This is a genomic window from Paraburkholderia terricola (genome assembly GCF_900142195.1).
Lineage (GTDB): Bacteria > Pseudomonadota > Gammaproteobacteria > Burkholderiales > Burkholderiaceae > Paraburkholderia > Paraburkholderia terricola.
The window spans coordinates 1-42,714 of record NZ_FRAB01000049.1 but is presented as its reverse complement, the minus strand read 5'-3'; the positions used below and the strand labels follow the sequence as shown (position 1 = coordinate 42,714).

The following is a 42,714-nucleotide window of genomic DNA, read 5'->3' as shown; positions in this document are numbered from 1 at the left end:
GTTCGCCACTCGCCACCAGGGTTGCCCCCGTGCTGCCGTTCGACTTGCATGTGTAAGGCATGCCGCCAGCGTTCAATCTGAGCCAGGATCAAACTCTTCAGTTCAATGCCTGTTACTGTTTTTCGGTTGTTTTACCAACCGGTCGCTCACTCAACGTACTGACGAATGATCATCCTGTCTTTCAACAGGAAAACCTTCCTTTCATTACTGTGTGAGACTTGATACTTTCGCTCCCGGCAGACCCCGAAGAATCCACCGCGCGCCGCGCATCAAGCGCCCACACTTATCGGCTGTTAGTTTTTAAAGATCGCTTACGCATTCACCACCGTCACGACGCCACCTTCAACCACCCGGCACCGCTTCGTTCTGCGTCGCTGCATCTGCAGCAGAGAAACGAGATTATGGAGAACGACTGACACGTCGTCAACCCCCTTTGGTGAATTTTCTTTCCGGCAAGCGCCAATCGTCGCCACAAACACACCTCGTCTATATGTAGCGAGATCGCGGAAACGACTCTGTCGCATGTGAGGACGAACGACTTCGTCTATAGTGAGAGACTCGCCCTTGACCACGGCGCGCCGATCATCATCAAAAACCCACACACGCAACTGCCCGCGTAGCCGGCGGGCCAGAAAACGGGCCTGCGACAAACGTGCACGACAAATTGACCTGCGCACAACGCGCGCGAAGGCGCAAGCTCGTATATAATGCGAGCCGCGCGAATTTCGCACATGTCTATCGGCCCGCTTCGAGCGGGCTCATCTTTTTTGCTCCCCAGAGCACACCCAAACAACCGCGTTGAGTCACTCAGGTGATGTTGAGCCATGCTCGAAACGCCTGACGGTAGCGTCTTGCGTCTCATAGCGAAGCCTCTAGAGGAGAATACGTGAACCCTTTTGATCGCGAAGATTCGCAACACGAAGCCGCCAGCTACACGCCCAAGGCGCCCTCGGGCCGCACGGCCAAGGGCAAGGGCGCGGGCAAAGCGATCCCCGTGGCGGCAGAATTGCCGCCGCAGCAGGCTGAAGAACGTCAGCGCCAGATGCGTGCGCTCATCCAGTTGGGCAAGGAGCAAGGCTACCTGACCCACGCGCAGATCAACGACCACCTGCCCGACAACTTCACGCAAACGGCGGCGATCGACAGCATCGTCAGCGCGTTCAACGACATGGGCGTGCAGGTCTACGAGCAGGCCCCGGACGCGGAAACGCTGCTGCTCAACTCGAACACCCCTGCCGTGGTGTCGGACGATCAGGCAGACGAGGAAACCGAAGTCGCGTTGTCGACGGTCGATTCGGAATTCGGCCGCACGACGGACCCCGTGCGCATGTACATGCGCGAAATGGGCGCAACCGAACTGTTGACCCGCGCCGGCGAAATCGCGATTGCCAAGCGCATCGAAGACGGTCTGCACGAAATGGTGCAGGCGATCGCCGCTTGCCCGCTCGCGATCTCCGCGATTCTGGCGAGCGCGCAGCAGGTTGCCGACGGCGAGTTGCGCATCGACGAACTGGTCGACGGTCTGAATGAAGACACGCTCGCGGCCGAAGAAGACAACGCCGCCCCGGACGCAGCAGCGGACGTCGACACGGACACGAGCGACGATGACGACAGCGATAACGACGACGACATCGCCCCGGCCGATTCCTCGGCTGCCGACGAAGCACGCCTGAAGCAACTCACGAGCGACTGCCTCGAGATCTTCGCTCAGGTCGGCATGCTGTCCGACCAGATGAACGCCTCGCACACGCGCGGCGACGTCAGCTCGAAAGCCTATCAGCGCGCACGCGAGGAGATCCAGCAGCACCTCGCGAAGATCCGCTTCACGGCGCGCACCATCGACCGCCTGTGTGGCGACGTGCAACACCAGGTCGCGCAGGTTCGCGCGATCGAGCGCAACATTCTGCAAATCGCGGTGACGAAGAGCGGCATGCCGCGCGAGAAGTTCATCGAATCGTTTGGCGGTCACGAAGCCGATCTCGGCTGGACGGAACGCGCGGCGCGCGGCGCGTCGGCATACGGTGCGGCGCTGGAGCGCCATCTGCCGGCGATCCAGGCGGAACAGCAAAAGCTGATCGACATCGAGGCAACCGTCTCCCTGCCGCTCAAGCATCTGAAAGAGATCAACCGCCAGATGGTCGCGGCCGAATCGAAGATGCGCAAGGCCAAGAGCGAGATGATCGAGGCAAATTTGCGTCTCGTGATCTCGATCGCGAAGAAATACGTGAACCGCGGCATGCTATTCCTCGATCTGATCCAGGAAGGCAACATCGGCTTGATGAAAGCCGTGGACAAGTTCGAATACCGGCGCGGCTGGAAATTCTCCACGTATGCAACGTGGTGGGTTCGTCAGGCCGTCACGCGTTCGCTCGCCGACCAGGCCCGCACGATCCGCGTGCCGGTGCACATGATCGAGACGATCAACAAGCTCAACCGCATCTCGCGCGAGATCCTCCAGCAAACCGGTCAGGAAGCGCATCCTTCCGTGCTGGCCGAACGCATGGAGCTGTCGGAAGAGAAAGTGCGCGGCATTCTGAAGATCGCCAAGCAGCCGGTGTCGATGGAAACGCCGGTGGGCGACGACGGCGACGCCACGCTCGGCGACATGATCGAGGATTCGGCGGCGTCATCGCCGGCCGACGCGGCCATGCAAGCCGATTTGCGCGCCGCCATCGACGACGCGCTCGACTCGCTGTCGCCGCGCGAAGCGAAGGTGCTGCGCATGCGTTATGGCATCAACACGAAGTCGGACCATACGCTTGAAGAAGTGGGCAAGCAGTTCGACGTCACGCGCGAGCGGATTCGTCAGATCGAGAGCAAGGCCATGCGCAAGCTGATGCACCCGAGCCGCGCCGATCGACTGAAGTCGTTCCTCGACCGCTAAGAAACAGCGCTTGCCGTGCCTCACGCACGGCAAGCGCCCCCTCCGCCTCAAACCCGCCTCGACACCCATTCAAACCAGCAGCGAGATGATCCCGCCGATGGTGATTCCCGCTGCCAGCCAACGACCCGCCGTATAAAACGCGTTGTGTTCCTCATGAGGCTCGTCCGGACGCTCGAGACCGAGCGTGCCGTATGCAAACGACTGAACCGCCGAAACATTGGGCGCCGCGGCATCTTCTGCCGCTGAATCGCCTGCTGCGTCGTCGTTGACCGCCTTCCCCTCTTGTGCCGCCGTTGCCGCGCCCTCCGCAGAGATATGGACGGCCTCGTCCTGCGCGGACGTTTCAGCCGTCGCCCTGGTTTGAACCGCCGCATCGTCGGCCGCGCGCGAGTTTTTCATCGCCGCGCGTCCCGGTTCCGGCAGTGTGGACGACAACGCACTGTCGATTTGCATAGCAATCTCCGTTCATTTCGCTCAAGGCATGCATTGCCCAACCCGTCGCGGAAGTTCAACAGCACGGCGGGTTACAAGTTCTATCGACGCCCACGGCGCGAATCTTGAGCAACAGTAAGGAACAGTAAGCGCGAGCACCGGCCGCACCTCGCCGACGGTTGCGTAATTTCGACCAGTAACGGTTGCCGAGATTACCGGCGCGATCGCCGACGCGCATGGGGCATACTCCTTGCGCGCTCTGTGCCCAGGTTTCTCCCAGGAGCACACCATGACCACGCTCGATCCCAAGGAACCGGCACCCGCGGCAGCCAGGCAAGGTGCAAAGATCGTTGGAACCGGCATCGGCGAAGGTCCCGGTCCGGATGTGATGGCCGCTTCCACGCTAGATGGAAACAAGGTGATGTCATCGGACGGCGAATATATCGGCAAGATCTCCGACATCATGCTCGACGTCCGCGGCGGACGTATCGCTTATGCGGTGCTCTCGAGCGGCGGCTTTCTCGGCGTGGGCGACACGCTCCATGCAATACCCTGGAACGCGCTCACGCTCGACACCGACGACAAATGCTTCGTGCTCGACGCACCCGCCGAGCGCATCGGAAGCGCGCCGGGCTTCGATAGGGACAACTGGCCGGCGATGACGGATACGCAATGGGGCACGTCCCTACACGCGTACTACAACCGGGCACCGTATTGGACTTGCGACGCCTGACGTCGTGGAAAAACGCGAGCGGGGATCACAAACTTCATACGAACGCAGGCACTGCTCTAAAAAACGCAGTGCCTGTCCCAACGCGACATCCGGCAAGGGAAATCTTGCGGACCCGCTTACGTCTTATCGCCAACGGAGCGGCTGCCCGCTGCATCGAGCTTGCTCTGCAAGGCTTCCTTGCGCGCGGCGATCTTCTTGCCGAGCGCGACCAGATCGCACTTCGTGCGCCGCAACTCCGGAAACAGTTCGCCTTCTTCTTCCTCGACGTGATGCAGCACCATCTCCGACATCACCTTGAAGGTCGCATTGAATCCCTTGTCACCGGCTTTCAGCGTCTCGAACTTCGTGATGAGTGTCTTGACCAGAAAGTGTTCGACATAAGCTTCCTCGACATCGAGCTTGCCGTCCTCCGGCAGTGCTGCTTGCGCCGCCGGGTACAGCAGTTCTTCCTCGATGATCGTGTGCACGGTCAATTCCTCGCACGCACGTTGGGCCAGCGTCGCTTTCTCTTCCAGATCGTCGCCCGCCTTTTCGAATGCCTCGAAAAGCTTCTCGACTGCGCGATGGTCCGCTTCGAGCAGCGCCAGCGCATCTTGCTCGCCCGGCGGTTGAGTAGCGGACTTCGTAGTGGTTTCAGCTTGTGCCATGTCGGTTCTCCCGTTAGAACAGCAGCACTTCTGCCACAGCATCGGCCATGCCCGAAGCGAGGAGTCGTGTGGCCGCGCGCACGCCGACGATTGCCCCCGCCCGTTTGCATTCCCGGACTATCGGCAGCGGGACCGGCCATGTCGGTTTGTCCACAGAAACCGTGCGCAAGCCTGTGGATATCCTGGGCAAGACTTGCGCAAGTCATTGAGCGAATTGAGATTCGAGCCGCTGACCGCACCGGGGTCTCGAGCGGCAAACACACGCCGCCTCACGGCATGACAAAGGTTTTCACGAGCGTCAATTCGCCGGCCTTTCGCAGCGGCACCCGCATCGTTTCGCTCTTTTCGTTCGGCGTATTTTCATTCGTGATGATGCTCACCTGGGCGACGGTCATGTCGCTGCCGCTGTTGCCGCTGCCGTAGTAATTCACGAACACCAGATACGTGCCCTTCAGCGGCGCGGCGGACGAATAAATCTCCGGCCCATAGCCGGTCGTCACGTCGACGTCGAGCGCGCCGCCGTTCGGCGCGACGCGTTCCCCGTACCAGGTATGCGCGCCGTCGGGCGACACGACGTGCAGATCCAGATCGGTGCCGTCGGTGTCCCACGCGAGCACCACGCGCAGCTTCGGCTGGGTCTTGCCGCTGTAGGCGTCGTAGAACTGCACGCGCTTGCGGCTGCCGTCCGGCGCGCGCAGTTCGACGCCGTTGCTGCCGGAAGGAAACGCGTAGGGCCGCGAGAACCTGCCATCTTCCTCCACGCGCTGCGGCAACGGCGTGCCGTCGACCACCAGCGTCGCCACCATGTTGCCCTTCTTCTTCGGCGCGTTGCGGATGTGTCCTTCGATCAGCGCGAATTTCGACTGGCCTTCCGGCGTCGACACGGATACCGCGGGGTAGTGCACGTCCTGCGTATAACGCTCGTTGTCGCCGCCCGTGTTGCGCCAGCCGTTCAACGGCGCGGCGAAGTCGACATCGCTCGCGTGCGCCGCCGGCACGGCCTGCAAACACGCAACGACGAGCACCCTGCAGCCGCCCTTCACCCACCCTGTCGTCTTGACCTTCATCGTTACCGCTCCTGTCCCGCTGTCATGCCGTTCGTCCGGCGTGTTTTGATTGAAACGCGTCCAGCACGACATGACTGAAAAAGAACGCATGTCGTGATTCATTGGATCGGATTGTCGGTACGGATCAGCGTGCGAGCGGTACGCTCGACGAACGTCTCATCGACGCCACGCGGATGATGCTGGAACGCGAGGTGAACATACTCGTGCGCCAGCGCGATACGGTCTTCCTCCGTCTGCAAGCGATACACGTACACGCGATTGCGCTGCGCGTCCGCATACGGCCGCCCTTCGCGCACGGCGCACACGGCGGGCAGATCGGGCGTCTCGTAGCCCGCCGCGCCGTCCATGCGCCGCGCCCACGACGGCGCATTGCGCCGCAGCCATTGCTGCGCGCCGGCCACCGCGATGCAATCGCCGGACAGCGGACTCTGGAACGCAGTCAACGTCGCCTGCGGCCAGGTGCGCGCGAGAATCGCGTCGAACGTGAGGCCGCCTTGCGCGGACGCCTTCGCGGCGAGCCAACTCATCTGCCCCGCTGCCGCCTTGTCGTGGTGATACTGAACCGGCACGCCGGTCAGCACGAGCGCGTCCGTCAGATCGGCGGCACGGCGCGCGGCGGCGCCTGGCGCGCGCGGTAGAACGCGCTGCGTGCCGCTGCTGTCGTCGATACGCAAGCAACCGTGATCGTGACTGCCGTGCTGCACCACGTAGGTACGCGCCGCCACCGCCAGTGCCTTGGCCGCTTCCGGCTGGCTCGTGTCGCCCTCCCGCTCGACCACGCGAGCAACGTAATCGTTCATGCCGAAGCGGCCGACAATTTGCGGCGCTCCGGTTGCGCTGCGATCGAGCCGCAATTCGCCGCGGCTTTGCACGCGCGCCCAATTGCCGTTGACGAAGCCCACGCGGAACTCGCCCCGCAGCGGACCGTCCGGCGCCGCCGCCGGCCCGCGGTCGCCGAGCACTTCACGAATCGGATAACGGCTGAAAAAATCGACCAGCACGCAGGCGCCGTCATCCGGCACGGTGACTTGCGTGAGCAGCGGCGCGATGCGCGGCGCGGCGGCGGCGAGCACGCGCGCGCTGCCGCCCGGGCCGCCCAGCCACACCGGCGTGCCGTCGACGAGCCAGCCCGCCGCGCCGCCGATGGATGCGCCGGGCCGCGCCGGGTCCGGCATCGTCCACGTCTTGGCGCGCAATACGCTGCCGTACAGCGACACCGTGCCCTCGCCGCGTCCGCTCGTCAGCACCGATACCAGCGTGCTCGCCGCCGCTTCGCGCGGCCGCGCGGGCATGGCTTGCAAGGCGGCGAGTAGATCGATCACCGGGACGCGCTGCGTCGGCGTCATCGCATGGAGGTTGCGCAGCCACGCGGGTGCGTGCGCGGCCGTCCAATACTTGCGCCAGTCGGCGGCGTCGAGTTGCAGGCGCGCGGGTTCGAAAAAACGTCCGCACGATTGCACCAGTGCATGTTCGCGGTCGATGCGGCCGCCCGTCATGCAGCAATACGCTTCTTCGGGATCGCCGCCGCTGCACGTGTAATCCGGCGTGGCGATGTTGCGGTCCACGAGATAGCCGTAGACGAACAGCTTCCACACGCTGCCGAGCGGCGTTTCGAGCGTCGCCGGCAAGGGGCGCGCGGACTGCGCCGAAACGGCGACGCCGGCGCTCCCCGCATCGACTTGCCAAAGCTGACTCTCGCCGTCGCGCAACCACGCGAAGCGCAGCCTCCGCGCCGAAGCGACAACAGGCGTTTCAACCGACGATGCCGCCGCATACGCCTTCACGCCATCGACGCAGGCACAGCCCACGCTCAGGGCGAGCGCGATCCGCAGCACCGCCGCCAGGCGATCACGCGTGTGCCGAAGCGCGCTGAACATGGCGGCCTCGCTACTGGATGCGCAGCGTCGTCACGCGATCGCTCTTGCCGCCTTCGAACGCCTTCGCGTCCGGCTGATACATGCGGAAGTAGCGCGCGGGCGGCAACGCGAACGTACCCGGCAATGCGAAGCGCACCAGTTGCCGCAGCGTCACGGGTCGATCGAGCAACGGTACGGGCTGGTGATACGCCAGTTCACCCATCTCATACGAAGCGACGCGCTGGAACGGCTGCGGACCGCTGCCGCCTTCCTTCGCGCCAGGCAAGCCGTCGATCGACACGCCCCAGCTGGTCGCCTCGACATTGCCGCCCGGCGGCAGCGGCACGTCGAGCAGACCGTAGTGGTAGGCGTTGCCCGAGCGCGGCGTGAGCGTGACTTCGTCCACATACAGCGCGTTGCTGTCGATCGCATCGCCCTGCTTCATCAGACGCGCGGTGAACGCGGCGCGTCCCAACTGGCTTTCAGGCGCGGCTTGCTTCTTCGGATCAGGCTTCACGTCGAGCGGTTCCAGCTTGTAGAACCGCCGTTCGACGGTGATGTTCAACCGGCTGTCCTCGCTCGTATGACTGCGGAACGACACGAGTGCGTTGACGTCGGTGCGAGTGGCGCCGGCATCGAGTGTGGCGGGTAGTCCCCCAACGGGATTTCCTTCGGGGCGTGCTGTGCCGGTCCACTTCCAGAGCGGTGCGCCGGTCGGCGTCGCGGTGCGCGTCCAGCCCACTCCTTGCAACGACGGCGGCGAAGCCGGCGCCGCCTCGCCGCCGAGCGCCTTGCGCAGCCACAGCAGCGTCAATGCGCGATCGAGCGTCGGGTAATCGGCGCTGCTTTTCGCGAGCAACGTCGATGCATCGATCGCGGCGCCGCCATCGCCCGTCAGGTAAAGCAGACTTTGCACGAGCGGCGCGGGATCGTTGCTCAACGCGCTGCGTGCGGCGCTCGCGGCTGCGTCGAAAGCTTCCGGCAGTTGAGCGCCCGTGCCGCGCGCCATGCCGGCCACCAGCAGCGTCGCCATCTGCTTGCCGCGCGGCGAATCGGCTTGTGCGAACACGATGCTGTCCGACGCGCCATACGCGCCGCTGCGCGCGGGCGCCTTGCCCGCGTTGTTCGCGTTGCCCGACATCGCAGCCGCATCGCTCAGCAAATCGGCGGCGACGCCCGACACGGGCGTAGCCACCGGCAAGCCCATCTGCTGCATGAACCACAACGCCAGCGCGCGATGCAGCAGCGGTTCCTTCGCGCCGGCATCGCGATAGACGTCCATCGCGTGCTGCCAGTTGCCCGCGGGCAGGCCGATGCCGAGGCTGCGGCTCGCGAGCCAGTCCGCGTAATACGCGTAAGCGGTCATCAGCGCGCTGCCGCCGGTTGTGTCGCCCCACCAGCCGAACGTGCCGCCGACGCCCGCCAGCATCGCAAGACGCTGCCGCTGATTGCGCAGCAGCGCGTCGAGCCCTTGCGTCGAACTCGCGTTGTCGCCACGGCCGAGCGCATCGTGAGCGAGCGCGAGCGGAATCAGGCGGCTCGAAGTCTGTTCGGCGCAACCGTACGGATAGTCGATCAGATCGTCGGCGACGCGCGCGAATTGACTCGCCGCGTTGCCGATGAACCGCACGCTCACATCCTGAGCGTCGGTTGGCAGATTGAGCGGCTTGTTCGAACCGTCGAGCGCCACGGTGTTCTGATGCAGATCGAGCCAGCCGCCCGCATCGAGATTGATGGTGGTCTGCAAGCGGTCCACGTCTTTATCCGCACGCCGCAACGTCGCATTGATCACGCCGGCCTTCAGCGCGCCGCCCGGCAGCCGCAGATAGTTCGCACCGCGCTTGAGCGTGACTTTCTGATTCAACGAGAGACCGCCGCCGTCGACCAGCCATTGCGCGTCCATCTCCGTGTCGGTCTGGTTGAACGCGATCATGTCGATGGCCGGCTGATCGTTGACGCGAAAATGCGTCGGCCCGCTCCACTTCAGATACAGCGCCTTGTCCGAGCGCACGTAAGCGGTGCGTTGACCCACCATGCCGTTCGGCGCCGCCGCGCGCACGGTGATGCGCCAGCGCGCCAGCGAGTCGGGCATCTTGAAGGTCATGGCGGCATGACCGTTGGCGTCGGTTTTCAGATTGCCTTCCCACGCCGCCGTGTCCTGATCGTCGCGGCGCGGCCGCTCCAGCACCTTCACGCCGCGCTCGTTGTAGTTCGCGCGTTGCGGGCCGCCCGGCGCGCCCTTCAACGGCGAACGCGCGAGGTCATACGTGATGAACGACAGGCTCGACGAAGTGCGCACGTTGTTGCGGCGCGGATGATAGAAAAAGTCGACGATGTTCGGCGCGATTTCCGGCTGCAAAACGTACACCATTTCATCGACCACGCTCACGGTCAGGTTCGCCGCTTCCGGCTTGCCGTTCAGTGTGCTGTCGAAGTTCAGCGTCACCGTATCGCCGGGGCCGTACACCGGCTTGTCGCTTCTCACGTTCAGTTCGATTTGCGGCTGCGCGACCACGATGCCCGCGTTTTGAAACACGTACTCGCCCGCATGCACGTAGAGCACCGAGAAGGTCATGTTCGGCGCGAACTCGTCGCTCACCTTGATGCGCGCTTTCCATTGCGACGGCGCCACGCGTTGAAGTTGCAGCCAGTCGCCGCCCGCCGTCAACAACGCGCGGCGCTCGACGTTGTCGCGTTCGAGCGTCAGCAACGCATCGTCGACGGGCATCGGGAACGTGATCAGCGCTTCGGCGGTGTCGCCGATCTTGTACCTGTCGCGATCGAACACGATCTCGACGCTGCCCGGAATCGCCTTCAGGCCATCGCCCGCGACCCAGTGGCTCGCGGCGGCGAGCAGATTGCCGGTGTCGTCCTTGACCGACAGCATGTATGAACCCGGTTGGTCGAATTGCACCGGGAACGAGAGCTTGCCGCTTGCCGCCCCGCTCTTCAACGCGCCTTCGCCGTGCGTCTGCGATTCGAGGCGCGTCCATTCCCATCTTGCCGGCGCATGCGACGACGGATCGAGCGCACCGAGCGCTTGCAATTCGAAGCTGACCGCTTCCTTCGGCTGCGAGAACGACTTCGCCGTCGACAGACGATACGGCGTCGCGCCGCGCGCGATCAGCACTTCACGTGTCACGCGCACCTTGTACGCCGCGCCGTCTTGCGCGAACAGCGTCAACGCGTAACGGCTCGGCTCTTTCGCCGCCGGCAGCGTGAGACTTGCGTTGCCCTCGCTATCGGTTTTCAACTCCTGCTGTTCGAGCTTGACCGGGAACAAGCCGGCGTACCGCAATTCGCCGTCGACGATCGTCACTTTCTGCGCGCGCAGCGTGAGCGAAATCTTGCTGTCGCGCACCGGCTTGCCGTCCGGATAGCGCAACTGGATCTTGCCCTTCAGCGGCTCGCCGGTGGCGTAATCGGCTTTGTCCATCGACAGGTTCACGTCGAAATGCGGCTTCACATAGTCGGCGACGCGAAACGCGCTGCCGTACACATCGCCGTTGTAATCGAAGCGCAGCGTGTAGCCGCCGGCGGTGGCATCGGCGGGCAGCGTGAACGACGCCTCCGCGCCCGTCGCGGACGCGAAATGCACCTTGCTGGTCGCCACCGGCGCGCCGTTCGGATCGAGCACGTCGAGTTTGACGTCGGCCTCGGCGGGCGCGGACGACTGCGTCGCGTTCTGGAACGTGCGGCCGATGAACTTCACATGCACCGGATCGCCGGGCCGGTACATTGGACGGTCGGTCACCGCGTAGATCTTGGTGTTGTAGATCTCGCTGTCGTAGTAGAAATTCTCGGAGACGAACACGCCGCCCCGCGGATCGGTGCCGAGCACATAGCTGCGCTCGGGGCTCACGTGTTGCAGCATGAGCGCACCGTCGCCGCCGGTCGCGCCGCTTTGCAATACGCCGACGCCATCGGTCCAGCTCACCTCGGTATTGGCAACCGGCTTGCCGTTATCGCGCCGCGCGGTCCACACCAGCATGCCGCTCGATGCCGCCTTCACGACCGCGACCGTGTCCGACACGAACAGCAGCGTATGCGCGCGATAGTTGCCGATCACCGCCTCGACGATATACAGCCCCGGCGGCAGCTTGCCGACAGGGATCATCACGTTGCCCGAACTGGCTTCAATGAAGTTACTGCTGCTGCCTTCGAGGTTCACGCCCTTCGGCGGCTGGATGACCTTCGCGTCCCAGATCGGATAACGGAAACGCGCGACCATGTCATAGCCTTGCAGCGGCGCGAACTGCGAGTTTTGCTCGAACTGCGTCGGCTTGCCCGTCTGTTCGCCGAGCTTGAATTGCGGCGCGGCTTCGGTCGCCTTGCTGCGCGTCGCGAACGACAACACGCGCTGCCATGCGCGGCGCGCTTCGCTGAACCAGCGGTCCCATAGATACGCGAGCGTGTTCGCCAGTCCTTCGCCCTGATAATTCGGCGCGACGTTCAGCCGGTGCAGATTCTTTTGCGCCTTCAGGAAGTCGAGCGGTTTGGGCACGCGATACACGACGATGTCCGCGCCGCCATACGCTTGCAGCGCGTCCTTGAAATCGCGGCCCGGCGCTTCGAGACGCACCTGCGCCAGTTGATCGCTGCCGAAACTCGCGTCCGAGAGCAGAAAGAACGGCTGGCCGTCCACCTTCTGCGAGGCGAAGTTGCTCGACGGCGTTGGATGCAGCGTCGGGTTCGCGGCGATGTTGGACTCGGCTGCGTCGTCCGCATACGCTGCCGGTGCGATGGCGAGCGTCATGAACGCGAGCAGCGCGGCCAACGTGAATGCCATGCGCCGCCGCGCGTTGCCAAACCAGCCGCTCGACGCGGTGACGGAATTCATTCGGGTCATGGTGTCAGAAAGTCCAAACGAAACACGCCGACGAAATTCGGATTGCCGTCGCGCGGCTGCCAGCGGGAATCTTTCCATTGCATCAGGTCGGAGACGGCCACGGCGCGCAGACCGGTATCGGTCGGCGTAACGGTGCCAGTGTGATAAGCGATGTAGCGATCCAGCCAGATCATCAGATGCTGGTCGTCGCCCTGGTCGAAGAACAGCAGGTCGCCGGGCAGCGCCTGGTTCACGTCCTTCGAAACAAAACGGCTGTTGCGTTGAATCAGTGCGATCGCCGACGCGTAGGCGCCGGTTGAACCGTCGAGCTGGGTCCAGCGATTGGCGATTGTGCGCTGCGACGCGGACAGTTGCAGTTCGGGCGGCATGCTGCTCGTGTCCGCGAGGCTGGTCATGCCGTTTGCACGCAGCCATTTGCCGTCGTGCGGCTTGAGCGTCTCGCCGACAGCGAAACGCACGAGGCCCGCGCAATCGCGCTGCGTCCAGCGTGGCGTGGGGCCGCGCCGCAGTTGCTGGTCGACGATGCGCGCGAACCATGCGCGAAAGGCGGCGGATTGCCGGGGCGAGAGGCTGTCGGGGTCAGGCGTGGCGGCGGTGCCGGTGAGTGCGTGGGCGTGGTGCGCCAGGGTCGCTAGTGCGAATGCAGAGGCAGTGCGTGCCAGCCAGAGTCGGCGTGCGATGACAGGTGTGTCGTGGGCGGGGGTTTGCGCTGCGGGGGTTTGCGCTGCGGGGGTTTGCGCTGCGGGGGTTTGCGCTGCGGGGGTTTGCGCTGCGGGGGTTTGCGTTGAGGCCGCACGCGCCGCGACGATGCGCCGAGGCCCACTCGCCTCCATCGCAAACGCCACGCCGGGGAAACGAAAGCGACGCACTTAATCGCCCTCGGTGCCAGGCTGATCGGCTGGCGTCTCCACAACGCCCGCCGCATCCGAACCCGCACCGGCCTTCGCGCGATCGAACCACCACTCCACCGGCACCCAGCCGGTCGAGCCCGGCAAGTTCTGCGGCAGCGTCAACGACACCGCGGGATAGCGCGCAAAAGCGTGCAGCTTCGGCGCGAGATGGGTGCGCGACGCGTTGCGGAACACCGCCTCCTGATCGGCCGGCAACGCCGCGCCCGCTTCGCGTTCGATCAACGCGGCCGCCGACGAAGGCGTGAGCGTCAGAATCGTGCGCGGCAGACGCTGCGGCGCGAGCGTATCGGCGAGCGCCGGATAGCGCTTGTCGAGCACGGCGAGCGTATCGTCGACGAGACGCGCATCCGGCGAGAAGATCAGATAGCCATGCGCCAACGCGAGCGTGACCGGAAAATAGCGTTCCGCCGAAAGCTGCGACGCGAATGCCGCCTTGCTCGTCAACGCGGTTCCCGAGCGCGCGCTAACCGGACGTTGCCACACGGTCACGTCGGCGCCCTGATCGCGCGTGGTGACCGGCAAGCGGCGATAGCTCGCGGTATCGCCATCGGCTTTCGCGGCCTTCGCTTCATACGCGCCGATCACGTCGCCGAAGGTCTTGCCGAGCGCGGCCTTCAACGCGGCGGTGCGCGCCGCGTCCTGCGTCTTCAGGCGAGCGACGAACACCGGCGCGACCAGCGTCGACTTCGCATACCAGCAGACAGCCGCAGGGCCAGCCAGTTGATCGCCGATCGCGGCGGCGTTATCCGTGCCGCCGTCGGCCACCTTGCCGAGCAGCGCGGACGCCGCTTTCCAGTCCGCCGGCAAGCTCGTGCACGCCGCCGGATTGGCCGGCAGCGCGCGCCACAGGTCGGCGCTGTTCCACTGCTGCGGCAGCTTGCCCGGCTCGATGAGCGCCGAGGTCTGCCAGTTCGCAGCGGCGCCGCCGTTCGGCGAGAAATCGAAGCGCAGCGCGTCGATACCGGAGAAGAATGCCTGATAACCGAACGAGAGGTAATTGGCCGACACCACCAGACGGTGGCCCTTCGGCGCATCGCCGCCTGCATCCGGGCTTGCATCCAGGCGATAAGCGCGCGCCGCGTCGTCATGGCCCGAGGCGAGCATGTCGGAAACCGCGTCAGCGCGTTCGCTCAGCAAGCCGCCGTTCGCGTCGAGCAGCACGCCGGGCGCGGATAGCACCACGAGGCGATCGCCTTTCGTCGCGAACAACAGCGTGCGACCCACCGCCAGCTTCAACGCGTACACCGGCACGTCGCCGGAAAGCTTGCCGACCTGGCTCAGTTGCGCGTCGCTCGCCGCGACGTTGCCCAAGCCTTGCAGCAGTTTGGCTAGGCCGTTGCGGCGCATCGACATTGCCCAGTAGCCGAGCCGGCCATCCGGTGAGCGCCACAGCAGCACGTGCGCGGGTTCGTCGAACACGCGGCGGATCAACTCGTCGCGCCAATCGAGTTGATGTTCGAAGGCGAGACGCCGCAGTGCGCCTTCCGCGGAAAGGCGCGTATTGCCCGATTCGTAATAGTCGACGAAGTCCTGAGTCAGCAGGTCGTGCAGCAGCGGCACGCGCAACATGTCACGCGGCAAGCGCGAGAGCGCTTCGCTGTCGATCACGGCGTCCGGGTGGTGAATATCGAGAATGATTTCGCCGCTTTCGGCGGCTTTGCGATGTGCGAAAGGCCGCCACACCGCCTGAATGACGACGCCGGCCACGACCAGAAGACCGACTACCAGGATTGCAATGTTTCTTCGCGACATCTTCATCTGATTTTCTTCTGGTTCGATGCGACGGCATTAAGTTGACATTCGGCGAATAATCCCTCGGGGCATTCTTCGAATGGCAGCGATGATAACCGATATGCCTGGCCTGATACCAGTGACTCTCCGCATTTAACGATCCGGCATGCCTCTGATTAAAAATATTAGAAACCGGGTTTTCATTTTGGAGAGGCGGGCTTGAGTCAAACGGGAATCTAAATAGCGCGGAGTTTATCCGCGGCATTACCAGATCGAGGCTTTATGCCAAATCATCACGTTTCTTCTATCGACATAAAAAAGAACCCGGCCGAGCCGCATTGGCTGGCCGGGTTCTTTCAGGCACGCTCTTAGGGTTTGAGGCAAATACCGCGCTGGCCGCTCTGCAGGAAGCTAGCCGCAAACATCACGTTGTGTTCAATACAAACGCGCAAACGCGCAAATGATCGGGAGCATGTTGGCCGCCGTTCAATCGCAGCCGATATCCATGCACTACGTGTTGCATTAATCCGCATCACCGCGGCGCACGCTAGACCACGTTCTTCTCCACGATCGGCCGGTTCTCGAGCACGCGAGCGAAGCTCAACGAGCCGAGATCGAGCGTCGTATAACGCCCGTTCAGAATCAGTTCGCTAACGCCGCGGCCCGTTGCCGGCCCTTGTTGCAAACCATGCCCGCTAAAGCCATTGGCAAAGACGCAGTTGTCGACGTCGGGGTGATAACCAATGATCGCGTTCTGATCCAGCACGTTGTATTCGTAATAGCCGGACCAGCAGTTCTGCACGCGCAGCGCTTCGAATTGCGGCACGCGGTGCGCGAGCGTCGGCCAGATCACGTCGTCGAACAGTGTGTGATCGACTTCGTCGAGCGGCAGATCGTCGGGGTCGTTGTCCGCGGAAGGTGATGTGCCGCAAATGAACGATTGGCCCTCGGGCCGGAAATACACGCCGCTCGGATCGATGAGCAACGGGCAGCGTTCGAGCCGCGCGGGCGACGTGACATTGAAAATACTGCGACGCCGCGCGTGGACCGGAAGGTCGATGCCGATCATTTGCGCGACCTTGCGCGACCAGGCGCCCGCCGCGTTCACGACCACGTCGCACGCATGGGTCTCGCCGTTCGCGGTTTGCACTTGCGTGACACGCCTGCCGTCGCGATGCAGCGCGGTAACGTCGGCGGCGACATAATGCGCGCCGAGCGCCCGTGCTTTCTTGCGCAGCGCCTGCACGAGACCATAGCCGTCGAACCAGCCTTCCCCGCTTTCGCCGAATGTACCGGCGACGAGGTCTTCCGTATTGAGCCAGGGAAAGCGCGCTTGCAACGCGCTTCTGTCGAGCAGGCTGATATCGGCGCCAAGACTTGTTTGCAGCGCGTGATTCTCACGCAGCGTCGTCTCGCCGACGGACGTCGCGAGAAAGAGATAACCGCCTTCGTGCAGATCGATCGACGGTTTCACGCCGTCGACGCACAGCCGCTCGCCGATCGAGCGCAGAAACTCGATACCGAACAGCGACATCTGAATGGAAAGCGGTGTGGAGAATTGCTGACGGATCGACGCCGCCGATAGCGCCGACGACGAGCGCGCATAAGTCGGATCGCGTTCGATCACGGTGACGCCGACTGTCGGATCGGCGAGCCGCAGAAAATACGCAATCGAACTGCCGATCACCCCACCGCCGACGATCACGACCTTGGAACTCACGTCTTACCCCACGAGTAGCGTGGCCGCTCTTGAAACGGCGGGCGGCGCAAACGGATTGCTGAAAAAATGCGGACAGCGGCGCGTGGATGCGCCGCTGCTTTGTGCTTTTTACTGAATGCGCTACCGGTCTGCCGGGCTTAGCCGATATTGAAGTCGATGCCCTGCGCGAGCGGCAATGCCGACGAGTAGTTGACCGTGTTGGTGGCGCGGCGCATGTACGCCTTCCACGCGTCCGACCCCGACTCGCGGCCGCCGCCGGTTTCCTTCTCGCCGCCGAACGCGCCGCCGATTTCCGCGCCGCTCGGCCCGATGTTCACGTTCGCGATGCCGCAATCGCTGCCCGCGTCGGACAGGAAGCGCTCCGCTTCGCGCAGATCGGTTGTGAATACGCACGACGACAAACCGTGAACCGCCGCATTGTTCGCCTCGACCGCCTCGGCGAAATCCGCATAGCGCAGCACGTAGAGAATCGGCGCGAACGTTTCCTTCAGAACCACCGGCGTTTGCGACGGCATTTCGACGATGGCCGGCCGCACGTAGTAACCGCCTTCATGACCCTTCACCTCGACGCGCTCACCGCCGAACACCTTGCCGCCTTCAGCGGTGGCCTGCTGCAACGCTTCCTGCATGCGGGCATACGCTTGCTTGTCGATCAGCGGACCCATCAGCGTGCCCTTTTCGAGCGGATTGCCGATCGGCACCTTGCTGTACAACTGCTTCAGACGCTCGATGGTCTTGTCGTACACGCTCTCATGCACGAACAGACGCCGCAGCGACGTGCAGCGTTGCCCCGCCGTGCCCACCGCCGAAAACAGAATGCCGCGCATCGCGAGTTCGTGATCCGCCGTTTGCGTGACGATGCCCGCGTTGTTGCCGCCGAGTTCGAGCAGCGAGCGGCCGAAGCGCTTCGCCACTTCCACGCCCACCGTGCGGCCCATTTCCGTGCTGCCCGTCGCGCTGACGATCGACGCGCGCGGATCGGCCACCAGCTTCGCGCCCACCTCGCGGCCGCCGTTGATCAACGCGGTCAGGCCGGCCGGCGCGTCGCCGAATTCCTGCAACGCCTCGTTGAGAATCTGATTGACGGCGAGCGCGGTCAACGGCGTTTTCTCCGACGGCTTCCAGATCACCGCGTTGCCGCACACCAGCGCGAGCGCCGCATTCCACGACCACACGGCCGCAGGAAAATTGAACGCCGAGATCACGACGCAGGTGCCCATCGGGTGCCAGGTCTCGGCCATGCGATGGCCCGGTCGCTCGGACGCGATCGTGAGGCCATACAGTTGACGCGACAGACCGACCGCGAAATCGCAGATGTCGATCATCTCCTGCACCTCGCCCATGCCTTCCTGGAGGATCTTGCCGGTTTCAAGCGTGATGATGCTGCCGAGCGCCTGCTTCTTTTCGCGCAGACGGTTGCCGAGCAAACGCACCAGTTCGCCACGGCGCGGCGCCGGGACGTCGCGCCAGGCGGTGTACGCCTGTTTCGCCTGGGCCAGGGCCGAATCGACTTCCGCCACCGTGTTGCTGGCCACGCGGCCAATGAGTTCGCCGGTGATGGGCGAATGAACCGCGATGTCGCCGGCCTGCGCCGCGTGGGCGATGCCGAGGTCGGCGAGGATGGTGGAAGCGTTCATGTGAATCCCTTTAATTTCCGATGCGAAACAAGAGTAAGTTAGGAAACTATACACGCGGGCTTTCATGGCGGCAAGGGCGTTTGCCCGGAAGTGACGCGCGGGAACCGTCGCGTGCGCTTGCTGGGCTTGAATAGCGGACCGAATCCATCGTGGCGCACGAATGCCGCCGATGCCCGCGCATGCTCTTGCGACGGCAGGCGCGCATTGCCCCTATTCGTTTCTTATTGGAAATACGAGTTGCCGACAGCCGCAATGATCCGGCACGCGACTGCGCGCTTGCCCGAACGCAGACGAGCGAGGAATTGGACAGCAAGAGTCGGAGTGCGCGGCGTGGGGCGCCTGCTTACACTTGATGATGACTCGATGATCGCTTGACGGAGACGGCTCATGAGCACAATTGCGAAGGATCGACACCCGGATGCGGAATCGGCGGAATCGGCGGAATCGGCGTTGGCAATGCGGCCAAAACCTGAACGCGCCGCCGCGCCCGATGCAAATTCCTCTATTGGCTCGCTTGCGCAACGCATCGACCAGATCGACTGGTTCGACGCCGAGGAAGAACTGAACGCGTATGGCTGCGCGATGCTGCGCAATCTGCTCACCGCGCAGGCATGCGATGCACTGACTGCGCTGTATCCGCGCGATGCATTGTTTCGCAGCCGCGTGGTGATGGCGCGGCATGGTTTCGGCCGAGGCGAATACAAGTACTTTGCTTACCCGCTCCCGCCGCTCGTCGCGGCGTTGCGCAGCGAGCTTTACCCGCGTCTCGCGCCGGTGGCGAATCGCTGGAACGGGGCGATGGGAATCGACGTCCGTTATCCGGCCGCGCATGCGGAATTCATCGAGCGATGCCATGCCGCCGGGCAGACGCGCCCCACTCCATTGATGCTGCAATACGCCACGGATGACTACAACTGCCTGCATCAAGACCTCTATGGCGAACACGTGTTTCCGCTTCAGGTTGCGATTCTGTTGTCCGAGCCGGGGGAGGACTTCACCGGCGGCGAGTTCGTGATGACCGAGCAGCGTCCGCGGATGCAGTCGCGCACGGAAGTCGTGCCGCTCGGCAAGGGCGACGCCGTCGTGTTCGCGGTGCATCATCGGCCGGTGCAAGGCACGCGTGGACCGTACCGCGTGAACTTGCGGCATGGCGTGAGCCGTTTGCGGTCGGGACAGCGGCACACGCTCGGCGTGATTTTTCACGACGCGACGTGATGCGGGCGCGCGCAGCGCCGCTGCGCCGCCGCCGCCGCGAAAACCCGACTCCTGCAATTTTGGCTAGATATCATCCGGGAAAACCCGAATCCACCGGACGCGCAGCGCCACCTTCAGCCGCGCGTCCGGTCTGTCGCAATCGGCCACAAGCCGGTCGCGACCATTTAGCCTGGATATCATCGATCATGATTGCTGCCGCGTTTTCGCGCGTCGCCGACCGCCTGCTCGCCGCGGACCCGGGACTCGTGCGTCTCCATACCGCGCTGCGTGTCGCGCTCGCCTGCCTGCTCACCGGCATGGCCAGCATCGCGTGGACGGTCTTCCATCATCAACCGATCACCCTTGCCGCGCCCGGCGTCCTGTTCGCGATGGTCGCGCCGCTGTTCGTGCGCGATGCAAGGCGGTCCGCATGGTTCGGCTCGCTCTTCTCTCTGTATTTGTGCGCCTGCGTGTGCTTCGCCGCGGCGAGCGTGCTGAGTCCTTATCCGCTCGCCGGAGATGCCGGCTTTCTCGTCGTGATGTTCGCCGGCATGCTCTGCCAGGCCTGTGGTCCGCGTGCGCTCGGTTGCGCGCTGCTCGGCGTGGTGTGCTTTTATCTTGGGTTGTATCTGCACCCTTCGCGGCTGCACCTCGTGCAATCGCTGTTGCTCTCCGCTTTCGGCCCGTTGATGGTCGCGCTGGTCGGCCGCGCGATCGTGCCGACGCGACCCGCCGCCAGTTTCCGGCTTGCGATTCATGCGGTGACGCTGCGCGCGTCGCGCGTGCTGCATGCGCCGGATGCGGCACGACTCTCGGTGTTGAACGAAGCCGCGCTCGCGCTCGAAGAGCAACTGGCGTTGCTGAACCCACCCGACGCCGACACGATTCGCGAGCGCATCGTCGAAGTGGAAGTCGCGGCGGGACAGCATGCGTTGGTGTCGGCGTCTGCGTATGGCCGCGGGCAAGCGAATGCGGACGTGCTGCGTCAAGCGATCGAACGGCTCGAGGAGATCGCGCACTGTCGAGAGCGGCGGCGCTTTGAGCCTGCGTCCGGCGACGCTCCGGCTTCAGCAGTGCAACGATTCGCGGACCTGCGCGCCAGGCTCTGCTGGTTGCCCGCCACCCGCGCCACGACAGCCGCGTTTCTCGCGATGCTGATCGGCCAGTCGCTGTCTCCCGAGCGCTGGTTCTGGGCGGTCATCACGACGTTCGTGGTATTTCTCGGCACACGCTCACGCGCGGACACGATTTATCGCGGTGCGCAGCGGCTGGCGGGAACGCTGGCCGGCGCGCTCGCCAGCGTGTTGCTCGTCGCGCCGCTGCACGATTCGCCGATGCTGCTTGTGGCCGCCATGGTGCTCTGCGTGTTCGGCTGGGCTTATTACATCCTGAGCGCGTATGTGCCGGGCGTGTTCTTCATTACCGTGCTCGTCGGACTGGTGTATGGCGAGTTGGGCTTCGCGATGGGGCCGTTGGTCGAATTGCGGATCGAGGAAGTGCTGGTGGGTTGTCTCGTGTCGTTCGCGGTGGCGGTCCTGATGATGCCGCTCGCGGCGAGCCGTCATGTGGAGATGAGGCTTGCGGCTGTGCTGGGTGCGTTGCGCGAGGTCGTGCGGCTGGGCGGGTCCGCTGCGCTGGCGGCGGATGCCGCTGTCGCCATGCGCAAGCTCGACCGCGGTTGGCATGAGTTGCGAATCGCGCTGAAGCCGCTGCAAATGCAGCGCGTGGTGGCGTGGAATTCTGGTGTCGAGTTGGCCACCGGATCGCTGCTGTGCTGTTTGCACTGGGCGCGGGTGTTGAGTGATTCTGCTCGGCACGGGGTGTCGGGTGAAGTGGCGCTCAATGCCGCGAATGTGCGCGCGGCGCATGTGGAATCGATCGTGGCGCGGCTTGATTCGTTGATCGCGCGTTATAGCGGTGCGGCTACTGGTTCTGTGGATGGCGGGTTGGATGAGCGTGTGCCGGTGTTGCCGGTTTTCGATTTGGAGGCGGCGGCTCAGGCGCCAGTGCTTGCGCAACTCGACGGCGCCGTTGCGCAATTGTTTGAGCGGCTGACCCAGCCGGTCGGGGAAAGGCGCGGGGTGTTCGATTGGGTGTTAAGGGTTGGAGCGCGCAGGGCGTACGCTGTGGCGTCGAACAGCCCTCGAAGCCCTGGCGACTAGTTCAGCGAAGCCGCGAGGACGGTGGTAACCAGTTGGCCCACACAGGCAATAAAAAGCCCGCACGAGGCGGGCTACAGCCAGCAGGCATACGTCAACCGGCGCAGTCGACGGAGCCCACACTCTTCATCAACAGAAAACCATCAAACGGACTTCACCGCCGCCCGCCCCGCGCCTATCCGCGTCAATCCGCTGTGCTCCACCAGCGCGCCGAACAGCAGTCCGATCGTCGTCCACATGATCACCTGCATGCCGATCGCCGCGACGCGGAACTTCCACAGCAGCACGGCCGGGAAAGCCGCCGGCACTTCGTTGATTGTCGGCATCGACAATTGCACGGCAGCGATGATCGCGACGAACACCACGCCGCCCACGATCGAGCCATTCCACGCGCCCAGTTTCATTACCGCGCGACGCCGCACCTTCAGCGAAAACACCATCGCGGTCAGCGAGATCGCGATCATCAGGAAGAACAAGCCGGTGCGCGTTCCGATCGTGTCGGGGTCGCCCACCGCCGGCGGATTCGCCGGGTACTTGATGTTCGGGACGATCACCAGCGCGATGAACGCGCCGAGCGCAAGCCATGCCGACAACGCACGCGCGCTCAATGCGCCCACCCGTCCATAGGCGTAGGCGAATACGAGCGCGAACAATCCGCCGAACGCCGCGCCATACGTGACCACGCCGGTCAACAGCCCCAGGCCCGCCTGCGTATCGCGGCTAACGAGGTCTTCGTGTTCATGCGCCTCGCCGCCCTCGGCCGCCGCCGCGGCCTTTTCCTCGAAGGAAATCGCCTGATCGACCTGCGGCTCGCCCGCGAGCCGGGCGAAGCCGAACGTGAGCAGTCCCGCGGCGATGCCTGCGAGCATCCCGCGCAATAACAACTTACCAACCATGTCGAACTCCGTTAGTGGCAGGGAAAGCCGAGCAGATGGCGACCGTCGTGCACGAACTCATGCACGTACATGCCGGGCACCAGCGACGTGGCGCCCTGTTCCGCTCCAACGAAGTAAAGCGCGAGCAACAGCAGCAAGCCGCCGAACACGACCCAAGGCAACAACTCGCGCAGCGGAATCGGCGTGGGTTGAGCGGCGGGCGGGTTGGCGGGATCGAAAACAGCTTCGGTCATGATGGACATCTCCTGGGGGTAGCGCGCCCCGATAGTCGATTGCAAAGGAAGGCTGCGAAGCTCAGGTCTGGCTTTCGGCTCGTGATGCCGATTACAGTGGCGCGACCGCGCCGGGCTCTCACCGGCTTCCGCACTTCGCAGTGCCGCTATTCTACGCGCTAAACTCCGGCACTCGGTAGCGCAACGCGTCCATGCGGGCGTTCTGCCTTGGCGTGCCTCTATGGAAGTCATCGAATGGACACAAGGCTGTTACTGGTCAGCCACGCATCGACCCCCGCCATGCGCGCGGGCCGCTTTCCCGCCGACGATCCGCTCGACGCTCGCGGCCTCGCCGAAGCCCAGGCCGCACGCCAGCGCCTGGCGATTGCCGACGCCGCCGCGGTCTTCGTCAGCCCCGCAGTTTGCGCGCGCGATACAGCGCTGGCGTTGGGCCTCGCCGCGACGGTCCACACAGCGTTGGCGGAGATCGACTACGGCGATTGGCAGGGACGCCGCCTCGCCGATCTCGCGAATGAAGCGCCGCAGCACCTCGCTGCCTGGCTGCGCGATCCCGACTTCGCGGCGCACGGCGGCGAGTCGTTCAGTCAACTCGTGAAGCGCCTGGGAGAATGGCTCGATGCGCTGGACGGCGCGATCAGCGAAGGAACGACCGGTACAACAAGCGCCCCGCGTCAAAACCCGCGCAACGTGGTCGCCATTACGCACGCGCCGGTGATTCGCGCGGCGCTCGTTCACGCACTCGGAGCATCGCCCGCCGTATTTCCACGCATCGAAATCGCCCCGCTGTCGGCGGTCGAATTACGGCGTTCATCGCGCGGCTGGACATGGTGGCCCGCGTCGCACTGACAACACCAGCGCGACGCCCGCCGTCGGATTTGAAATCCACGCATATCGGCCCGCTTGCCGCTCATTGACCCGACACCACCAGGCGCAGCCTCGCTGAACCCGCCGGCGCCAGCGTGATTTCGGTCCGCTTACCCGGCGCGCCTAAATAAAAGTGCTGACGTCCCGGCGAATTCTGATCGTGGGTCGCTTCGGGCAGACACGACGCGATATCCGCCGCGACGGCCTGCAGCGCGTCCGCGCTCGACCCGGCGTCATGATGCGGCGTCCACGTGCATTGGTAGCTGCCCCCGCTCGCCGAGCATTGCGCATCGTCGCCGTAAGGTTGCGCGACGCCCCTGCCGTCGTCGGGCGTCAACGAGGCCAGGCCGCCTGGCGCAGCCGCCACGATGCGTTTGAGCGATGCGCACGGACTGGGCGCATCGTCGGCATTCGCGCTGCCGGGCAGCACGGCGCCTAGCGACGCGGCTGCAAACGTGGCGGCGAGGAAGCGGGCGGGGTTCATATCGGCGCGATCCCTGAAAGCGGTCGACAGGCTGACAGCACTGTCCGTACCCGTGGCGCTCGGACCGAGGCACGCGACGGTTGGGCACGCATCTTGCGCGCCCGCCGTACCGGCCCACCAAATGCCGCCACTCAATCGACGTGAATCGCCAAGCCATGTCAACGAAACCTGTCACCGACACGCCGGCCCGCCTTTCATCAGGGATCGAAGGGGTCGACAACATCCTGGGCGGCGGCTTCACGCCCCGCCGCATGTATCTCATCGAGGGCGCGCCCGGCACAGGTAAAACTACCCTAGCCTTGCAGTTTTTACTCAAGGGTGTCGACGAAGGGCAAGCCGGCCTCTACATCACGCTCTCCGAGACCCGCTCCGAACTGATCTCGGTCGCGGACAGCCACGGCTGGGATCTCAGCCGCTTCTCGATTCTCGAATTGCTCTCCGACGAGGGCCTCGACCCGCAATACGAGCAATCTGTGCTGCACCCGGCCGAAGTCGAACTCGGCGAGACCGTGCGCAACGTCATTCAACAGGTCAATGATGTCAAGCCCACCCGCATCGTGCTCGACAGTCTCTCGGAACTGCGTCTGCTGTCGCAGAACCCGCTGCGCTACCGGCGGCAGATTCTCGCGCTCAAGCGCTTTTTCGCGACCCGCGAATGCACGGTGCTGCTGCTCGACGACAACACCTCCGACACCGGCGACGTGCAGTTGCACAGCATCGCGCACGGCGTGATCAGCCTCGACAACATCGTGCACGACTACGGCGGCAACCGGCGGCGGCTGCGCATCGCCAAGATGCGCGGCATCAAGTTCCGCGAGGGGTATCACGACTTCACGCTCGACACCGGCGGCATTCGTGTGTATCCGCGCCTCGTCGCCGCGGAACATCACGCGGAATTCGACCCGAACCCGCTCAGCACGGGCACGCCGGGCCTCGACGCGCTGCTGGGCGGCGGCCTGATCCCCGGCACCAATGCGCTGATGATCGGACCGTCCGGCGTGGGCAAGACCACCACCGTCGTGTCGTGCCTGCTGAGGGCGCTCGAACGCGGCCAGCGTTGCGTCTACTACGTGTTCGACGAAACGCTCACCACGCTGATGATCCGCTGCGCGGCGCTCGGCATGGATCTGGCGCCGCACGTCGAAAGCGGCCTGCTCACGCTGCGCCAGATCGATCCGGCGGAAATCTCGCCCGGCGAATTCGCGACCGACGTGCGCCAGTCGGTCGAAAACAAGGGCGCCCGGTATGTCGCGATCGACAGCCTGAACGCCTATCTCCAGGCGATGCCCGGCGAGCGCTACCTGCTGCTGCAAATGCATGAGCTGCTCGGCTACCTGAACCAGCAGGGCATCATCACGATGCTGGTGCTGGGCCAGCACGGCATCATCGGCGAAATTCAGAGCGATATCGACATCAGCTATCTCAGCGACGTGGTCGTGCTGTTCCGCTACTTCGAGCATCACGGCGAAGTGTTGACGGCCGTCACCGCCGTCAAGAGCCGCGCCAACGAACACCAGCGCTCGATCCGCCAGTTCCGGCTCGCGCACGGCGGCGTGGAAGTCGGCGAGGCGCTGCGCGACTTCGAGGGCGTGCTCTCCGGCCTGCCGGCATACCGTGGCACCACGGCCCTGCTCGGCGCGCGGGATCACCTCATCGACACGTCCGGGCAGTGAGGTCATGGAGCAGCGCGTTCTCATCCTGGCGCCGTTCGGCCGCGACGCCGAGGTGATCGCCGAAGTCCTGCATAAAGACGAGCGCGCCTGCGTCGTCTGCCGCGATGCCGACGCGCTGACCGAAGCGCTGGACGCCGGCGCGGGCAGCGCGTTGATTGCCGAGGAAGCACTCGCGGACGGCCACGCCTCGCATCTGTTCGGTTGGCTCGCACGGCAGCCGGCATGGTCCGACTTGCCCTTCATCCTGCTCGCCGCGAATCGCGTCGGGCATCGCTCCGCTCGCGGACTCGAAGTGCTCGAGCGGCTCGGCAACGTGGTGGTGCTCGAACGTCCGCTGAATTCGGAAACGCTGCGGCGCGCGGTCGCGTCCTCGCTGCGGGCGCGCGCACGGCAATACGAGTCGCGCCGGCATCTGGCCGAACGCATGGAAGCGCAAGAGGCGCTGGTGCATCTGAACGATTCGCTGGAAGGCCGCATCGCCGAGCGCACCCACGAGCTCGCCTCCGCCAACAACCGGCTGATGACGGAGATACACGAGCGTGCCAAGGTGCAGGCGGTGCTGGTCCAATCGCAGAAGATGGAAGCGCTCGGGCAACTCACCGGCGGCATCGCGCACGACTTCAATAATCTGCTGAACGTCATCATGGTCAACGCGGAGTTGATCGGGCGGGTCGCCAACGACGAGCGCATTCGCGCGATGGCCGCCACCGTCAGGCGCGCGACCGAACGCGGCGCGAAGCTGACGGGCCAGTTGCTGGCCTTCTCGCGCAACAGCAACCTCGATCTGAAAGCGGTGGACGTGGTGGCCTTGCTGCAAGGCATGCGCGACATCATTACCGTCTCGCTCGGTTCCGGCATCCACTACGCCACCGAGTTCCACGGCGACGAGATGTGGACCCAGGCCGACGCGAATCAGCTCGAACTGGCGATCCTCAATCTCGCGATCAACGCGCGCGATGCGATGCCGGGCGGCGGCCAGCTCAGCATTCGCGTGAAGGAACGCGCGGCGCCCGATCCGACACTCGGGGAAGGCCGTTATGTGGTGGTCGAAGTGGTCGATACCGGTTTGGGCATTCCCGCCGACGTCGTCTCGCGCGTGTTCGATCCGTTCTTCACCACCAAGCCGATCGGCAAGGGCACCGGACTCGGCTTGAGCCAGGTCTACGGCATCGCGAGACAGGCCGGCGGCACCGCGCGTCTCTTCAGCGAGGAAGGCGTCGGCACGACCGTGGAAGTGTGGCTGCCGCTGCGCGAACGCGTGGACTCGCGGGCCGAAGCGGTAGCCGATGCGGAAGCGAACGCTGTCGGCGAAAAACGCGTGCTGGTGGTCGAGGACGACGGCGAGGTCCGCGCGATGCTGGTCGAGTCGCTGCGAATGCTCGGCTATACCGTGACCGAAGCCGCGGACGGACCCGCCGGCCTGAACCGCTTGCAGGACGACAAGCCCGACTTGCTGATGGTCGACTTCGCGATGCCGGGCATGAACGGCATCGACGTGATCGCCGCGGCGCGCAAGATGCACGAGGATCTGCCGGTGATCCTCGCAACCGGCTATGCGGACGTGGATATCTCCGGCCTGGCCGTGAAGCGCTGCACGATCCTGCGCAAGCCCTTCCAACTCGACGACCTGGCGCGGACCGTGCGGCTCGGGCTCGCGGCCTGAGCGATCCACGCGATCACGCTGCGCTCCGCGGCCAAGCCCTCGGCGCTCGGCGCTCGCCAAAGCCGTTCCGACCGCAGCGACCAGCGCGCTCCTGGAAGCTTACGATTTATTTTTGACAAGCTTTCTTTTGCCTTTCACTTACGGTTAAATACGTGCCTCAACTACACGTTACGGGGTCACGTATGTCCAACTTCATGCAGGGCGCGGCTACATTGGGCGGATGCATCGGCATTTTCACGGTGGTGGTCGCCGTGGTGGAAATGCTGACGAACTGAGCCCGCGTGGCCTCAAGCGGGCCGGCGCTTCGCCGCCTGGTGAATCGCCGCCCGCACCCGCGGATATGTGCCGCAACGGCACACGATGTTGGACATGGCCGCGTCGATGTCCGCATCGGTGGGATTGGGTTTCTGCTTGAGCAACGCGCAGGCCGCCATCAATTGCGCGCTCTGGCAATAGCCGCACTGCACCACGTCGAGATCGATCCACGCCGCCTTTAGCGCTTGCGCTTCCTTGCCCTGCACGCCTTCAATCGTCGTGATCTTCTGCGTCTGCAAACCTGCCATGAGCGTCTGACACGAGAGCGACGCCTTGCCGTCCAGGTGAACCGTGCACGCGCCGCAAATACCCACGCCGCAACCGAACTTCGTGCCCGTCAACCCGAGTTCGCAACGCAGCACCCACAGCAACGGCATGTCCGGCTCCGCGTGCACCGCCACCGCGCGGCCGTTGATGTTCAGCGATGTCATGCTTTTCCCCCTGAGTCCGATGGGCTTCACGCGAATCTCACGCGAGCTTGAGCGGCAACGCGCGCAAGCGCTTGCCGGTCAGAGCGAACACCGCGTTGGCCACCGCCGGCGCGATGGGCGGCACGCCCGGTTCGCCGACGCCTTGCGGATGTAGTTGGCTCGGCATGATGTCGGTTTCGATCACCGGGCAATCGTTCATCCGCACGACCGGGAAATCCACGAAGTTCTCCTGCTTCACCTTGCCTTCCTCGATGGTGATCTCGTTCTGCAACGCGCTCGACAGGCCGAACACGATGCCGCTCTCCATCTGCTGACGGATCAGGTTCGGATTGACCGGCAAGCCGCAATCGATCACGCAGACCACCCGATGCACGCGAATCTGCTGGTTCGGCCCGAGCGACACCTCCGCCACCTGCGCGACCACGCTGCCGAACGCCTCATGCAACGCGACGCCGCGCGCGCGAGGCGCGCCGTCAGCGGCATGCGTCAACGGATGCCCCCACTCCGACAACGCCGCGACGCGCTTTAGCACCGCAAGATGCCGCGGATGCCGCGCGAGCAGCGCGGCGCGAAACGCAATCGGATCCTGGCCCGTGGCGGCGGCGAGTTCGTCGGTGAAACTTTCGGTGAAGAAAGCCTGATGCGAATGGCCGACCGAGCGCCAGAACCCGACCGGCACCGGCAGCTCGACGATCTTGTGCGCCACGCGCGCGGCCGGCCATTCGTAGGGCTGGTCGAACGCGCCTTCGCTGGTGGTTTTGTCGATGGGAATGCGCGGCACGCCGTAGTAGCGCGCGAGCGATTCCGGCACGATCGCCTGACTCGCCGACGTGCTCTGCCAGGCGACCAGTTTGCCGTCCTTGTCGAGACCGGCTTTGAGCCGCGACACGCACGCCGGACGATAGAAATCGTGCGTGAAGTCCTGCGCCCGCGACCAGAGCGTTTGCACGGGACGGCCGCCGCCCTCGCGCGCGATCGCCGCGGCCTGCGCGACGAAGTCGAGTTCCAGCCGCCGGCCGAACGCGCCGCCGAGCAGCAGCGTGTGCATGTCGACCTTATCGGCGTCGAGGTCCAGCACCTTGGCGACGTGCTGGCGCGCGAGCGCGGGCACTTGCGTGGAGACCCAGACGGTGGCCGCGCCGTCCGTGACCTGCACCGTGCAATTGACCGGTTCGACCGCGCCATGCGCGAGATACGGCGCGCGATACTCGGCGGTGAGGGTTCGCGCCGCGCCGTGCAAGGCGGCATCCACGTCGCCGCGATGGTAGTAGGCGTGGCCGTCGCTGTCGTCCAATGCTTGCGCGAGCCGGCTGTTCACGCTCGCGCTCGACACCTTGGACGCCGCGCCCTCATGCCAATCCACCTTGATCGCTTTGACCGCGTTCATTGCGCGGAACGGGTTGTCGGCGATCACCGCGACCGCGCCGCTGCCGCCGTTGTACGGCGCGACCGCGAACGCCTTGATGAAGCCCGGCATGTTCGCGGCGGACGTGGCGTCGAAATTCGCCACCCTGCCGCCGAGCGTGGGACACATCGTGACGCTGGCGTACAACAGGCCGTCCGGCAATGCGTCGATACCGAAGCGCGCCGTGCCGTTGATTTTCGGCGCGGCTTCGACGCGGCGCACCGGTTTGCCGATGAGTTTGAATTCGCCCGGGTCCTTCAGCGCAATCTTGCGCGGCAGCGGCTGCTGCGCGGCCAGCGCGGACAATTCGCCAAAACTCGCCTTACGCCCCGACGGGTGCAGCACCTGACCGCTTTCCGTACGGCATTCGCCGGGCGGCACTTTCCATTGCGCGGCGGCCGCGCCGATCAGCATCGCGCGCGCCGACGCGCCCGCTTCGCGCATCGGCAGCCATAGATCGTTGATGCTCGATGAACCGCCCGTCATCATCGTGCCGGCCTCGCGCACCAGTTTGCGGGTGATCCAGACCGTGGCGCGCTTCACGGCGCTGTCGTCGTCGGGACGGAACGGCAAGTCGTCGACGACGGTTTGCAGGCTGTTGTAGATCTTGTCGATCGGCGAGTCCTCGACCCGCACCTGCGACCAGTCGGCATCCAGTTCCTCGGCCAGCAGCATCGCGAGACCGGTGTGGATGCCCTGCCCCATTTCCGCCTTGCACATCATGATCGTCACGCTGTTGTCGGCGGCGATCTTGACCCAGCCGTTGAGCGCCACCTGCGAGCCTTGTATGCGCAGCGGCGCGGCGGTGGTCAGACGCTGGCCCGGCGGCAGCACCGACCAGCCGACCAGCAACGCGCCGACAGCGCCGGCGCCGCCGAGCAGGAAGGTTCTGCGCTTTAACATGACATGGTCGATCGGCCTGGCGGTGGCTGGGAAGCGGCGAAAGGCGCTGGCGGGCGCCTCGGGGTTTGTTCTTCTGGACAGCAATAAGACGGGAAAGTGGGTGGTGGACTGAAAGGCGCGTTCTGCAGCGAGCGCGATGGTGGGTGCGTGGGCGCTGCGCTCAAGCCCGTCTGTCAGTTCATTAAATGTTATTCGCGGGGCGGCGGCACGCTGCAGTGCAGCGGGGGTGAGCAGTCAGGGCAGTGAAGTGAGGCCGATTTTGCGGAATGGCAGGTGGATCGTTTACATGAAACCTCGTACGACGTCGTTTCGATCGATTGCCGCAACATACAAACCTTTATATAATTTCACGTATGATCGATGCAAAGCCACTAACGTTCTGCGGTAGTTCATTAGACGACTTGCGCGAGTTTCCACTCTCGGCGCGGCGTGACGCCGGCTATCAACTCGATCAAGTCCAGCGTGGCCGCGACCCGGACGACTGGAAGCCAATGAACACGATAGGCCAAGGGGTACGGGAAATACGGATTCGGGACGCAAATGGGGCATTCCGGATCATTTACCTGGCCAAGTTAGCCGATGCGGTTTACGTGCTTCATTGCTTCCAGAAGAAGACCCCGAAAACCAGCAAAGCCGATCTGGATCTTGCCACCAAGCGCTATCGCGAATTGAAAGAGGTCAAGCCATGAGCAATCAAAAATTTCTGAGCGTCTGGGATGCCATCGAAGATACGCCGGAACAGGCGGAGAACATGAAACTTCGGTCGGTGTTGATGATGGCGCTCAAAGACCATATCACCCGCACCGGCATGAGCCAGGCAGAGGCCGCCAGGCATTTCGGCGTCACGCAACCACGCGTGTCCGATCTTATGCGCGGCAAGATCAATCTGTTCGCGCTCGATGCATTGGTCAATATGGCGGTAGCGGCAAACATGCGTGTGGAGATGCGCGTGTCGGATGCGCCAGTGAAACGGCGTGCTGCAAATGCGAACCTCAAGTCGACCACGCCCAAGCAGCCCGCAGCACCTGCAAAAAAACCTGCGGCAACGAAGAAGCCGACCGCAAAGGCATCAGTGCGACGCAGCAAGGGCGGTACCGCGGTTCTCGCGCATGCTCGCTGAGCCGCCATTTCCGCGCGGCACCGCAAGCACTTCAGCCGATGCACCGCACGGTGCGTCGGCGCTCGCCTGACGCACCCCCCAACACCTCAGCGCCGGTTCGACCCCGACACCACATCGATCCACACGGCCAGCACGAGAATGCTGCCCTTCACGATCATCTGCCAATAGGCGTCGACGTCGAGCATCGACATGCCGTTATCGAGGCTCGCCATCACCAGTGCCCCGATCAATGCGCCGTAGACCGTGCCGGAGCCGCCGCGCATCGACGTCCCGCCGATAAAGCACGCGGCGATTGCATCGAGTTCGCCCATCGAGCCCGCCGACGGCGAACCCGCGGCGAGGCGCGCCGTATTCACGATGCCGCCGAATGCGCACATCAGCCCCATCAGCGCGAAGATCGCGAGCTTCACTCGATTTGTGTTCACACCTGAGAGACGCGTCGCTTCGAGATTGGAGCCCACGGCATAGATGCGCCGCCCGAATACCGTCTGCGTGGCGATCCACGTGAAGATGCCGAGCAGCGCAAGCAGCAGCAGAACCGGCACCGGAATGCCGCCGTAACGGTCGAGCGTGGCGACGAAGCCGGCCAGAATCACGCCCGCGCCGACCACCTTCACGACATCCTGCCAAACCGGCACGACGGTCAGTTGATAGCGCTCGCGGTTGCGCCGCTGCCGCACCGTCAGAAACGCCAACAGCAGAAACAGCACCACGGCGAGCGTGTCGCCCGCGAGCCTGGGTAAATACCCCTGGCCGACAAAAACAAAACTATCGGAGACCGGCGCGATCGTCGAACCGCCCGTGACGCCCAGCAGAATGCCGCGATACGCGAGCATGCCGCCCAGCCCGACAATGAACGAAGGCACGCGCAGGTAGGTCGACCACCATCCATTGAACATGCCGACAAGCACGCCGAGCAACATCACCACCGGCAAGGTGACGCCGATCGGCCAATGCCGGTTCACGTCGAGTATCGCCGCCACGCCGCCGAGCAAGCCGAGCAGCGAGCCGACCGACAGATCGATTTCGCCGGCGATGATCACGAACACCATGCCGCACGCGAGCATGCCGGTAATCGACATCTGCCGCAGCAGATTCGACAGATTGCGCGGCGTGACAAATGCGCCGTGCGTGAGCAACGAAAAGAAAATCCAGATCGCGGCCACGGCGATCAGCAACGCGAGAATCTTGTAGCGCGAGAACAATTGCTGAATACGCTGGGGACCGCCGAAAGCGCCTCGCGGCGCTGAATCGTCGGCGCGTTGGGAAGTAACGTCGGGCGTCATGCGGCACTCGCTGCGGTTGGGTTCGGGGATCGCTGCACGGGACGGATCGCGGCGCTGAGAATGTCCTCTTGCGTCAGACCGTCGTTGACGAAGTCGCCTCGCAATTCGCCCTCGCCGATCACCAATACGCGGTCGCTAATGCCGAGTACTTCGGGCAATTCGGAGGACACCATCACGATCGACATGCCGCGCTGCGCCAGTTGAAAAATCAGTTTGTAGATTTCGAACTTCGCGCCGACGTCGACACCGCGCGTCGGCTCGTCGAGAATCAGCACCTTCGGGTCGGTGAGCAACATGCGCGTCAGCACGGCCTTCTGCTGATTGCCGCCCGACAAGCTCGCAATGGAGAGCATCGGATGCGCGGCGCGCACCGAAAGCCGCTTCATCTCCGTGTGAATCGTGTCGAGTTCCGCGGCGGAGTCGATCCGGCCGCCCGATGCGAAGCGTTGCAACACCGCGAGGGTGATGTTGTGACCCACGCTCAAGCCCGGCACGATGCCATGACGCTTGCGATCTTCCGGCACCATGCCGATGCCCGCGCGAATCGCCTCGACGGGCGCGCGAATCTTCAACGGCTTGCCGTTCATCACCACCGTCGCTTCGCTCACGCCGGGATACGCGCCGAAAATCGCCTGCATCAACTCCGTGCGCCCCGCGCCCACCAAACCCGCAACACCGAGAATCTCGCCCCGCCGCAGCGAAAACGACACGTCGTTCACCCGCTTGCGGCGCGGATTGGTGACGTCGAAACAGGTCACGTGGCGCGCTTCGAAAATCACGTCGCCGATCGGATGCGGCTCGCGCGGAAAGAGGTTCTTGATTTCACGGCCCACCATCAGGGAGATGATGCGGTCGGTGGTGAGCGCGTGCATCGGTTCGGTCGCGACGTGTCGGCCATCGCGAATCACGCTGATCGTGTCGCACACCGCCGCCACTTCGTCGAGCTTGTGCGAGATGTACACGCAGGCAACGCCGCGTCGTTTCAGATCGCGCACGATGTCCAGCAGAATGCGTATTTCCGATGAGGTCAGCGACGACGACGGTTCGTCCAGAATCAACAGCTTCGCGCGCTTGTTCAGCGCCTTCGCGATTTCGATCAACTGCTGATGGCCGCCGCCATAGTTCATTACCGGCTGCGCGGCATTGATTCCGCTAATGCCGAGTTCGCGCAGCAATTCATCGGCGCGCTGGTACATCGCGGCGTAATTCATCCGGCCGCCGGGCAGCGTGATTTCGTTGCCGAGAAAGATGTTCTCGGCAACGGATAGCTCGGGCACCAGCATCAACTCCTGGTGAATGATGATGATGCCGGCGCGTTCGGTGTCGCGCACGTTCGCGGCCTTCAGCGGCTCGCCTTCCCAGATGATTTCGCCGTCCCACGTGCCGTGCGGATAGACACCGGACAGCACTTTCATCAGCGTCGATTTGCCCGCGCCGTTCTCGCCGCACAAGCCGACGCACTCGCCCGGAGAGACCGTCAGGTCGATGCCGTCGAGCGCCTTCACGCCGGAAAACGCCTTGACGATGCCGCGCATCGTCAGCAATGGTTGCGTCATTCGCTATGCCTCGCTGCAAGGCGCGCGGCTGCGCCGATGCGCATCCTGCCCATCGGCGCAAACCGCGCACTCGTTACGCTCATTGGCTCGCGAGCTGGGCCTGGGTGTAGAAGCCGTCCTTGACGACCACATCGACATTGCTCCTGGTAAGCAACGTGGGTTGCAGAAGAACCGTATCGACCTTCTTCTTGCCGTTGTCATACTGCGCGTTATAGGCAGGCTTCTGGCCCTTCGCGAGCGCAACGGAAAGTTTCGCCGCTTCGCCCGCGATCAGTTTCAGCGGCTTGTAGACGGTCATGGTTTGCGTGCCGGCGATCACGCGCTTCACCGCGGCGAGGTCCGCGTCCTGACCAGAAACCGGCACCTTGCCCGCCATGTGTTGAGCGGCCAGCGCCTGAATCGCGCCGCCTGCGGTGCCGTCGTTCGAGGCGACGATTGCGTCGATCTTGTTGTTGTTCGCGGTCAACGCATCCTCGACGATGCGCAGCGCCGTCGACGCGCTCCACTCCGGCACCCACTGCTGACCGACGACCTTGATATCGCCCTTGTCGATTGCGGGCTTCAGTACCTTGAGCTGGCCTTCGCGCAGCATCTTCGCGTTGTTGTCGGTGGGCGCGCCGCCTAGCAGGAAGTAGTTGCCCTTCGGCTGCGCGTTGTAGACGCCTTGTGCTTGCAGTTCGCCGACCTTCTCGTTGTCGAACGAGATATAGCCGTCCACATCGGCATCGAGAATCAGCCGGTCATACGAGACAACCTTGATGCCCGCTTTCTTCGCTTCGGCGACCACATTGCCGAGCGTTTTCGAATTGAACGGCACGATGACGATCACATCCACGCCGCGCGAAATCAGGTTTTCGATCTGCGAGATTTGTCGCGCTTCGCTCGCATCGGCGGATTGCACCGACACTTTCGCACCGAGCTTTTCCGCTGCCGCGACGAAATAGTCGCGATCGCGCGACCAGCGCTCGACGCGCAGATCGTCGATACAGAAACCAATCTCGGGATGATCCTTGCTTGCGTGCGCGAGCGGCGCGACAAGCGACAGGCTGGCGAGCACCGCTCCACATACGAGCGAACTCAGTAGGGTACGACGCATTGCGAATTTCATGTCTCTCTCCTTCTTCTGATAGCCGGAATACCGGATTGGACGGCCTGCGCTGCGAGCCGCAAGACCGGACAAGCGACAACCCAAAGCTTCTATTTCGCGCGGTCGACGTGGCCGCGCGATTTTTATTCACGCCCGCTGTTTTCGCGGGCTTTGCCTCTTTGCGTGCGCCTGATTAGCGCCCGCTGTAAATCGCCTGATTCACGACGTTTTCCAGATGCTCCTGACGGCCACTTGCGTGTTGCGGATTCAGATCGTGCTGTAGCGCATCCGAGGCCAGCGTCGACAGCGAATAGTCGCCCGACAGGATCTTGCGGCCTAGCTCCGAGTTCCAGCCCGCGTAACGCTGACGCTTGAATTGTTCGAGACGGTCGTTTTCGATCAGCGTGGCTGCACGCTCGACGGCGAGCGCGAGGTTATCGATCGCGCCGACGTGGCCGTGGAAAAGATCTTCCGCATCAACACTTTGCCGCCGCACCTTCGAGTCGAAATTCATTCCGCCCGTGGTAAAGCCGCCATGCTTGAGAATCTCGTAGAAGGCCAGCGTCAGTTCCTCCACGCTATTCGGAAACTGATCCGTATCCCAACCGTTTTGCGGATCACCGCGATTCGCATCGACGCTGCCGAAAATGCCAAGCGCGTAAGCGGTTGCGATCTCGTGATGAAACGAGTGCCCCGCGAGCGTCGCGTGATTCGCCTCGATGTTCACGCGAATCTCTTTCTCCAGCCCGTATTGCAGCAGGAAACCGTGCACGCTCGCGACGTCGTAATCGTATTGATGCTTGGTCGGCTCTTGCGGCTTCGGTTCGATCAGCAGTGCGCCTTTGAAACCCATCTTGTGCTTATGGTCGACCACCATATGGAGAAAGCGAGCGAGTTGATCGCGTTCACGCACGAGGTCCGTATTGAGCAGCGTATCGTAACCTTCGCGGCCGCCCCACAACACATAATTCTCGCCGCCCAGCCGTTGGGTTGCGTCGAGCGCATGACGGACCTGCGTCGCGGCAAACGCGAAAATCTCAGGATTTGGGCTGGTCGCCGCGCCGGCCGCATAACGCGGATGCGAAAACAGATTGGCCGTGCCCCACAGCAATTTGATGCCGGTATCCTGTTGCTTGCGCGCCAGATAGTCCGCAATGCGCGTGAAGTTCTCGCTGTATTCCTTCAGGCTCTCGCCTTCCGGCGCCACGTCCGTATCGTGAAAGGTGTAGTACGGCGTACCGAGCCTGGAGAAGAACTCGAAGGCGGCATCGGCCTTTTGTTGCGCGCGTTCCATTGCATTGCCGGCTTGCTGCCAGGGGCGCTGAAACGTCCCTTGCCCGAAGATGTCGACGCCGGGCCACACGAACGTATGCCAGTAGCACACGGCAATGCGCAGATGTTCTTCGAGTGTCTTGCCGAGCACGCGTTTACTCTTGTCGTAATGGCGGTACGCAAGCGGGTTATCCGATTGCGGACCTTCGTAGCGGATCTCGGGAATGTGTTCGAAGTAGGACATCAGCGTCTCCTGTTTTATGCTGCACTGCAACCGCGCGACGTTGCCGCTCCGGTCGACAAGGTGACGCCATGCTGCCGCTTGCCTGATGCATCGGCAATTGCGAAATTGCGCAGCGTGCTTGATGTTTCTTACCGCCCACGCGTTTGTTTCGCACCGTCGCGAGATTCGCGGCCTAGAATAACCGGACGCTTAAAAAGCGCGGCCTGCAAGGCGCGCCCAACAGGAGACGATGGCGTTGCGAGTCCCGCCGATTTGCACGCCGCCCATTGCCATGACCCGTCCGCAAACACCACAGACGACCCATCGGATCGCGCTGCTGTTCAACGCGAACAAGGTCTACGACCGCGAGATCATTACCGGCATCGGCAATTACCTGCTGTCCACGCGCGTGGCATGGGATCTCTTTCTCGAAGAAGACTTTCGCTGCCGGCTGACCGGCATCGAGCGTTTCGACGGCGACGGCATCATCGCGGATTTCGACGACCCCGCCGTGGGCGAAGCGCTGCGCGATTGTCCGTTGCCGGTCGTCGCGGTGGGGTCATCGTTTGAAGACCCGGCGCACTATCCCCCGGACTTACCCTATATCGCCACCGATAACAGCAAGCTCGTCTCGCTCGCGTATACGCATCTGATCGGCGCGGGACTCGAACACTTCGCGCTGTATAGCCTGCCGCAAGCGCAGGAAAACCGCTGGGCGCAGCAGCGCGAATTGGCATTCGAGCATTTGCGTCACGCGGACGGCCACGGCGACGAGCAAATCCGCAGCGAGATTTATCGCGGCCTGTCGACCAGCGCGCCGTCATGGAACCAGGCGACCGAGCAGCTCACCGCATGGCTGCGCCAACTGCCGAAGCCGGTCGGCATCATCGCCGTGACTGACGCGCGCGCGCGGCATTTGCTGCAAGCGTGTTTGATCGCGGGTATTCCAGTGCCGGAAGAAGTGGCGATCATCGGCATCGACAACGATCCGTTGACGCGCACGTTGACGCGCATTCCGCTTTCCTCGGTGATTCAAGGCACCGGGGAAATGGGACGCACCGCCGCTCACTTGTTGCATCAAATGCTGCGCGGCGCGCGTTTTCCGGGGCGGCGCATTCTCGTGCCGCCGGTCGGCATCAACGTACTCGAATCGACCAAGCATCAGCCGCTCGCGAGCCCATATGTGATGCGCGCGCGGCATTTCATTCGCCAGTACGCGTGCCAGGGCATTCGCACCGAACAGGTTGCCGATTATGTGGGCGTGTCGCGTTCGTCGCTAGAAGAGTACTTTCGGCGCGAGCGGCAGTGCACCGTGCATCAGGAAATCTTGCGTCATAAACTCGATGTCGCGAAAGCGCTGCTGGCGAAGCGCGATGCGTCGAGCGCGGAGGTGGCGATTCGTTGCGGCTTCACGTCGCTGCAATACATGTACGCGGTGTTTCGTCGTGAACTCGGTTGCACGCCGCGCGAGTATCAGGAACGCGCCAATTCAACGGTCGCGCCTGGCTGAGCATGCCTTTTTACTTTCTTTTCCACCGACGACATGATCAGCATTGAACAACTCTCCTCTGAGCCGTGGGGCACGCTGCCCGGCGGCGATCCGGTGCGGCTCTTTACGCTGCGCAACGCACACGGCATGAAAATCGCCATCAGCGACCTGGGCGCGACGCTGGTCTCGTGGCATGCGCCGGATCGCGCGGGACGTCTCGGCGATATTCTGCTCGGCCATGACACGCCCGCCGAATACGTGGCGGCCACCACCTACATGGGCGGATTGATCGGCCGATGGGCGAACCGCATTGCCGATGCGCGCTTCACGCTCGACGGCATCGAGTACACGCTCGACCGCAATGAAGGCGCGAATCTATTGCACGGCGGCACGCAGGGTTTTCATCGCGCGCTGTGGGACGTGAGCGAGGACAATGGCGCGCTGGTCATGCGTCTGGAGTCGCCCGAAGGCGACGCCGGTTTTCCCGGCAACGTGACGACGCAAGTGCGTTACTCGCTCGACGACGACGGCACGCTGACCATCGACTATGAAGCGATCACCGATGCGGCGACGCCGCTGAATCTGACGAGTCATCCGTACTTCAATCTGACGGGGCGGCCGGGCGCGGATATTCGCGGACATGTGTTGTCGATCGATGCGGACCGGTTCTTCGAAGTCGACGCGGCGCTGATTCCCACCAGACTCGCCGAAGTGGCGGGCAATGCGTTCGACTTCCGGCAGAGCGCGCCGATTGGCGCACGGTTGGATTGGCCGCATGCGCAGCTTGCGCGGGCGGGCGGATTCGATCATTGCTATGTGTTGGGGGAGGCGAGCGCGCCGGGGATACGCGAGGTTGCTTGTGCGTATGACCCCGGCAGTGGACGTGAACTGACTGTGTTCACCGATCAGCGCGGCTTGCAGTTTTATAGCGGCAACGCGCTGAATGGCAATAAGGGACGCGGCGGCATTGCGTATCAACCGCATGCGGGGCTTTGCCTGGAAGCGGGCGGCTTTCCGAATCAGGTGAATATGGCTGATGAGCAGGATGCGGTGATCGTGCAGGCCGGCGATACGTATCGGCAGGTGACTCGGTATCGGGTCGGCGTGCGCAGCGGCGTTTGAGCCGTTTCGTTTGTTCAGGGTTTCGGCGTGCGTTTCTTACGATTCCGACTTATCGTTTTCTGCAAGACTGAATTACGGGATCAGGGCTTACCCCTAGGTTTTTCGCTTCCTAAAATCTGTTCATTGGTTGCCGCACGCGTGCTGCGGCGCCTTACAGACAGTTTTCGGAGGGAAGCATCATGAAATCGCTGATCAAGGTTGTAACGCTCGCCGTGGTTTTCGCTGCGCCGGTGGCTTCGTTCGCACAGGCGCAGCCGCTTACGCGCGCGCAGGTGAAGGCGGAATTGCGGCAGATTGAACAGGCTGGATATAACCCGGCTGCCGCTGTCGATGCGAATTATCCGGCGGATATTCAGGCTGCGGAAGCAAGGATCGCTGCGCAGAATGCTACGGCTCAAGCGGATGTGACCGGGTATGGTTCTTCGGGTGGGGGGTCGTCGCAGACGTCGCAGACTGGCGGGAATACGGCGGTTTTGAATCCGTATCCGCAGCCTTTGGGTGGGGAGTGAGGCGCTTTTGGTGGTGTTTTTTGGGGGTTGTGGGTCATGGGTTTGTTCGGGCGTGCGCTGGGTTGAGGGTTTGGCTGGATGAGCGGGAATGCTTTGATTGAGGAGAGGCGCTGATGCGCCTCTCTTTGTTATTGGCGCGACGTTTTGTATTGCGCCGTTATCCGAATGGTTTAGTGCCGCACGATAATTGGATGACGTGCGCTTGTTTTTGTTCTTGCTTCTGGTCTCTTTGATAGGAAAGAAAGGCGAAAGCTTTCGAGACGCCGATCTGATTATCGAAACGGGCACAGTCGTCGCATTATGCGAATTCCATTTTTCATAACATCTTCTTTATCGAATAGCTGCTGCTTAGAGAGCGCACCGCCGAGAAATTATTCAATGCGGTTCTGACGGGCGTACGTAGGAACCGGTACACGCGATCCGTTTTTTGACTACGCGTATTTTCAGTGCGCGTGGGCTTTTGTCCTTGGACTGCGCAAGCGTCGCGGCCAAACGCCTAATGGGCCAGGGTCACGAAAAACCGACGCGCTGCACATGCGAGTATTTGCCGCAAAAGGCGAGCAAACGCCATCCGCGTTGTCGGCGGGCTCTGCATCCAGCGTAATCAGGTTCTACTTTGCAGTTCCGGCTACGCGCTTTTTGTCATCGTCGCTCCAGAGCCAGGCTCGACTCTCAACACGTCGCGGCTTCACGACGCGCTACGTGAACGCGAGCACAAAACCGAATCGGGCCGACTTTTGCTCGCCGTCAGCTGCCAAGACCACGATAGGTTTTACCGATATCCAAAGCGCATAATTGAAATTCGGAAATTAATGCCGTCTCACATTGACTGACATTCAAGTTCTGGTCGATTCGTCTGAAGTTCCGTAAAATCGCGCGGAGCGCGGTCAATCAGTCGGCTAACAAGAAGAGGCGGCAATGGGAGCGCAGGACATAATCGGGGCAATAAAGGGCGGACTCGCTCAAAGCGACCGTCTGCTGAAACTGGATAGTCCGCTGGGCGGTCATGTTCTTCTGCCGCAGCGGGTTATCGGCCATTCACGGATTGGCCGCCATTATGAATTTACGGTCGATGCCGTTTCCATTTCCGGTGCCATTGAACTGAAGACGCTGATTGCGCAGCCCGTCACGCTGTGGATCCAGCAGACCGACAAATCCTACCTGCCTCATCACGGCTATGTGCATACCGCGCGACGCCTCGGCTCGGATAACGGACTCACGAGCTATCAGCTCGGCTTTGCCTCGTGGATGCACTTCCTGCGCTTTCGCAAGGACGCGCGGATCTGGCAGGACAAACCCGCCGAGGAAATCCTCACCGATGTCTTCAACCTGCATCCACAGGCCCAGGGCGCATTCCGCTTTGCGCTGAATCGGCCCCTGACCCCGCGTTCGTTCTGCATGCAATACGAGGACGACTGGAATTTCGTGCACCGGCTGATCGAAAACGAAGGGCTGTTCGGCTGTTTCGAGCAGGCTGGCGATGGCCAGTCACATACGCTCATCGTCACGGACAACCTCGACGCGTTCCGGCCGCTTTCACCCCAGACGGTCCGGTTCTACCGCGCGGGCACGAACAGCGAAACCGATGCACTGGTTCAGTGGTCGGGCACAAGAACGCTTCAGAGCACCACGCTCACGACGCGCACCTTCGATTACAAGGCACCGGGTTCGTCGGCCAGTCCGAAGGGCACGACCGTGCCGACGCTTGCCACACAGGGCGACCTGCCGCAGCAGGCCGAAGTCTACGAATACACCGGCGCGTACACCTACGGCAGCCAGGACCGCGGCGATCACCTGTCGAAGATCCGCATGGAGGAATGGGAGTCGCGGGCGAAGCGCTTCTTCGGTTCAGGCGGCGTGAGACAGGTCGATGCAGGCCGCTGGTTCGAACTGGATGATCACCCCGGGCACGCTACCGACAGTGAGCAGGACCGGCAGTTCGCCCTGATCGGAACGTCGTGGTTCATTGAAAACAACCTGCCGGTTTCGAGTCAGGCCGCCGATTTCCCGCATAGCCTGAAAGGCGGACTGGCGATGGTCCGGGCGAATCATGAAGGCACAGCCAGTGCGTTGAAGGTCGCCCACGCCGATGGCAGCGAAGGCTTCTTCCTCGTTGAGATCGAGGCGCAACGCAAGGCCGTGCCCTACCGCAGTCCGTTCGAGCATCACAAGCCGGAGATGCATCTGCAGTCGGCAATCGTCGTCGGTCCCGCGAACGAGGAGGTCTACACCGACGCGCTCAACCGCATCAAGGTGCGCTTCCACTGGGACCGGCTCAACGACGGCGACGAGAAGGCGTCATGCTGGCTGCGGGTCGCGATGTCGGATACGGGCGGCGGCTATGGCGGCGTGCATGTGCCGAG

Annotated in this window: 30 protein-coding genes, 1 rRNA gene, 1 pseudogene and 1 riboswitch; of the genes and pseudogenes, 13 read left to right on the top strand and 19 right to left on the bottom strand. The window is 63.4% G+C overall.

Translation table 11 applies throughout. The features are described 5' to 3' along the window. Positions 1 to 104 (bottom strand): 16S ribosomal RNA (locus BUE39_RS28720); the annotation flags it as partial. 782 nt (positions 105 to 886) lie between these two features. On the opposite strand from BUE39_RS28720, the gene rpoD reads away from it, so the two are divergent. Next, positions 887 to 2,884, top strand: a complete 1,998-nt coding sequence (gene rpoD / locus BUE39_RS28715; RefSeq protein ID WP_073432046.1) for an RNA polymerase sigma factor RpoD — start codon at positions 887 to 889, stop codon at positions 2,882 to 2,884. Positions 2,885 to 2,953: 69 nt separating this feature from the next. Here rpoD and BUE39_RS28710 read toward each other — a convergent pair whose 3' ends face one another. Continuing rightward, positions 2,954 to 3,337, bottom strand: a complete 384-nt coding sequence (locus BUE39_RS28710) for a hypothetical protein (protein ID WP_073432045.1) — start codon at positions 3,335 to 3,337, stop codon at positions 2,954 to 2,956. 268 nt (positions 3,338 to 3,605) lie between these two features. Between BUE39_RS28710 and BUE39_RS28705 the strand changes: the two genes are divergently transcribed. Then, positions 3,606 to 4,049 carry a PRC-barrel domain-containing protein gene (locus BUE39_RS28705; protein ID WP_073432044.1) on the top strand — a complete coding sequence of 148 codons (444 nt, stop codon included), beginning with the start codon at positions 3,606 to 3,608 and terminating at the stop codon, positions 4,047 to 4,049. Between the two features lie 116 nt (positions 4,050 to 4,165). Here the strand turns inward: BUE39_RS28705 and BUE39_RS28700 are convergent, their stop codons facing one another. From BUE39_RS28700 to amaB, 8 genes are all read right to left on the bottom strand, one after another. Next, positions 4,166 to 4,696, bottom strand: coding sequence for a hemerythrin domain-containing protein (locus BUE39_RS28700; RefSeq protein ID WP_073432043.1), 531 nt, complete (start codon positions 4,694 to 4,696; stop codon positions 4,166 to 4,168). A 269-nt stretch (positions 4,697 to 4,965) separates the two neighbouring features. Beyond that, entirely contained in the window at positions 4,966 to 5,763 is a 798-nt protein-coding gene (locus BUE39_RS28695) for a YfaP family protein (protein ID WP_073432053.1), read from the bottom strand. A 98-nt stretch (positions 5,764 to 5,861) separates the two neighbouring features. After that, a complete protein-coding gene (locus BUE39_RS28690; protein ID WP_073432042.1) occupies positions 5,862 to 7,640 on the bottom strand; it encodes a DUF2300 domain-containing protein in 1,779 nt (592 codons plus the stop codon). A gap of 10 nt (positions 7,641 to 7,650) precedes the next feature. Continuing rightward, positions 7,651 to 12,468: an alpha-2-macroglobulin family protein gene (locus BUE39_RS28685; protein ID WP_084561514.1), complete on the bottom strand. Its 4,818-nt coding sequence runs from the start codon at positions 12,466 to 12,468 to the stop codon at positions 7,651 to 7,653. Beyond that, a complete protein-coding gene (locus BUE39_RS28680) occupies positions 12,465 to 13,337 on the bottom strand; it encodes a DUF1175 domain-containing protein (RefSeq protein ID WP_235004990.1) in 873 nt (290 codons plus the stop codon). The genes BUE39_RS28685 and BUE39_RS28680 overlap by 4 nt, the downstream gene beginning before the upstream one ends. Beyond that, the gene (locus tag BUE39_RS28675) at positions 13,338 to 15,137 is read right to left on the bottom strand and encodes a DUF2138 domain-containing protein (RefSeq protein WP_073432041.1); all 1,800 of its coding nucleotides are present in this window, start codon (positions 15,135 to 15,137) and stop codon (positions 13,338 to 13,340) included. A 520-nt stretch (positions 15,138 to 15,657) separates the two neighbouring features. After that, positions 15,658 to 16,830, bottom strand: coding sequence for an NAD(P)/FAD-dependent oxidoreductase (locus BUE39_RS28670; protein ID WP_073432040.1), 1,173 nt, complete (start codon positions 16,828 to 16,830; stop codon positions 15,658 to 15,660). A 137-nt stretch (positions 16,831 to 16,967) separates the two neighbouring features. Beyond that, positions 16,968 to 18,467 carry an L-piperidine-6-carboxylate dehydrogenase gene (gene amaB, locus BUE39_RS28665; protein WP_073432039.1) on the bottom strand — a complete coding sequence of 500 codons (1,500 nt, stop codon included), beginning with the start codon at positions 18,465 to 18,467 and terminating at the stop codon, positions 16,968 to 16,970. A gap of 387 nt (positions 18,468 to 18,854) precedes the next feature. Between amaB and BUE39_RS28660 the strand changes: the two genes are divergently transcribed. Together BUE39_RS28660 and BUE39_RS28655 are read left to right on the top strand one after the other, a co-directional pair. Next, positions 18,855 to 19,682: a 2OG-Fe(II) oxygenase gene (locus tag BUE39_RS28660; protein ID WP_176035746.1), complete on the top strand. Its 828-nt coding sequence runs from the start codon at positions 18,855 to 18,857 to the stop codon at positions 19,680 to 19,682. A 185-nt stretch (positions 19,683 to 19,867) separates the two neighbouring features. Next, on the top strand, positions 19,868 to 21,823 hold the full coding sequence (locus BUE39_RS28655; protein WP_073432038.1) for an FUSC family protein: 1,956 nt from the start codon (positions 19,868 to 19,870) through the stop codon (positions 21,821 to 21,823). A 140-nt stretch (positions 21,824 to 21,963) separates the two neighbouring features. On the opposite strand, the gene BUE39_RS28650 is transcribed toward BUE39_RS28655, so the two are convergent. Together BUE39_RS28650 and BUE39_RS28645 are read right to left on the bottom strand one after the other, a co-directional pair. Beyond that, on the bottom strand, positions 21,964 to 22,716 hold the full coding sequence (locus BUE39_RS28650; RefSeq protein ID WP_073432037.1) for a CbtA family protein: 753 nt from the start codon (positions 22,714 to 22,716) through the stop codon (positions 21,964 to 21,966). Between the two features lie 11 nt (positions 22,717 to 22,727). Continuing rightward, entirely contained in the window at positions 22,728 to 22,949 is a 222-nt protein-coding gene (locus tag BUE39_RS28645; RefSeq protein ID WP_073432049.1) for a CbtB domain-containing protein, read from the bottom strand. A 19-nt stretch (positions 22,950 to 22,968) separates the two neighbouring features. After that, positions 22,969 to 23,107, bottom strand: a riboswitch (adenosylcobalamin (AdoCbl) riboswitch). A gap of 76 nt (positions 23,108 to 23,183) precedes the next feature. Here BUE39_RS28645 and BUE39_RS28640 point away from each other — a divergent pair. Beyond that, positions 23,184 to 23,795 (top strand): histidine phosphatase family protein, encoded by a 612-nt coding sequence (locus BUE39_RS28640; protein ID WP_073432036.1) that lies wholly within the window; start codon positions 23,184 to 23,186, stop codon positions 23,793 to 23,795. Between the two features lie 61 nt (positions 23,796 to 23,856). On the opposite strand, the gene BUE39_RS28635 is transcribed toward BUE39_RS28640, so the two are convergent. Beyond that, positions 23,857 to 24,297, bottom strand: a complete 441-nt coding sequence (locus BUE39_RS28635; RefSeq protein ID WP_073432035.1) for a hypothetical protein — start codon at positions 24,295 to 24,297, stop codon at positions 23,857 to 23,859. A gap of 155 nt (positions 24,298 to 24,452) precedes the next feature. Between BUE39_RS28635 and BUE39_RS28630 the strand changes: the two genes are divergently transcribed. Then, complete coding sequence (locus BUE39_RS28630; RefSeq protein ID WP_073432048.1) at positions 24,453 to 25,970, top strand: ATPase domain-containing protein; 1,518 nt, start codon at positions 24,453 to 24,455, stop codon at positions 25,968 to 25,970. A 4-nt stretch (positions 25,971 to 25,974) separates the two neighbouring features. Then, positions 25,975 to 27,633 carry an ATP-binding protein gene (locus BUE39_RS28625; RefSeq protein ID WP_073432034.1) on the top strand — a complete coding sequence of 553 codons (1,659 nt, stop codon included), beginning with the start codon at positions 25,975 to 25,977 and terminating at the stop codon, positions 27,631 to 27,633. A gap of 287 nt (positions 27,634 to 27,920) precedes the next feature. Here BUE39_RS28625 and BUE39_RS28620 read toward each other — a convergent pair whose 3' ends face one another. Together BUE39_RS28620 and BUE39_RS28615 are read right to left on the bottom strand one after the other, a co-directional pair. Beyond that, the gene (locus BUE39_RS28620) at positions 27,921 to 28,379 is read right to left on the bottom strand and encodes a (2Fe-2S)-binding protein (protein WP_073432033.1); all 459 of its coding nucleotides are present in this window, start codon (positions 28,377 to 28,379) and stop codon (positions 27,921 to 27,923) included. A gap of 37 nt (positions 28,380 to 28,416) precedes the next feature. Next, on the bottom strand, positions 28,417 to 30,687 hold the full coding sequence (locus tag BUE39_RS28615) for a xanthine dehydrogenase family protein molybdopterin-binding subunit (protein WP_073432032.1): 2,271 nt from the start codon (positions 30,685 to 30,687) through the stop codon (positions 28,417 to 28,419). Between the two features lie 353 nt (positions 30,688 to 31,040). On the opposite strand from BUE39_RS28615, the gene BUE39_RS28610 reads away from it, so the two are divergent. Together BUE39_RS28610 and BUE39_RS35715 are read left to right on the top strand one after the other, a co-directional pair. Then, positions 31,041 to 31,376 carry a type II toxin-antitoxin system RelE/ParE family toxin gene (locus BUE39_RS28610; protein WP_073432031.1) on the top strand — a complete coding sequence of 112 codons (336 nt, stop codon included), beginning with the start codon at positions 31,041 to 31,043 and terminating at the stop codon, positions 31,374 to 31,376. Next, a pseudogene (locus BUE39_RS35715) lies at positions 31,373 to 31,648 on the top strand (helix-turn-helix domain-containing protein); the annotation flags it as partial. The gene BUE39_RS28610 and the pseudogene BUE39_RS35715, both read left to right, overlap by 4 nt. 245 nt (positions 31,649 to 31,893) lie before the next feature. On the opposite strand, the gene BUE39_RS28600 reads toward BUE39_RS35715, so the two are convergent. The 4 genes from BUE39_RS28600 to xylA all read right to left on the bottom strand — a co-directional run bounded on the left by BUE39_RS28600 (position 31,894) and on the right by xylA (position 37,252). Continuing rightward, positions 31,894 to 33,093, bottom strand: coding sequence for a sugar ABC transporter permease (locus BUE39_RS28600; RefSeq protein ID WP_073432030.1), 1,200 nt, complete (start codon positions 33,091 to 33,093; stop codon positions 31,894 to 31,896). Further along, positions 33,090 to 34,649, bottom strand: coding sequence for a D-xylose ABC transporter ATP-binding protein (gene xylG, locus BUE39_RS28595; protein ID WP_073432029.1), 1,560 nt, complete (start codon positions 34,647 to 34,649; stop codon positions 33,090 to 33,092). The genes BUE39_RS28600 and xylG overlap by 4 nt, the downstream gene beginning before the upstream one ends. Before the next feature lie 79 nt (positions 34,650 to 34,728). Beyond that, a complete protein-coding gene (gene xylF, locus BUE39_RS28590; RefSeq protein ID WP_073432028.1) occupies positions 34,729 to 35,757 on the bottom strand; it encodes a D-xylose ABC transporter substrate-binding protein in 1,029 nt (342 codons plus the stop codon). Between the two features lie 172 nt (positions 35,758 to 35,929). Beyond that, positions 35,930 to 37,252 carry a xylose isomerase gene (xylA, locus tag BUE39_RS28585; RefSeq protein WP_073432027.1) on the bottom strand — a complete coding sequence of 441 codons (1,323 nt, stop codon included), beginning with the start codon at positions 37,250 to 37,252 and terminating at the stop codon, positions 35,930 to 35,932. Positions 37,253 to 37,523: 271 nt separating this feature from the next. On the opposite strand from xylA, the gene BUE39_RS28580 reads away from it, so the two are divergent. The 4 genes from BUE39_RS28580 to BUE39_RS28565 form a co-directional block, all read left to right on the top strand. Further along, complete coding sequence (locus BUE39_RS28580) at positions 37,524 to 38,741, top strand: XylR family transcriptional regulator (RefSeq protein WP_073432047.1); 1,218 nt, start codon at positions 37,524 to 37,526, stop codon at positions 38,739 to 38,741. A 33-nt stretch (positions 38,742 to 38,774) separates the two neighbouring features. Beyond that, positions 38,775 to 39,842 carry an aldose epimerase family protein gene (locus tag BUE39_RS28575; protein WP_073432026.1) on the top strand — a complete coding sequence of 356 codons (1,068 nt, stop codon included), beginning with the start codon at positions 38,775 to 38,777 and terminating at the stop codon, positions 39,840 to 39,842. 179 nt (positions 39,843 to 40,021) lie between these two features. Next, entirely contained in the window at positions 40,022 to 40,351 is a 330-nt protein-coding gene (locus BUE39_RS28570; protein ID WP_073432025.1) for a DUF4148 domain-containing protein, read from the top strand. A gap of 918 nt (positions 40,352 to 41,269) precedes the next feature. Next, a partial coding sequence (locus BUE39_RS28565) for a type VI secretion system Vgr family protein (RefSeq protein WP_143169528.1) occupies positions 41,270 to 42,714 on the top strand: 1,445 nt, incomplete at its 3' end.

Bases quoted from the DNA above. Each gene is read 5' to 3' on its own strand.
- BUE39_RS28650 (WP_073432037.1), bottom strand. From the start codon at position 22,716: ATGGTTGGTAAGTTGTTATTGCGCGGGATGCTCGCAGGCATCGCCGCG.
- BUE39_RS28575 (WP_073432026.1), top strand. From the start codon at position 38,775: ATGATCAGCATTGAACAACTCTCCTCTGAGCCGTGGGGCACGCTGCCC.
- BUE39_RS28615 (WP_073432032.1), bottom strand. From the start codon at position 30,687: ATGTTAAAGCGCAGAACCTTCCTGCTCGGCGGCGCCGGCGCTGTCGGC.
- BUE39_RS28695 (WP_073432053.1), bottom strand. From the start codon at position 5,763: ATGAAGGTCAAGACGACAGGGTGGGTGAAGGGCGGCTGCAGGGTGCTC.
- BUE39_RS28685 (WP_084561514.1), bottom strand. From the start codon at position 12,468: ATGACCCGAATGAATTCCGTCACCGCGTCGAGCGGCTGGTTTGGCAAC.
- amaB (WP_073432039.1), bottom strand. From the start codon at position 18,467: ATGAACGCTTCCACCATCCTCGCCGACCTCGGCATCGCCCACGCGGCG.
- BUE39_RS28570 (WP_073432025.1), top strand. From the start codon at position 40,022: ATGAAATCGCTGATCAAGGTTGTAACGCTCGCCGTGGTTTTCGCTGCG.
- BUE39_RS28630 (WP_073432048.1), top strand. From the start codon at position 24,453: ATGTCAACGAAACCTGTCACCGACACGCCGGCCCGCCTTTCATCAGGG.
- BUE39_RS28640 (WP_073432036.1), top strand. From the start codon at position 23,184: ATGGACACAAGGCTGTTACTGGTCAGCCACGCATCGACCCCCGCCATG.
- BUE39_RS28635 (WP_073432035.1), bottom strand. From the start codon at position 24,297: ATGAACCCCGCCCGCTTCCTCGCCGCCACGTTTGCAGCCGCGTCGCTA.
- BUE39_RS28620 (WP_073432033.1), bottom strand. From the start codon at position 28,379: ATGACATCGCTGAACATCAACGGCCGCGCGGTGGCGGTGCACGCGGAG.
- BUE39_RS28700 (WP_073432043.1), bottom strand. From the start codon at position 4,696: ATGGCACAAGCTGAAACCACTACGAAGTCCGCTACTCAACCGCCGGGC.
- xylG (WP_073432029.1), bottom strand. From the start codon at position 34,649: ATGACGCAACCATTGCTGACGATGCGCGGCATCGTCAAGGCGTTTTCC.
- BUE39_RS28645 (WP_073432049.1), bottom strand. From the start codon at position 22,949: ATGACCGAAGCTGTTTTCGATCCCGCCAACCCGCCCGCCGCTCAACCC.
- BUE39_RS28690 (WP_073432042.1), bottom strand. From the start codon at position 7,640: ATGTTCAGCGCGCTTCGGCACACGCGTGATCGCCTGGCGGCGGTGCTG.
- BUE39_RS28625 (WP_073432034.1), top strand. From the start codon at position 25,975: ATGGAGCAGCGCGTTCTCATCCTGGCGCCGTTCGGCCGCGACGCCGAG.
- BUE39_RS28675 (WP_073432041.1), bottom strand. From the start codon at position 15,137: ATGAAGATGTCGCGAAGAAACATTGCAATCCTGGTAGTCGGTCTTCTG.
- xylF (WP_073432028.1), bottom strand. From the start codon at position 35,757: ATGAAATTCGCAATGCGTCGTACCCTACTGAGTTCGCTCGTATGTGGA.
- xylA (WP_073432027.1), bottom strand. From the start codon at position 37,252: ATGTCCTACTTCGAACACATTCCCGAGATCCGCTACGAAGGTCCGCAA.
- BUE39_RS28710 (WP_073432045.1), bottom strand. From the start codon at position 3,337: ATGCAAATCGACAGTGCGTTGTCGTCCACACTGCCGGAACCGGGACGC.
- BUE39_RS28610 (WP_073432031.1), top strand. From the start codon at position 31,041: ATGATCGATGCAAAGCCACTAACGTTCTGCGGTAGTTCATTAGACGAC.
- BUE39_RS28600 (WP_073432030.1), bottom strand. From the start codon at position 33,093: ATGACGCCCGACGTTACTTCCCAACGCGCCGACGATTCAGCGCCGCGA.
- BUE39_RS28705 (WP_073432044.1), top strand. From the start codon at position 3,606: ATGACCACGCTCGATCCCAAGGAACCGGCACCCGCGGCAGCCAGGCAA.
- BUE39_RS28660 (WP_176035746.1), top strand. From the start codon at position 18,855: ATGAGCACAATTGCGAAGGATCGACACCCGGATGCGGAATCGGCGGAA.
- BUE39_RS28580 (WP_073432047.1), top strand. From the start codon at position 37,524: ATGACCCGTCCGCAAACACCACAGACGACCCATCGGATCGCGCTGCTG.
- BUE39_RS28655 (WP_073432038.1), top strand. From the start codon at position 19,868: ATGATTGCTGCCGCGTTTTCGCGCGTCGCCGACCGCCTGCTCGCCGCG.